Source organism: Streptomyces sp. NPDC058697 (genome assembly GCF_042715345.1).
GTDB lineage: Bacteria > Actinomycetota > Actinomycetes > Streptomycetales > Streptomycetaceae > Streptomyces > Streptomyces liliifuscus.
Genome location: NZ_JBHXSU010000028.1, coordinates 56,470 through 114,140 on the forward strand (window position 1 = coordinate 56,470; position 57,671 = coordinate 114,140).

The 57,671-nt window shown below is 69.8% G+C and carries 46 protein-coding genes (2 of these 46 only partly in view); 32 read left to right on the plus strand and 14 right to left on the minus strand.

The window, feature by feature from the left end; translation table 11 throughout:
* Window positions 1-601: the 5' portion of a tetratricopeptide repeat protein gene (locus ACFWXQ_RS39780; RefSeq protein ID WP_383940704.1), read on the minus strand. 2,603 nt of this gene lie to the left of the window's left edge; only the first 601 of its 3,204 coding nucleotides appear in the window; its start codon is at window positions 599-601; the stop codon falls past the left edge of the window.
* A gap of 183 nt (window positions 602-784) precedes the next feature.
* On the opposite strand from ACFWXQ_RS39780, the gene ACFWXQ_RS39785 reads away from it, so the two are divergent.
* The 5 genes from ACFWXQ_RS39785 (at window position 785) to ACFWXQ_RS39805 (ending at window position 9,725) form a co-directional block, all read left to right on the plus strand.
* Complete coding sequence (locus tag ACFWXQ_RS39785; protein ID WP_383940707.1) at window positions 785-2,815, plus strand: thioredoxin domain-containing protein; 2,031 nt, start codon at window positions 785-787, stop codon at window positions 2,813-2,815.
* A gap of 199 nt (window positions 2,816-3,014) precedes the next feature.
* Window positions 3,015-4,340 (plus strand): glycosyltransferase, encoded by a 1,326-nt coding sequence (locus tag ACFWXQ_RS39790; RefSeq protein ID WP_383940710.1) that lies wholly within the window; start codon window positions 3,015-3,017, stop codon window positions 4,338-4,340.
* Window positions 4,337-6,046: an ArnT family glycosyltransferase gene (locus ACFWXQ_RS39795; protein WP_383940713.1), complete on the plus strand. Its 1,710-nt coding sequence runs from the start codon at window positions 4,337-4,339 to the stop codon at window positions 6,044-6,046. Before ACFWXQ_RS39790 ends, ACFWXQ_RS39795 begins: the two co-directional genes overlap by 4 nt.
* Window positions 6,043-7,278 (plus strand): glycosyltransferase, encoded by a 1,236-nt coding sequence (locus ACFWXQ_RS39800; RefSeq protein WP_383940716.1) that lies wholly within the window; start codon window positions 6,043-6,045, stop codon window positions 7,276-7,278. The genes ACFWXQ_RS39795 and ACFWXQ_RS39800 overlap by 4 nt, the downstream gene beginning before the upstream one ends.
* Window positions 7,278-9,725 (plus strand): galactose oxidase-like domain-containing protein, encoded by a 2,448-nt coding sequence (locus tag ACFWXQ_RS39805; RefSeq protein ID WP_383940719.1) that lies wholly within the window; start codon window positions 7,278-7,280, stop codon window positions 9,723-9,725. The genes ACFWXQ_RS39800 and ACFWXQ_RS39805 overlap by 1 nt, the downstream gene beginning before the upstream one ends.
* An 81-nt stretch (window positions 9,726-9,806) precedes the next feature.
* Here ACFWXQ_RS39805 and ACFWXQ_RS39810 read toward each other — a convergent pair whose 3' ends face one another.
* The 3 genes from ACFWXQ_RS39810 to ACFWXQ_RS39820 form a co-directional block, all read right to left on the minus strand.
* On the minus strand, window positions 9,807-10,445 hold the full coding sequence (locus ACFWXQ_RS39810; RefSeq protein ID WP_383938668.1) for a TetR/AcrR family transcriptional regulator: 639 nt from the start codon (window positions 10,443-10,445) through the stop codon (window positions 9,807-9,809).
* Entirely contained in the window at window positions 10,442-12,079 is a 1,638-nt protein-coding gene (locus ACFWXQ_RS39815; protein WP_383938665.1) for a DHA2 family efflux MFS transporter permease subunit, read from the minus strand. The genes ACFWXQ_RS39810 and ACFWXQ_RS39815 overlap by 4 nt, the downstream gene beginning before the upstream one ends.
* A 138-nt stretch (window positions 12,080-12,217) precedes the next feature.
* Window positions 12,218-12,931, minus strand: coding sequence for a hemolysin III family protein (locus ACFWXQ_RS39820; RefSeq protein WP_383938662.1), 714 nt, complete (start codon window positions 12,929-12,931; stop codon window positions 12,218-12,220).
* 322 nt (window positions 12,932-13,253) lie between these two features.
* Between ACFWXQ_RS39820 and ACFWXQ_RS39825 the strand changes: the two genes are divergently transcribed.
* Window positions 13,254-15,098, plus strand: a complete 1,845-nt coding sequence (locus ACFWXQ_RS39825) for a phosphoenolpyruvate carboxykinase (GTP) (RefSeq protein ID WP_383938659.1) — start codon at window positions 13,254-13,256, stop codon at window positions 15,096-15,098.
* A 702-nt stretch (window positions 15,099-15,800) separates the two neighbouring features.
* Window positions 15,801-18,419: a tetratricopeptide repeat protein gene (locus ACFWXQ_RS39830; RefSeq protein WP_383938656.1), complete on the plus strand. Its 2,619-nt coding sequence runs from the start codon at window positions 15,801-15,803 to the stop codon at window positions 18,417-18,419.
* Window positions 18,420-18,512: 93 nt separating this feature from the next.
* On the opposite strand, the gene ACFWXQ_RS39835 is transcribed toward ACFWXQ_RS39830, so the two are convergent.
* The 6 genes from ACFWXQ_RS39835 to ACFWXQ_RS39860 all read right to left on the minus strand — a co-directional run bounded on the left by ACFWXQ_RS39835 (window position 18,513) and on the right by ACFWXQ_RS39860 (window position 25,006).
* Entirely contained in the window at window positions 18,513-19,112 is a 600-nt protein-coding gene (locus ACFWXQ_RS39835) for a hypothetical protein (RefSeq protein WP_383938653.1), read from the minus strand.
* Window positions 19,099-20,694 carry a substrate-binding domain-containing protein gene (locus ACFWXQ_RS39840; protein WP_383938650.1) on the minus strand — a complete coding sequence of 532 codons (1,596 nt, stop codon included), beginning with the start codon at window positions 20,692-20,694 and terminating at the stop codon, window positions 19,099-19,101. The genes ACFWXQ_RS39835 and ACFWXQ_RS39840 overlap by 14 nt, the downstream gene beginning before the upstream one ends.
* Complete coding sequence (locus ACFWXQ_RS39845) at window positions 20,691-21,866, minus strand: toxic anion resistance protein (RefSeq protein ID WP_383938647.1); 1,176 nt, start codon at window positions 21,864-21,866, stop codon at window positions 20,691-20,693. Before ACFWXQ_RS39845 ends, ACFWXQ_RS39840 begins: the two co-directional genes overlap by 4 nt.
* Before the next feature lie 12 nt (window positions 21,867-21,878).
* Window positions 21,879-22,955 (minus strand): hypothetical protein, encoded by a 1,077-nt coding sequence (locus ACFWXQ_RS39850; protein WP_383938644.1) that lies wholly within the window; start codon window positions 22,953-22,955, stop codon window positions 21,879-21,881.
* A gap of 290 nt (window positions 22,956-23,245) precedes the next feature.
* A complete protein-coding gene (locus ACFWXQ_RS39855) occupies window positions 23,246-23,674 on the minus strand; it encodes a hypothetical protein (RefSeq protein ID WP_383938641.1) in 429 nt (142 codons plus the stop codon).
* Between the two features lie 120 nt (window positions 23,675-23,794).
* A complete protein-coding gene (locus ACFWXQ_RS39860; protein WP_383938638.1) occupies window positions 23,795-25,006 on the minus strand; it encodes a pyridoxal phosphate-dependent aminotransferase in 1,212 nt (403 codons plus the stop codon).
* 570 nt (window positions 25,007-25,576) lie between these two features.
* On the opposite strand from ACFWXQ_RS39860, the gene ACFWXQ_RS39865 reads away from it, so the two are divergent.
* Entirely contained in the window at window positions 25,577-26,491 is a 915-nt protein-coding gene (locus ACFWXQ_RS39865) for a serine protease (protein ID WP_383938635.1), read from the plus strand.
* 15 nt (window positions 26,492-26,506) lie between these two features.
* Here ACFWXQ_RS39865 and ACFWXQ_RS39870 read toward each other — a convergent pair whose 3' ends face one another.
* Together ACFWXQ_RS39870 and ACFWXQ_RS39875 are read right to left on the minus strand one after the other, a co-directional pair.
* Window positions 26,507-28,132: an amidohydrolase family protein gene (locus ACFWXQ_RS39870; protein ID WP_383938632.1), complete on the minus strand. Its 1,626-nt coding sequence runs from the start codon at window positions 28,130-28,132 to the stop codon at window positions 26,507-26,509.
* Window positions 28,133-28,141: 9 nt separating this feature from the next.
* The gene (locus ACFWXQ_RS39875) at window positions 28,142-29,431 is read right to left on the minus strand and encodes an amino acid deaminase (protein ID WP_383938629.1); all 1,290 of its coding nucleotides are present in this window, start codon (window positions 29,429-29,431) and stop codon (window positions 28,142-28,144) included.
* A 136-nt stretch (window positions 29,432-29,567) separates the two neighbouring features.
* On the opposite strand from ACFWXQ_RS39875, the gene ACFWXQ_RS39880 reads away from it, so the two are divergent.
* The 5 genes from ACFWXQ_RS39880 to ACFWXQ_RS39900 all read left to right on the plus strand — a co-directional run bounded on the left by ACFWXQ_RS39880 (window position 29,568) and on the right by ACFWXQ_RS39900 (window position 34,516).
* Window positions 29,568-30,833, plus strand: coding sequence for a sugar kinase (locus ACFWXQ_RS39880; protein ID WP_383938626.1), 1,266 nt, complete (start codon window positions 29,568-29,570; stop codon window positions 30,831-30,833).
* Window positions 30,830-31,594: an IclR family transcriptional regulator gene (locus ACFWXQ_RS39885; RefSeq protein ID WP_383938623.1), complete on the plus strand. Its 765-nt coding sequence runs from the start codon at window positions 30,830-30,832 to the stop codon at window positions 31,592-31,594. The genes ACFWXQ_RS39880 and ACFWXQ_RS39885 overlap by 4 nt, the downstream gene beginning before the upstream one ends.
* Entirely contained in the window at window positions 31,591-32,001 is a 411-nt protein-coding gene (locus tag ACFWXQ_RS39890) for a RidA family protein (protein WP_383938620.1), read from the plus strand. Before ACFWXQ_RS39885 ends, ACFWXQ_RS39890 begins: the two co-directional genes overlap by 4 nt.
* A gap of 150 nt (window positions 32,002-32,151) precedes the next feature.
* On the plus strand, window positions 32,152-33,768 hold the full coding sequence (locus tag ACFWXQ_RS39895; RefSeq protein WP_383938617.1) for a GntP family permease: 1,617 nt from the start codon (window positions 32,152-32,154) through the stop codon (window positions 33,766-33,768).
* Between the two features lie 58 nt (window positions 33,769-33,826).
* Window positions 33,827-34,516, plus strand: coding sequence for a hypothetical protein (locus ACFWXQ_RS39900; protein ID WP_383938614.1), 690 nt, complete (start codon window positions 33,827-33,829; stop codon window positions 34,514-34,516).
* A 69-nt stretch (window positions 34,517-34,585) separates the two neighbouring features.
* Here ACFWXQ_RS39900 and ACFWXQ_RS39905 read toward each other — a convergent pair whose 3' ends face one another.
* Window positions 34,586-35,962, minus strand: coding sequence for a M14 family metallopeptidase (locus ACFWXQ_RS39905; protein WP_383938611.1), 1,377 nt, complete (start codon window positions 35,960-35,962; stop codon window positions 34,586-34,588).
* 507 nt (window positions 35,963-36,469) lie between these two features.
* Between ACFWXQ_RS39905 and ACFWXQ_RS39910 the strand changes: the two genes are divergently transcribed.
* From ACFWXQ_RS39910 to ACFWXQ_RS39925, 4 genes are all read left to right on the plus strand, one after another.
* Window positions 36,470-38,980, plus strand: coding sequence for an ATP-binding protein (locus tag ACFWXQ_RS39910; protein WP_383938608.1), 2,511 nt, complete (start codon window positions 36,470-36,472; stop codon window positions 38,978-38,980).
* Between the two features lie 169 nt (window positions 38,981-39,149).
* On the plus strand, window positions 39,150-40,109 hold the full coding sequence (locus tag ACFWXQ_RS39915; RefSeq protein WP_383938605.1) for an anti-sigma factor RsbA family regulatory protein: 960 nt from the start codon (window positions 39,150-39,152) through the stop codon (window positions 40,107-40,109).
* Window positions 40,110-40,213: 104 nt separating this feature from the next.
* A complete protein-coding gene (locus ACFWXQ_RS39920; RefSeq protein ID WP_383938602.1) occupies window positions 40,214-40,687 on the plus strand; it encodes an ATP-binding protein in 474 nt (157 codons plus the stop codon).
* Between the two features lie 191 nt (window positions 40,688-40,878).
* The gene (locus tag ACFWXQ_RS39925) at window positions 40,879-42,306 is read left to right on the plus strand and encodes an Nramp family divalent metal transporter (RefSeq protein ID WP_383938599.1); all 1,428 of its coding nucleotides are present in this window, start codon (window positions 40,879-40,881) and stop codon (window positions 42,304-42,306) included.
* Window positions 42,307-42,358: 52 nt separating this feature from the next.
* Here the strand turns inward: ACFWXQ_RS39925 and ACFWXQ_RS39930 are convergent, their stop codons facing one another.
* Window positions 42,359-44,047, minus strand: coding sequence for a chitinase (locus ACFWXQ_RS39930; protein WP_383938596.1), 1,689 nt, complete (start codon window positions 44,045-44,047; stop codon window positions 42,359-42,361).
* 377 nt (window positions 44,048-44,424) lie between these two features.
* On the opposite strand from ACFWXQ_RS39930, the gene ACFWXQ_RS39935 reads away from it, so the two are divergent.
* The 15 genes from ACFWXQ_RS39935 to ACFWXQ_RS40005 form a co-directional block, all read left to right on the plus strand.
* On the plus strand, window positions 44,425-45,300 hold the full coding sequence (locus ACFWXQ_RS39935; RefSeq protein WP_383938594.1) for a hypothetical protein: 876 nt from the start codon (window positions 44,425-44,427) through the stop codon (window positions 45,298-45,300).
* 156 nt (window positions 45,301-45,456) lie between these two features.
* Complete coding sequence (cpaB, locus tag ACFWXQ_RS39940) at window positions 45,457-46,170, plus strand: Flp pilus assembly protein CpaB (protein WP_383938591.1); 714 nt, start codon at window positions 45,457-45,459, stop codon at window positions 46,168-46,170.
* A gap of 152 nt (window positions 46,171-46,322) precedes the next feature.
* Window positions 46,323-47,939, plus strand: coding sequence for a CpaE family protein (locus tag ACFWXQ_RS39945; RefSeq protein WP_383938588.1), 1,617 nt, complete (start codon window positions 46,323-46,325; stop codon window positions 47,937-47,939).
* Window positions 47,936-48,334: a TadE/TadG family type IV pilus assembly protein gene (locus tag ACFWXQ_RS39950; protein WP_383938585.1), complete on the plus strand. Its 399-nt coding sequence runs from the start codon at window positions 47,936-47,938 to the stop codon at window positions 48,332-48,334. The genes ACFWXQ_RS39945 and ACFWXQ_RS39950 overlap by 4 nt, the downstream gene beginning before the upstream one ends.
* Before the next feature lie 43 nt (window positions 48,335-48,377).
* Entirely contained in the window at window positions 48,378-49,718 is a 1,341-nt protein-coding gene (locus ACFWXQ_RS39955) for a CpaF family protein (RefSeq protein WP_359937574.1), read from the plus strand.
* Window positions 49,719-49,800: 82 nt separating this feature from the next.
* Window positions 49,801-50,742: a type II secretion system F family protein gene (locus tag ACFWXQ_RS39960; protein ID WP_383938581.1), complete on the plus strand. Its 942-nt coding sequence runs from the start codon at window positions 49,801-49,803 to the stop codon at window positions 50,740-50,742.
* Window positions 50,743-50,758: 16 nt separating this feature from the next.
* Window positions 50,759-51,649: a DUF5936 domain-containing protein gene (locus ACFWXQ_RS39965; protein ID WP_383938578.1), complete on the plus strand. Its 891-nt coding sequence runs from the start codon at window positions 50,759-50,761 to the stop codon at window positions 51,647-51,649.
* 7 nt (window positions 51,650-51,656) lie between these two features.
* The gene (locus ACFWXQ_RS39970; protein WP_383938575.1) at window positions 51,657-53,102 is read left to right on the plus strand and encodes a sensor histidine kinase; all 1,446 of its coding nucleotides are present in this window, start codon (window positions 51,657-51,659) and stop codon (window positions 53,100-53,102) included.
* Window positions 53,095-53,856, plus strand: coding sequence for a response regulator (locus tag ACFWXQ_RS39975; protein ID WP_383938572.1), 762 nt, complete (start codon window positions 53,095-53,097; stop codon window positions 53,854-53,856). The genes ACFWXQ_RS39970 and ACFWXQ_RS39975 overlap by 8 nt, the downstream gene beginning before the upstream one ends.
* A 174-nt stretch (window positions 53,857-54,030) precedes the next feature.
* On the plus strand, window positions 54,031-54,201 hold the full coding sequence (locus ACFWXQ_RS39980) for a hypothetical protein (protein WP_383938674.1): 171 nt from the start codon (window positions 54,031-54,033) through the stop codon (window positions 54,199-54,201).
* Between the two features lie 41 nt (window positions 54,202-54,242).
* Window positions 54,243-54,803, plus strand: a complete 561-nt coding sequence (locus ACFWXQ_RS39985) for a pilus assembly protein TadG-related protein (protein ID WP_386270299.1) — start codon at window positions 54,243-54,245, stop codon at window positions 54,801-54,803.
* Between the two features lie 15 nt (window positions 54,804-54,818).
* Complete coding sequence (locus ACFWXQ_RS39990; protein WP_383938569.1) at window positions 54,819-55,415, plus strand: hypothetical protein; 597 nt, start codon at window positions 54,819-54,821, stop codon at window positions 55,413-55,415.
* 2 nt (window positions 55,416-55,417) lie between these two features.
* Window positions 55,418-56,044, plus strand: coding sequence for an OmpA family protein (locus tag ACFWXQ_RS39995; RefSeq protein WP_383938567.1), 627 nt, complete (start codon window positions 55,418-55,420; stop codon window positions 56,042-56,044).
* A gap of 26 nt (window positions 56,045-56,070) precedes the next feature.
* On the plus strand, window positions 56,071-56,943 hold the full coding sequence (locus ACFWXQ_RS40000) for an LLM class flavin-dependent oxidoreductase (RefSeq protein WP_383938564.1): 873 nt from the start codon (window positions 56,071-56,073) through the stop codon (window positions 56,941-56,943).
* A 279-nt stretch (window positions 56,944-57,222) separates the two neighbouring features.
* Window positions 57,223-57,671: the 5' portion of a class I SAM-dependent methyltransferase gene (locus ACFWXQ_RS40005; RefSeq protein ID WP_383938561.1), read on the plus strand. Its footprint extends 355 nt past the window's final position; 449 of the gene's 804 nt are visible here — the first part of the coding sequence; it begins with the start codon at window positions 57,223-57,225; the stop codon falls past the right edge of the window.

A 57,671-nucleotide genomic window follows, 5' to 3' on the forward strand; every position in this document is an offset into this window, starting at 1 on the left:
CCAGGACGCTTCGTCTGCGGGCCGCCGCGCTCTTGTCCGTACGCCGCAGCTGGGGCGCCCCCTTCTTCGCGCCGGTGGACGCGATGAGGACGCGCTGCTGGTCGAAGAACGGCCGGATGCCGCGCACTTCCAGGGCGGTCAGCCACGCCAGGCGCAGCTGTTCCGTGCCGCCGGGCTGGCCGAGGGCCCCCGCGCGGCGGCTCGCGGCCGGCAGATGGGAGGCCGTCACCTTCGCCACCGTGGCCGCCGCGCCCGCGACGCCGACGACCGCGCCGGCGCCCACCGCGATGCCCGCGCCGGTGCCGAGCGCCAGGTCCGCGACGCAGGCAGCGAGTGCGGCAACGGCGGCCACCAGCAGGGGAGTTCCGGCGCCCTCACGGGCGTACCGCTGGCCGAAGGTGAGCCGGCCCGCCTCCGCCTCGTCCAGCGCCGAGGTGAACGCCGCGTACTCCTCCGTGGCGGTCTGGGCCATCGTGTCCAGAGCGGCCCGTGCCCGCGACAGCAGCGCGCCCCCGTCGGCCCGCCCGCCCGAGCGCCGGACCTCCTCCTCCACGGCCCGCACCAACAGCCGTTCGGCCTCCGCCCGATGGCTGTCCCGCATATCGCGTCCCCCTCCGCCGGTAACGGCTTTCTTGGTCAAGTGTCCTGCGGATGGGCGGGGAAGGCGAGAGACTCAGCCTCTGTCATGTCCACGCCCATCCGGAATGCGTCGGACCCATCACCTACCCCCGGCGCGCACGGGTGATCCGCATTGCCCACCGGGTACTGCGGCAGGATGGACCCCATGCCGAACCGACTGGCCCATGAGACGTCTCCCTACCTCCTCCAGCACGCCGACAACCCCGTCGACTGGTGGCCGTGGTCGGCCGAGGCCTTCGAGGAGGCACGCAAGAGCGGCAAACCCGTGCTGCTGAGCGTCGGGTACAGCAGCTGTCACTGGTGCCACGTCATGGCGCACGAGTCGTTCGAGGACCAGGAGACCGCCGACTATCTCAACGCGCACTTCGTGAGCGTCAAGGTCGACCGGGAGGAGCGGCCCGACGTCGACGCCGTCTACATGGAGGCCGTGCAGGCGGCGACCGGGCAGGGCGGCTGGCCCATGACGGTCTTCCTCACGCCCGACGCCGAGCCGTTCTACTTCGGCACCTACTTCCCGCCCGCTCCCCGGCATGGGAGCCCCTCCTTCCGGCAGGTCCTCGAAGGCGTGCACAGCGCGTGGACCGACCGGCGGGACGAGGTCGCGGAGGTCGCCGAGAAGATCGTGCGGGACCTGGCGGGCCGCGAGATCGCGTTCGGCGACACCCAGGTGCCCGGCGAGGAGGACCTCGCGGGGGCGCTGCTCGGCCTCACCCGGGACTACGACGCCGGCCACGGCGGCTTCGGCGGCGCGCCCAAGTTCCCGCCGTCCATGGCGATCGAGTTCCTGCTGCGGCACCACGCCCGCACCGGCGCCGAGGGTGCGCTGCAGATGGCCGCCGACACCTGTGAGCGGATGGCCCGCGGCGGCATCTACGACCAGCTCGGCGGCGGCTTCGCCCGCTACTCCGTCGACCGCGAGTGGGTCGTGCCCCACTTCGAGAAGATGCTGTACGACAACGCCCTGCTGTGCCGGGTGTACGCGCACCTGTGGCGGGCCACCGGGTCCGACCTCGCCCGCCGCGTCGCCCTGGAGACGGCCGACTTCATGGTCCGCGAACTCCGCACGAACGAGGGCGGGTTCGCCTCCGCGCTCGACGCCGACAGCGACGACGGGACCGGCAAGCACGTCGAGGGCGCGTACTACGTCTGGACGCCCGCGCAGCTTGTCGAGGTGCTCGGCGAGCAGGACGCCGAACTCGCCGCCGACCACTTCGGCGTGACCGAGGAGGGCACCTTCGAGGAGGGGGCCTCCGTCCTCCAGCTCCCGCAGAGCGAGGGCGTGTTCGACGCGGAGCGGATCGCCTCCATCCGTGCGCGGCTCCTCGAAGCGCGCGGCGAACGCCCCGCCCCCGGCCGGGACGACAAGGTCGTCGCCGCCTGGAACGGGCTCGCCGTCGCAGCCCTCGCCGAGACCGGCGCGTACTTCGACCGCCCCGACCTGATCGAGGCGGCACTCGGCGCCGCCGACCTCCTCGTCCGGCTCCATCTGGACGAGCACGCCCGCCTCTCCCGCACCAGCAAGGACGGCCGCGTCGGCGCCAACGCGGGTGTGCTGGAGGACTACGCGGACGTCTCGGAGGGCTTCCTCGCGCTCGCCTCGGTGACCGGCGAGGGCGTCTGGCTGGAATTCGCCGGTTTCCTGCTCGACCACGTCCTCGTGCAGTTCACCGACGAGGAGTCAGGAACGCTGTACGACACGGCCGCCGACGCCGAGAAGCTCATCCGCCGCCCGCAGGATCCGACCGACAACGCCACGCCCTCCGGCTGGAGCGCGGCCGCCGGTGCTTTGCTGAGCTACGCCGCGCAGACCGGAGCCGAGCCCCACCGGGCCGCCGCGGAGCGGGCGTTGGGCGTCGTCAAGGCGCTCGGCCCGCGCGCCCCGCGCTTCATCGGCTGGGGTCTCGCCACGGCCGAGGCGCTGCTCGACGGGCCGCGCGAGGTGGCCGTCGTGGGACCGGTCGACGATCCGGCGACCAAGGAGCTCCACCGGGCGGCCCTTCTCGCCACCGCGCCCGGCGCGGTCGTCGCCATGGGCGCTCCTGACAGCGACGAACTCCCTTTGCTCGTGGAACGATCGCTTGTGCACGGTGAACCGACGGCGTATGTCTGCCGTAACTTCACATGTGACGCTCCGACGACCGATGTCGACCGTCTCCGGGAGGCTCTGGGGCGCTGAGCGGCGGAAACGCCTGCTCGGTGGGCGTTAATGTGCGCATCTGTTCGGACATGCCATACAAGTCGACTGACCATTCCGAAACACGTTATTTATCAGAACAGTTCCCGGACTTCACAGAACCCCCTTAGTCTCTCCACCGGGACGCGACAGGAGTGACTCGCTGTCGCGACAGGGGGTTTTGGGGATCTGGGGGGATCTGTTGCTTACGTCTGTGCTCATTGCTGCCGTTTCGCTTGCCCTTTTCGGGATGGCTGCCTTCACTTTGTGGTGGCAGATGCACGCGTGGCGCACGCCCGAAGTGCTCGCCTCCACGCGGTTCAGCAGTCCCGACGGTGGCGAACACCTGTCGTTCTCGCTGCTGTTGCCGGCGAGACACGAACAGGCGGTGCTCGACCACACCATCCAGCGACTGCTGGAATCCAGCCACACCGACTTCGAGATCATCGTGATCGTCGGCCACGACGACCCGGACACCACCGAGGTGGCCCGGAAGGCCGAGGCGCGCGACCCGCGCGTACGCGTCGTCGTCGACACCCACGAGAAGAAGAACAAACCGAAGGCCATGAACACGGCGTTGCCGCACTGTCGCGGTGACGTCGTCGGGGTCTTCGACGCCGAGGACCAGGTCCACCCGGAGCTCCTCGCGCACGTCGACCACGCCTTCAGGTCGACCGACGCCGACGTCGTCCAGGGCGGCGTCCAGCTCATCAACTTCAACTCCAGCTGGTACAGCCTGCGCAACTGCCTGGAGTACTTCTTCTGGTTCCGCTCGCGGCTCCACCTGCACGCGCAGAAAGGTTTCATTCCCCTCGGCGGCAACACCGTCTTCGTCCGCACGGACGTCCTGCGGGCCGCCGACGGCTGGGACCCCGACTGCCTCGCCGAGGACTGCGACCTGGGCGTGCGGCTCTCCAGCATCGGCAAGAAGGTCGTCGTCGCGTACGACTCCGACATGGTGACCAAGGAGGAGACCCCCGGCAGCCTGATGTCGCTGCTCAAGCAGCGCACCCGCTGGAACCAGGGCTTCCTGCAGGTCTACCGGAAGAAGGACTGGAAGCAGCTGCCCGGCTTCGGCCAGCGGCTGCTCGCCCGCTACACGCTGATGACGCCGTATCTCCAGGCGATCTCCGGCGTGATCATCCCGCTCAACGTGGCCGTGGCGCTCTTCCTCGACGTCCCGGTCGGCGTCGCGTTCATCACCTTCCTGCCGGCCGTCACCGCCTTCGTCACCTTCGTCTTCGAGCTGGTCGGACTGCACGACTTCGGCAAGCAGTACGGGCTTCGCGTCCGATTCGTCCACTACCTCAAGCTCATCGTCGGCGGCCCCTTCTATCAGGTGCTCCTCGCTGGGGCGGCCGTCCGTGCCGTGTGGCGTGAGCAACGGGGCCGCAACGACTGGGAGTTGACCAGTCATGTCGGCGCACATCTCACCGGTGTCGGGGCCGCTGACGCCCTCGAAGCCACTGAAGCAACCGTTGCCGCGGCCGTAGCGACCCGCGGGTCCCGAGAGGACGTTCCTGCGTGACCTCCACCCTTCCCGCGGTGACCACCCCAACGGTCCCCGCGCAGCGGACACCTGTCCCCAAAACCGGTTCGACCCCTCGAACGACCCCGCTCCCGGCCCGGCTGCGCACCTCGCGCGCCGACCTGATCCTGTGCGGCGTACTCCTCGTGGCCGTCATGACCGTGCAGGGCTGGAACATCGCCGACTATCCGGCGCTCAGCGACGACGAGGGCACCTACCTCGCCCAGGCCTGGTCCGTCCAGCAGGGCAACGGGCTCGCCCACTACACCTACTGGTACGACCACCCGCCGCTCGGCTGGATACAGATAGCCCTGCTGACCTGGATACCGTCCCTGATCAGCCCCGAGTCGATGACGGTCGGCTCGATGCGGATCGTGATGCTCCTGGTCAGCGCCATCAGCGCGGTCCTCGTCTACGTACTGGCCCGCCGCCTGTGGCTGCCCCGCTGGGCGGCCGGGCTCGCGATGCTGCTCTTCGGGCTCTCGCCGCTGTCCGTGGTCCTCCAGCGGGAGATCTTCCTCGACAACATCGCGGTGATGTGGACGCTGGTGGCGTTCTGCCTCGCCGCCTCCCCGAGCCGCCACCTGTGGCACCACTTCGGGGCGGGCATGGCGGCCGCCGCGGCCGTCCTCACCAAAGAGACGATGATCTTCGTGCTGCCCGCGGTGATGATCACCATGTGGCGCCACAGTCACCGGGACACCCGCAAGTTCGCCCTCACCGGCGCCGTCACGGCCTGCGTGCTGATCGGCCTGTCCTACCCGCTCTTCGCCCTCCTCAAGGGCGAGCTCTTCCCCGGCGGCGGACACGTGTCGCTGTGGGACGGCCTCGAATACCAGCTGACCAGGCCCGGTTCGGGCTTCATCCTCGACCAGGGCTCCGGCTCGTACGGGGTCCTGCAGTCCTGGCTCTACTACGACCGCGTGCTGCCCCTCGGCGGCCTCGCGGGCGCGCTGCTCCTCCTGGTCACCTGGCGCTGGTCGGTGACCGCGCGGGCCCTCGCCGGACCCGCGTTCACCGTCGCCATCCTCGCGCTGGTCGCCCTGCGCCCGACCGGCTACCTGCCCGCGATGTACGTCATCCAGGCCCTGCCGTTCCTCGCGCTCGTCCTCGCCGGAGGCGCCGCGAGCGTCGCCCACGGGGTGCTGCGCAGGTGGCGGAGCACCGACGAGAAGGAGTTCGTCACCCGCGCCCGGTACGCGGTCGCGGCCCTGCTCGTCGCGGCCTCGGCGGCGTACGTCGTACCGCGCTGGTACGACGGCGACCGCACCGCCGTCACCGCCGACGCCAACGCCCCCTACCGGGCGGCCGCCAAGTGGCTGGCCACCGAGGTCGACAACCCCGAGGACACCCGCGTCCTCGTCGACGACGCGCTCTGGCTCGACCTGGTGCACGCCGGCTACGAGCCCGGACTCGGCGTCATCTGGTTCTACAAGGCCGACCTCGACCCCGCGGTGACCAAGACCATGCCGCGCGGCTGGCGCGACATCGACTACGTCGTCGCCTCCCCGACCGTACGGCGCGACGCGGCCGACCTGCCCAACGTCAAGCAGGCGATGAGGCATTCGACACCCGTCGCCACCTTCGGCAAGGGCCCGGACCGGATCGAGATCCGGCAGGTCAGGGGCGGCTCCACGGCAAGCACGGCAAGCACGACGGGCACGGCCGACACCGCCGACGAGGCGACCACCGGAGGCGACCGATGACGTACGAGTCCACCGTCCCGGGGGAGTTGCACGACCCGGCCCTGCGCGCGGCATCCACCGTTCCCGAACCGGGTGCCGTCACCATCGTCGTGCCGACCTTCAACGAGGCCGCGAACATCCGGGAGTTGCTCCACCGGATCACCGAGTCGGTGCCCTCGCGGCTGCCCTGCGAGGTCGTCTTCGTGGACGACTCCACCGACGACACGCCCGAGGTGATCCGGGACGCCGCGCGGGACTGCCCGTTCCCGGTGACCGTGCTGCACCGCGAGACACCGGTCGGCGGGCTCGGCGGCGCGGTCGTCGAGGGCATCCGGGCCGCGAGCTCCGACTGGATCGTCGTCATGGACGGCGACCTCCAGCATCCGCCGTCCCTGGTACCGGAGTTGGTGGCCGCGGGCGAGCGCGAGCACGCCGGACTCGTCGTCGCCTCCCGCTACATCAAGGGCGGCAGCCGCGCGGGACTCGCGGGCGGCTACCGCATCGCCGTCTCACGCGGCGCGACCTGGCTGACGAAGACGCTGTTCCCGCGCCGCCTGCGCGGCATCAGCGACCCGATGAGCGGCTTCTTCGCGATCCGCCGCAGCGCGGTCACCGCCGACGTCCTCAAGCCGCTCGGCTACAAGATCCTCCTCGAAATGGCCGTACGCGCCCGCCCGCGCCAGGTCACCGAGGTGCCGTTCGTCTTCCAGGACCGGTTCGCGGGCGAGTCCAAGTCGACCGCGCAGGAGGGCATCCGCTTCCTGCGGCACCTCGCCGGGCTGCGCACCGCCTCGCCGGTCGCCCGCATGGTGGTCTTCGGGCTGATCGGAGCGACCGGGTTCCTGCCGAACCTCGCCGCGCTCTGGGCCCTGACGGCCGCCGGGATGCACTACCTGCCCGCCGAGATCGTCGCCAACCAGTTCGGTGTCGCCTGGAACTTCCTGCTCATCGAGCACCTCTGCTTCCGGGACCGCAGGCAGCACCGGCGCTGGTGGGACCGCTCGGGCCGGTTCGCGCTGCTGGCCAACGCCGACCTGGTGCTGCGCATCCCGCTCATCGCGCTGCTCGTGGGCCAGTTCGGGATGTCCGTCCTCGGCGCCACCGCACTCGCCCTGGTCACCACTTTCGTCCTGCGGTTCGCGGGCACGGAGGCACTGGTCTATCTGCCGCGGAAGGGAGGGCGCGCAGGAAACACGACGGCTGTCGAGACCGGCCGTCACGCAGGGAGCCGCACAGCAAGGAGAACCAGCTGATGTTCAGTAGACCCGCTCCGAAGTTCAGAAGACCCGCCCGCCCTCGCCGCCGTACCGCCCTGCTGGCCGTGGGCGCCCTCACCTCGGGGCTGCTCCTCATCGCGCCCCAGCCCGCCTCGGCCGCCAACCTCGTGAAGAATCCCGGCTTCGAGACCGCCGGTACGGACGACATGCCGTACTGCTGGGAGAAGTCCGGCTGGGGCGACAACGACTTCACCTTCTCCACCGTGGCCGACGCCCACTCCGGCTCCAAGGCCATGAAGGTCGAGCTGACCCGCCGCACCGAGGGCGACCGCAAGGCGCTGATCACCGAGTCCGCCGAGTGCGCGCCGGTCGTCAGTGTCGGCAAGCAGTACGACCTCGGGCTCTGGTACAAGTCGACGACCCCGGACACCTCGCTCACCCTGTTCCGGCACGACACGACCGCCGGCTGGCAGTACTGGACCGACCTCAAGACCCTGCCGATCAGCGGCAGCTGGGCCGAGGCGACGGTCCGTACGCCCGAGATCCCCGCGGGCACCGACCGCATCTCCTGGGGCGTCTCCGTCTACGGCACCGGCTCGGTGACCACCGACGACTACACGATGGACCAGGTCGCCGACCCGATCCCGGACCCCGTGTGCACCGGCACGGCCGAGGAGTGCGCCAACGGCAGGTGGGACGTGCTGCCCACGCAGAACCCGGTCCGCTCCATGCACTCCGTCGTCCTCAACAACGGCAAGGTGCTGCTGATCGCGGGCTCCGGCAACAGCGAGGAGATGTTCAACGCGGGCACGTTCACCAGCGCGGTCTACGACCCGGTGAACGGCACGTACAAGCAGATCCCCACGCCCAAGGACATGTTCTGCGCCGGACATGTGCAGTTGCAGGACGGCCGGGTCCTCGTGATGAGCGGCAACAAGGGCTACCCGTCCGCCGACGGCACGATCGGCTACCAGGGCTACAAGGACTCGTACATCTTCGACCCGGTCACCGAGACGTACAGCAAGACGAACGACATGAACGACGGGCACTGGTATCCGTCGGCGACGATCCTCGGCAACGGTGACGTGATCTCCTTCGGCGGGCTGAAGGAGGACTCGACCGGGTCCGTGACGGCCGAGCGCTGGTCGGCCGCCGAGAACAAGTGGCTGCCGCTGTGGCAGGTCAACCAGACCTGGTCGTACTGGGGTCTGTATCCGTCGATGGTCCTGATGCAGGACGGCCGCCTCTTCTACACGGGCAGCCACACCTTCGGCAACAACATCCCCGGCACGGGTTCGGCGATCTACGACTACGACGCCAACACCACCACCGAGGTGCCCGGTCTGCGGAACAAGGACGAGCGCGACCAGTCGGCGAGCGTGCTGCTGCCCCCGGCCCAGGACCAGAAGGTCCTCACCATCGGCGGCGGCAACATCGACTCGAACCCGGATGCGAACCGGTTGACGGACATCATCGACCTGAAGTCCGCCAACCCCGCGTACGTCGCCGGGCCGCCGCTCCCGCAGGGCACCGTCGACCTGGGCAACGGCAAGATCCCGCAGACCGGCAACCAGGGCAAGATGTACGTCTCCGCCGTGCTGCTGCCCGACGGGAAGGTCCTGGAGACCGGCGGCGCCCTGCACAACCGCGCCAACCCGGTCTACGAGTCGTCGATCTTCGACCCGGCGACGGAGACCTTCGACCCGGTGGCCGCCGACCCCGAGGCACGCGGCTACCACTCCTCCGCGTTCCTGCTTCCGGACGGCCGTGTGATGTCGACCGGCGACAACCCGGGCAACGGCTCCTGGAACCACAACGTGTCGATCTACACCCCGCCGTACCTCCTCAAGGGCGCCCGCCCGACGATCACTTCGGTGATCGACAACGAGTGGACGTACGGCGACACGCAGCGCATCACGGTCGACCGGCCCATCGCCAAGGCGGAGCTGATCCGCCCGGCCGCGGTGACGCACTCCTCCGACCCGAACCAGCGCTTCGTGGACCTGCCGCTCTCCGTCGACGGCAACAACGTCGACCTGAACGTGACGAGCAACCCCAACCTGGCGCCGCCCGGCTGGTACATGCTCTTCGCGGTCGACGCCAACGGCGTGCCGTCGGTGGCGAAGTGGGTCCACCTCCAGGGCCCGTCCGCCATGGCGGCGGCTGCCTCCGACACGCCCTCGGCGCACGAGCACTCCTTCGCGGACTCGCTTGAGGGCAAGGTCAAGAAGCCTGGCAAGAAGCGCGCCTCGGCGAAGGTCAGCCCGACCGTCGCGGGCTGCGACCGCCACTACGGCTCCGCCAACGTCTGTGTCCCGACGGTCTTCCCCGACGAGGTCAAGAAGACGACGGCGGCCCGTTGCGCCTGGCTGAAGGAGAACGACTACGGCCGCCTCAAGATCAACGGCAAGGACGACCCACTGCGTCTGGACCGCAACAAGGACGGGGTGGCGTGCGGGAAGGGTGACGTGACGAGGCGCTGAGCGCGCCTGCGTGAGTCAGTGAGTTCGTGACACGCGGTTGCCCCGCGCCCCTTTCGAGGGGCGCGGGGCAACCGCCTTCTTCTACTCGCCTCGCGGCGTGAGCCCGTGTTCCAGGACGTCCAGGGCGCGGTCGACCAGACCGGCGAAGTCGTCCTCGTGGTCGTGCTGGGCCCAGTAGAGGGACACCTCCATCAGACCGCCGATGAGGGACATCGCGAAGACGCGTACCTCGAAGCTGTCGGCGCCCCGGCCGGTGCGCTCGCCGATGACCTGGCAGAGCAGATGGCTCGTGACCGACATGCTCTCCATCATCCGCGAGCGCACGGCGGGCACCTCGGCCATCAGCCTGGTCCGCAGCCGGGTGACCTCGGCGTCCTCGGCCATCCCGATGGTCACGGCCTTCCGCAGTACGTGCCGCAGGGAGTCCATCGGCGGCTCGTCCGCCGGCCGTGCCCGCAGCTCCGACTCCAGCAGCGGGTCGTACTCGTCCGTGAGGACGATGTCCTCCTTGGTCGGGAAGTAGCGGAAGACCGTGGACGGCGACACCTCGGCGAGCTCGGCGATCTGCTCGATCGTCGTGGCGTCGTACCCCTGCTCCTCGATCAGCCGGTAGGTCGCGTCACGGATCGCCGTCCGTGTCTTGATCTTCTTCCGCTCACGAAGTCCCAGCTGGGGGCGGTCGTCGGGGATGGAGGTACGTGCGGCCGTCATGGGGGTCATTGTCGGCCATCGGCCGGGGCGGGGGCCATGTCCGCGGCCGGCTTCCCCTGCACGGACCCCGTGACGTCCCGCGACTTGGCGGTCGACCCGGTGTTCGGCTTGATGTTCGACCCGGCGTTCGGCTCGGCGTTCGACTCGGTGTTCGGCAGGAACGCCCCCGCGAGCAGCGCCGCCACGAGCGAGGCGATCCCGCACACCAGCAGGACGAGGCCCATGCCATGGACGTACGCCGCATTCGCGGAGGTCACCAGGTCGGCGGCGCCCGCGCGGTCACCGACGAGGTGGGCCGCGACCACGGACTCCCGGGCCGTGTCCGCCGCCCCCTCGGGCAGCCCGCTCACATCGAGCCGGTCCCGGAACGCGCTCGCCAGCAGACTGCCGAGCAGCGCGATACCGATCGCCCCGCCGACCTGCCGCAGCGTCATGAGCAGCCCGGAGCCGCTGCCGGCCCGGTCGGCGGGGAGAGTGCCGAGCGCCCCGTCCATCGCAGGGACGACGGCGAAGCCGAAGCCGAGGCCCGCGATCGACAGCCACAGCGCGGTGAAGCCGTACCCGGACTCGACCGTCGTACGACTGCCGAGGAGCGCGGCGAAGGCCAGCACCACCAGACCGGCGCTCACCACACCGCGCGACCCGAACCGTTCCACGACCGGCTGGGCCGCCCTCGCCGCGATCATCAGCCCGCCCATCATCGGCAGCATCCGTACGCCCGTACCGAAGGCGTCGTTGCCGAGGACGGCCTGCAGATAGGGCGGGAGCACGAACATCAGGCCGGCCAGGACGAACATCACGAGCGTCGCCGCGACCGCGTTGAGCAGGAAGCCGCGGTGGGCGAGCAGCGACATGTCGAGCATGGGGCGTACGGACCGGCGCTCGCGCACCACGAGCGCGGCAAGCAGTACGACGGACCCGGCGATCAGGGCGAGCACGAGGGGGTCGCTCCAGCCGCGGTTCGGCGCCTCGATGATCGCGTAGATGAGTGCGCCGAGCCCGGCCGCGGTGAGCGCGGTGGAGACGGCGTCGACCTTGGGGGAGGCCGGGTCGCGGGTCTCCGGCAGCAGGAAGAGACAGGCGGCGATGCCGATCGCGGCCATCGGGACGTTGATCAGGAAGACCGAGCCCCACCAGAAGTGGTCGAGCAGCCAGCCGCCGATGATCGGGCCGAGCGGCATGCCGAGCGCGGACGCGGCCGAGATGATGCCGACCGCCTTGGTGCGCTCGGTGGGCGGGAAGAGCGAGGGCAGGACGGACAGGGCGAGCGGCATCACCAGTGCGCCGCCCACGCCCATCACCGCACGGGCGACGACGACCCAGGTGACATCGCCCGCCAGGGCGCCGACGAGCGAACCGGCGAGGAAGACGCCGAGCCCGACCATCAGCATCCGGCGCCGCCCGAACCGGTCGCCGAGCAGCCCGGCCGGGAGCATCAGCGCGGCGAAGACGACGACGTACGCGTCCGCCATCCACTGCTGCTCACCGGTGCTCGCGCCGAGCTGCCCCGCCATCGTCGGCAGCGCCACGTTGAGGATCGTCATGTCGAAGCCGAGTACGAGCATGCTCGCGACCAGGGCGCCGAGGGCCCACCAGCGACGTGGGTCGAGGCGCGTCTCGGGGTGTGGAGTGACAGTAGCCATGAAATGAGAGTAACTCTCAAAAGATGGTTACTGTCAATAACTGGATCCCCTGGGTGGACGCGGAGGGCCGTGCCGGACATGCGGAAGGGCCCCACCGCGTGATGCGGTGGGGCCCTTCCGGTTGAGGCGCGGCGGTGGCTATCCGTGCTGGTAGGCCACCATCGAGATGCCGATGTAGTGCGTGGCGAACGCCGCGAGCGTGAGGGAGTGGAAGACCTCGTGGAAGCCGAACCAGCGCGGTGACGGGTCGGGGCGCTTGAGTGCGTAGATCACACCGCCCGCGCTGTAGAGCAGTCCGCCGACGATCACGAGGACCAGTACGGCGATGCCGCCCGCCCGCATGAAGTCGGGCAGGAAGAAGACGGCCGCCCAGCCCATCGCGATGTAGCACGGGGTGTAGAGCCAGCGCGGGGCGCCGATCCAGAACACGCGGAAGGCGATGCCTGCGACGGCCGCGCCCCAGATGCCCCACAGCAGCCACTGTCCCTTGGCCTCGGGCAGCAGCAGCATCGTCAGCGGTGTGTACGAGCCCGCGATGATCAGGAAGATGTTCGCGTGGTCGAGTCTGCGCAGCACGCCGTCCATGCGTGGCGTCCAGGTGCCCCGGTGGTAGATCGCGCTGACGCCGAACAGCAGGCAGGCCGTGAGCGCGAAGATCGCGCAGGCGATGCGGGCGCGGGTCGAGTCGGCGAGCGCCGTCAGGATGAGGCCGGAGACGAGCACGGCCGGGAACATCCCGGCGTGCAGCCAGCCGCGAAGCTTCGGCTTCACCGGGTGCGGCAGGGAGAGCGCTTCGGCGACGCGGTCGACGACCGGCGTGTCCGAGGGCGCGTCGGGGACGGACGCAGTCATGAAGGGCATCGTACCTACGGAACCGTAAGTTACGCATCAGTCCGACTGTATGAAGGGCGCCAAGTGGCCATGTTCTCACCGGTGCGGGGTCTGGGCACCACCGGTGCAGGGTCCGGGTGAATGACCGGGTAAATGACAGGCAATAAGTGGTGATGCTCACGCTGCTCACGTGTGAGGCCCTCTGGACATATGCGCGGACCCGTCGGATGATCAAATGAGTGCGGTCGGCACCGGATGAGCGCCTAAGCGTCACCACGTGAAGCATCCGGGTCGCAGCCCCCACGGGGCATCAACAACCCAAAACCCTCATCTAGGAGCAATCGTGGCGCGCGACATCGCGGCTCCCTCAACCGTTCCCACCAATCACCAGGAACTGATCTCGTGGGTCAACGAGATCACCGAACTGACGCAGCCGGACAGCGTGGTCTGGTGTGACGGCTCAGAGGCCGAATACGAGCGACTGAGCGAGGAGCTCGTCCGCAAGGGCACCTTCAAGAAGCTCGACCCGATCAAGCGCCCCAACTCCTACTACGCCGCCTCGGACCCGACCGATGTCGCCCGGGTCGAGGACCGGACGTTCATCTGCTCCGAGAAGGAACAGGACGCGGGCCCGACGAACCACTGGAAGGCGCCCGCGGAGATGCGGGAGATCTTCCAGGGCACGGGCACCGGGGCGGACGGCGAGGGCGGCGTCTTCCGCGGCTCGATGAAGGGCCGGACGATGTACGTCGTCCCGTTCTGCATGGGCCCGCTCGGCTCGGACCTCTCCGCGATCGGCGTGGAGATCACCGACTCCGCCTACGTCGCCGTCTCCATGCGCACGATGACGCGCATGGGGCAGCCCGTCCTGGACGAACTCGGTTCCGACGGCTTCTTCGTGCGTGCTGTGCACACGCTCGGAGCGCCGCTGGAGGCGGGCGAGGCGGACGTGCCGTGGCCCTGCAACTCCACGAAGTACATCTCCCACTTCCCGGAGACCCGCGAGATCTGGTCGTACGGCTCCGGGTACGGCGGCAACGCGCTGCTCGGCAAGAAGTGCTACGCCCTGCGCATCGCCTCCGTGATGGCGCGTGACGAGGGCTGGCTCGCCGAGCACATGCTGATCCTCAAACTGACGCCCCCGCAGGGCGAGTCGAAGTACGTGGCGGCGGCCTTCCCGTCGGCCTGCGGCAAGACCAACCTCGCGATGCTGGAGCCGACGGTCGGCGGCTGGACCGTCGAGACGATCGGCGACGACATCGCGTGGATGCGGTTCGGCGAGGACGGCCGGCTGTACGCGATCAATCCCGAGGCCGGTTTCTTCGGCGTCGCGCCCGGCACCGGTGAGCACACCAACGCCAACGCGATGAAGACGCTGTGGGGCAACTCGGTCTTCACGAACGTCGCGCTGACCGACGACAACGACATCTGGTGGGAGGGCATGACGGAGGAGACTCCGGCCCACCTGACGGACTGGAAGGGCAACGCCTGGACCCCGGAGTCGGGGACCCCGGCGGCCCACCCCAACGCCCGCTTCACCGTGCCGGCCGCGCAGTGCCCGATCATCGCGCCGGAGTGGGAGGATCCGAAGGGCGTGCCGATCTCGGCGATCCTGTTCGGCGGCCGTCGTGCCACGGCGGTCCCGCTGGTGACGGAGTCCTTCGACTGGAACCACGGCGTGTTCCTGGGCGCGAACGTGGCCTCCGAGAAGACGGCGGCTGCCGAGGGCAAGGTCGGCGAACTGCGCCGCGACCCCTTCGCGATGCTCCCCTTCTGCGGCTACAACATGGGCGACTACATGGGCCACTGGGTGGACGTGGCCAAGGACAAGGACGCCTCTAAGCTCCCGAAGATCTACTACGTCAACTGGTTCCGCAAGAACGACGAGGGCAAGTTCGTCTGGCCCGGCTTCGGTGAGAACAGCCGCGTCCTCAAGTGGATCGTGGACCGCCTCGACGGCAGGGCGGAGGGCGTCGAGACGCCCATCGGCATCCTGCCGACGAAGGCGTCCCTCGACACGGACGGCCTCGAACTCTCCGACTCCGACCTCGACTTCCTCCTCACGGTCGACAAGGAGGTCTGGCGCGAGGAGGCCGCCCTGGTCCCCGAACACCTCAACACCTTCGGCGACCACACACCGACGGAACTGTGGGACGAGTACCGGGCGTTGGTAAAGCGCCTGGGCTGACGCCTGCTTGGGCTGACGCCCACCGCCGTATGAACTCCGCGGCCGGCCCCTAGTTGCCCTGACCTGCGACGTCGTTGGGGCCGGCCGCGGTGAGCACCACTCCGGGAGGCCGGGCCCGCACGATGGCGTGCGGGCCCCGGCCTCCCGGCGTTCGCCGAGCGAGAGCTCTGGATCGGCCCTCATGGCCCTTCGAAGGAACCATCGTTACTCACCGTGCGTCTACCCTCAGTAAAATTGAAAACACGTGGGGTGATGCCAAGTGGATCCGGTTTCGGTGGGGCTGCTGGCGGCGTTGGCGGGTGGCGCCGGTGGTGAAGTCGGACGACAGTTATGGGCGGGGCTGAGCGCCCTGGTGCGGCGCCCATTCCAGCGCAGCCAGGACACTGCCGACGACTCAGCGGTGAGTTCGGGGGAGACGGAGCTGGCCAGACTGGAGCATGCACCGGCGGATTCGGCCCGAGCTCGGGCGCTGAGTGCGGCACTGGCGACGCGGGCCGCGGCGGACGCGGACTTCCAGGCAGGTCTACAGCGGTGGCATGAGCAGGCGAAGCTGGTTCGCAGCGGTGACGGTGCGGTGCACAACGAGATCAGTGGCGGTACCTTTCACGGACCGGCAGTGCAGGGCCGAGACTTCTCGGGAGTCTCCCTTGTCGCCCCACCTCCGACCACCCCCAGCTCGCCGCCGGCGCAGGACTGACCAGCATGGCTCAGGCCGACACCGCCGGTGAAGAAGGGGCGGGCCTGGACACGTCGAACCAGATCCATGATGGCGTGTACTTCGGCGGGGTGATCCAGGGCCGGAATGTCAGTCTGCAGTTGGCCGCACCAGTCACCCCGGCGCTGTCCGGCCTGCCGCAGGCTTCGCCCACCTTCACTGGTCGCGACACCCATGTGGAAGAGCTGTTGCAAGGGCTGGCTCCTGGCCTCCAGCGACAGGAAGCGGTGTTGGTGGCGTCGGTGTCGGGCCTGGCCGGGGTCGGCAAGACCGAACTCGTCGTACAGACCGCCCACAGGGCTTCGGAGAAGCCCGGTTGGTTCCCCGGAGGCGTGCTGTTCGTCGACATGTTCGGCTACGACACCGGTCGACGTCTGCCCCCTGCGCAGGCCCTGCACGGCCTCCTTGACGCCCTGGGTGTACCTGTCGAGCACATCCCGCAGGAACTGCAGGACCGCTCGCGCCTCTACCGCAGCGTGCTGGCGGAATACGCCAGGCAGAACCAGCGCATCCTGGTCGTCATCGACAACGCCTCCAGCAGCGAGCAGGTCGAGCCTCTGCTACCCACCGACGGCACCACCGCGGCCCTGCTCACCTCCCGACACACTCTCGATGTGGGTGCACGCCTCCACGACCTCGACATTCTCGACGAGCACGCCTCGGTCGAACTGCTGCGCATAGCTCTCTCCAAGTCCCGCGGTGCCGCAGACACTCGCGTGACCGACGCCCCCGAGGACGCTTCGGCGATCGCCCGGCTGTGCGCGGGCCTGCCCCTGGCTCTGCGCATCGCCGCCGCCCTCCTTGCCGATATGCCCAGCCGCCCCCTTGCTTCCCTAAGCCAAGCCCTGTCCGACGTTCACCATCGGCTGGACCATCTCAGGCACGAAAGCCACGCTGTCCGGGCTGCCTTGGACCTGTCGTACGAGCAACTCAGCGAAGCCCAGGCCAGGATGTTCCGACTGGTCGCTCTCAATCCTGGCCCGGAGCTGTCCACCGAGGCGGCCGCTCACGTGGCCGCTGCGGATCAGTCGCAGACCGAGCAACGCCTGCAGGAACTTGTCCGTGCCCACCTGGTCGAAGCCGGGGCTGTATGGGGACGCTGGCGCGTACACGACTTGGTGCGGGTGTACGCCGGCGAACGGGCCAGTGAAGAACCCGCGACGGCAGACGACGTCGCGCAGCTTCTCCTGTACTACCAGGCGCGTGCAACGAAGGCCGACGGCTACGTCATCGCTCTGACGGAGCCGACGCCCCGGGGCTTCCCCGATCGAGCCCAGGCGCTCGTATGGCTGGACACAGAGCGCGACAATCTGCTCGCTGCGGCGATTCTCGCTGAGTCGACGGGGCACGCCGACGTCGCCCGGGACCTGCCTATGGCCCTGGAGAACTACCTGTCCACACACGGTCACTGGGAAGAGTGGTGTGCCAGCGCCGAACTCGCCGTCCGGGCCGCACACGCTCTGGGTGATCAACGGGGAGAGGCCCGCGCCCGCGTGTCACTCAGCGACTCGCTGCGTGCGCTGAATGCTTACGACGGGGCCATCGCCGAGGCGCGCGGGGCTGCGGAGATCTTCCGCGTCTTGGGTGACCGACCCGGCGAGGGCACGGCGTTGCGCGCCCTCGCGTCCGGCCTTAGCGCCGCCGGGCAACACGAGGAATCGCTCCGGATGTCCGAGCAGGCTGTCCCTCTTCTACGGCAAGGCTCCAACCGGCACATCGCAGCGGTAGCGCTCATGGATTACGGCTCTCACCTCATCGACAACGCAAGATGCAACGAAGCAATCGACGCGTTGACAGAAAGCCTGCTCGTGCTGTCCCAGACCAGCAAGAGCGTAAAGGCTCTCGCGCTGCTGAACCTCGGCTGGGCACTGGACGGAGCAGGCCGGCGCCCAGAAGCCATCAGCTCGTTTCAAGAGAGCATTGCGTGCGCTCTTGAAGTGGGCGGCCTTTGGGAAACCGAAACTGCCGCGAGAGCATCGGCCAGCCTGGGACAACTATTTTTTGAGGATGAACAGTCTGATCAGGCAAGTTTCTATCTCCGACAGGGTGCGGTCCTCTTTGCCAAGACAAGCAACGAGAGTCTCGCGGTTAGAGCTCTCAAGGAAGTCGGGCTCACCCTGATCGATCTGGAAGAACGTCGCGAGGAGGTCAGTAGCTCCGAGTTCACCTCACCCGCCCACGAGAGGCACTATGAGCAGGCCGCAGATGCGCTCGCTGAAGCAATCGCACTCACCCGCCACAGAGCCGAGATCACAACCGACGATCTCAGGAAGGAACTGGGCCATCTGTTGATCAACCTCAGCATCCCGCTGGTCTACCTGGGTCGCTGCGATCGCGCGCTGGAAGCCATCCGAGAAGCGCTGGTCATCCTGCGGCGGCTTGCTGACGAGGATCCGCAGGCTCATCAGCCGCCGCTTGCCGAGGCGTTGGGCATTTTCGCCTGGGCGTTGGCCCAGGACGGCACCCAGTTGCCCGCAGCGTTGGAGGCGGCAACAGAGGCGGTCGGGATCGCTACTGGCCTGTCCCAGCACAGCCCCGACGAGTACGCCGAACTCCTCCAAGGCGCCCTGGAGCGCAAAGCCGGTCTGCTCGGTGAGCTCGACTAAACGTCCGTATGCAAGGGACACATGATCGGCCCTCGCCTGCCGGCCGGGCCGTCGTGCCGTGTGCCCCCGAGGGGCAGGAGCGGCGGGAGCGATCTACGACCGGTCCTCCAGGTAGCGGGTGTGGGATTCCTGGCGGCGGGCTTCCACCTCGTGGAGGCTGGTGGCCAGGGTTTGCGCCTCGTTGTGGAGGACGGCGAGCTGCCGCTCCAGATGCCGCTCGGGCGGCTCGACGCCGGGCGCGAGCCGCGTCCACCACCGAGTCCGTACGAACGTGTCGACCGCCTCCGGGATGTCCTGCCGTACGGCCCGGGACAGGGCGTGGATTCCCTCCGGGTCCTGGGCGAGGACCTGGGAGACCCAGCCGGGGTCCAGTAGGGCGGTCAGGAGGTCTGTCAGCTCGGTGAGGCGGCCCGCCGCGGCCGGTGGGAGCTCGATGTCCGCGAGGTAGGCACGCAGTTTGCCGAAGTCGTCCCGCAGTTCGTCCAGTTGGGCCGATGGGTCCGGGAAGTCCGGCAGCGGGGGCCGTTCCGGCGGGGCGAGCAGTGCTCCCGCGCCGTACAGGCCCGCGACCACCGCCGGCCAGTACGGGCCCGCCATGCCCGTGAACGTCAGCGCCAGGCCGACGATTCCGCAGGCGCTGCCGGTGAGGTTCTTGCGGGACTCCAGGTAGCCCAGGACCTTATTGGTAGCCACGGATCTCCTCGAAGGCGCCGTCCAGCGAACCCTTCTGGGCGTCGAAGAGCCGGCCGCCGGTCAGCTCCGCGATGTGTTCCAGCTCCCCCCGGTCGGAGTCGCCGAAGAGGATCGGGAAGACAGGGATGTCCTGTTCGGTCTGCGACAGACCGCCGTAGAAGCCGTCGAACTGCGCCGGGCTCGCCCCCGCCGTGTTCTCGCCGTCCGTCATCAGCACGATCGACGTGAACGTGTCGTCGTCGGCGCCCAGATGCTCGTACGCCTTCTCCAGCGAGGTGTAGATCGCGGTGTCCCCGTCGGCGGTGAGCGCCTCGGTGTCGCGGCGGATCCCGTCGAGCCCCGTCCGCGGGTTCTCGGGCCGCACCACATGCGTCCGTACGCTCTTGACCACCGAGCCGAACGGCATAAGCGTCACCTCCTCCCGGTCACGGAAGTCGCCCGTCAGGGCTGTCAGTGCCTTCTTCAGGCGGTCGAGCCGTCCGTCCTCCCGCATCGAGCCCGAGGTGTCGAGGACGTACACCGTGCGCGAGGGCCTGCGCAGCTTGTTCTCGTACGTGTTCAGGAGTCCGTCGGCCACTGAACGGGTGCCCGGGAAGGGGAGTTCGCGTCGGCGGGTGGTGTCCAGGCCCGTCGCGGGCGGGACCGAGGCGACCACCGGGCGGCGCAGCGTGCGGTCGGTGATCAGCCGTTGGGTCGCCGGCGCGCGCAGCGCCTCGGCGAGACGGCGGACGTCGTCCCGGACCTTCTGGTCCGTGGACGCGAGCGAGGAGAGCGGGTAGTCGGCGGTGACCACGCCGTCGCGCGGCCGGATCACCGTGAGGTCCTTGCGCGACTTCAGCACCGACTCGTAGTTGAGCAGCGCGTCGACGTCACCGCGCCGGTCGTACGCCTCCGCCAGCCAGCCCGACGAACCGGACGTCAGCTTCTGTCCCTTGAAGAACTCCGTCAGCCTGGGCGTCGCCTGCTTCACGTCCCCGTCCGTCAGCGCGGACTGGGCGTCGGAGAGGCCCGAGGCCACCGAAACGAGGGTGGAGAAGCCGGAGTTGGAGCGGGACGGGTCGGTCATGCCGTAGGTGAGGTTGCCGTCCGCCACCGCCTCCTCGATGTCCGCCCAGGTGACGTTCTCCGGCTTCCAGTTCAGCCTTTGTACGGTGGCCGTCTTCACGCCGATGGCCACCGGGCTGGACATGACCGGGGTCTCCGACACGATCTGCTTCGCGGCGGTGGGGTTGAGGCGCAGGTAGTCGTTGGAGGAGAGCCAGATCGCGTCGTACGTGCCATTGGCCTTGTTCTTCGCCAGGAGGTTCACCGCGTCGAGGGTGCCCATGTAGGTGGGGCGGACCTTGATTCCGGTGTCCTGGTGGATCTTGTCCAGCACCGTCTTCATGTCCGAGAGTTCGCTGGAGGCGAGGATGCGGAGGGTGCCGGGTTCGGCCTTGTTGGAAGGGTCCGGCTTTTCTTCGGTGACGGATGTGCATCCTGCCGTCACCAGTGCCAGTGCCAGTGCCAGTGCGATGGCGGCTGCGGCCCGGTGGGTGGGCACACGCGACAGGCGGCGCGCCTCGAAGTTGCCCCGTCTCATCCGAGGCCCCCGTCCAGCGCCGCGCGCGAGCGGCTGCGGTCCAAGTACGCGCTCGCCTGCTGGAGTTCAGTCGTCAAGGACTCCACCGTCGCCGCCATGGACTCCGTGGCCTGGGCCTTGTACGTGTCGATGGTGTCGAGGGTCCGGTAGATCTGCTGGAAGGCCGCGCGGAGGGTCTCCGCGCCGACGGCCGGGTCGGCGGCGATGCGCTGGATCTCGCCGGACTGCGTGGCGAGCATCTCCGCGTTGCCCCGGATGAGGTCCTCCGTCGTGCCACGCAGGGCGTTGACCTGCTCGACGACCTTGCGCTGGTTGTCGAGGGCGGAGGCGAGCATCACCGAGATGCGCAGCGCGGAGACGGTCGTGGTGGCCGCGCGGTCGACGCCCTTGATCAGCTCGTCGTTGTTGCGCCGGACCACGTCCATCGCCAGGTAGCCCTGGGCGCACACCGCGAGCTGGGTGAGCAGGTCCTGGTGCTTCTGCCGGACGGGGAAGAGGACATCGGCGCGCAGGGTGTCCGCCTGAGCGGGGTCCTGCGCCTCCACGCCGGCTATGTGGCCCTCGACCGCCGTGTCCAGGGCCTCCGTCAGGACGACGTACTCCTGGAGCTTGCCCATCGAGTCCCAGAGGCGGACGCGTTCGGTCTGCAACGCGGCGTTGTCGCGCCGCAGTTCGTCCTGGCCGCCGCGGAGCGAGCCGACGATCTTGTTCAACGTGCCCTGCGCGGAGGCGTACTTGGCGACGTGGTCGCGGAGCTTGTTGCCGCCGGGGAGCCGGGACAGCAGCTTGCGGGCCTTGCCGCCGGGCATGTCGCGCGGGTCCAGGTCCTCGACCGTACGCCGTAGTTCGACGAGTGAGGACGAGACGCGGGACTGGGCGTCCTCGCCGTTGGCGGGCAGGCTGCGGATCGTGCGCTCCAGCATGCGGTTCGACTGGGCGGCGGCGCCGCGCATCTCACCGGAGCCGAGGCCGACGATCTCCCCGATCTTCCCCGCGAACTCGGGGGAGCGGGCGTCGAGCGCGGCGAGCCCGTCGACGTACTCGGCGGCCTTGCGCGCCATGTCCGTACGGACGGAATCGTCGACCGGCACGAGTCCGCCGGCCTTCTCCTTCGGTACGGCCGCGACGGCCTGTGGAGGTGTCAGGACAAAGGTGTCTTCGGCATTGCTCATCTGCTGTTCCCCCTAGCCCCGCGCCCGGCGCGCCATCTCGTGCAGCACCTTGGAGGCGGGCACGGGCGACTGCCGGACACCGGTCAGCTTCTGGTTGAGATACGTGGTGTGGGCGGCGGTGGCCGCTGTGAACTCGGCGCTCGTGCCCTGCGGCCGGAACCCGTGCCGTACCGCGAGCTTCCGCAACTCCTTGTCAGTGCTGAGGAGTTCACCGAGCGCCCGGCCCTCGTCCGTGAGCGGGACGACGGTGTGGTCGCTGTTCGCGGTGGTGTCGGGATAGAGGACGGTCAGGTCGCCGACCTCCTGGCCCTGCGCGAGCAGCGAGGCGACCTGCGACTCGTACACGAGGACCAGCGGGTTGCCGACGCCGCTGATGAAGTCCCTGAACGCCGCGTCCGTACTGGTCTGCTGGGCACCCTGGACGCTGATCAGCTTGCGCATCAGCGGTGCCGTGCGGTTCACCGCCGCGGTGCCGTCGGCGACCCGGCCGCCGTCGGCGACGTACGAGGCGGCGGCGAGGTAGAGCGCGCCGGAGTTCGAACTGGTCGGATCCGTGGTGGAGATGAAGAGCGTGCCGCTCAACTCCCCGTGCCGCTCGGCCCCCTTGAGCTGCTGCCAGGTCCTGTCGGCACCGGCGGCCTTGAGGTAGGCGGTCATCCTGAACGTGCCGTTGCCCTTGGCCGGCAGGGTCGCGAGCCCGTTGTCCGCCAGCACCGCGGCGGCGCTCCGGTGCGCCACGACCACGAGGGGCGAGTAGAAGGGACGCGGCAGGGGCTGCCGTACGTCGTACTTCGCGGCCAGTTCGTCGGCGGGGGCCTGGCTGGACGGGAAGGCGAAGTCGTACCCCTTGAGGTCGAGTCCCTCCATGGCCCAGGACCCGGAGGTCTCCGTCTCCAGGGTGTAGCCCTTGGCAGCGAGGGCCTTCACCACATCAGGATCGGCGAAGAACTCCGCCTTCTCCGAACCGATCACTCCCAGCACGGTCTTCGTTGCCGTGCTCTTGTCCTGCTTCTCGCGGCCTGCGACGACGGCTGCTGCCACTCCGCCGATCAGGAACACCGCCAGGACGATGGCGACTATTCGTCTCACACCTGGAGCCTGCTCCCGGAACCCAACGTTCCCCACGGTTCCGGGTGAACGCGGGGTGACGACCCCATCCCAGTACGCAACCGGACCAGCCCGTTCCGGCCGCACGTTCGGGGCGCACGTTCGGGGCGCCCCCTCAGGGGCGCGGGGAACTGCGCGACCAGCCACGACGGACCCGCAGCTTCATACGGACCCGCAGCCTCGTACCGGCACCCAGCGGAGCACAATGGCACCCGGTCCGCGCGTCGCTGCGGGTGCACGCGGACCGGGGCCGACCGGGGAGCCCCGAGGGCTCAGAGGGTGGTGAGTGTGCGGTGCGCCTCGGTGGCCGCCGCGTGCGCGTCCATGCGTTCGGCGGCCAGGATCGCGGCCGCCGTGTCCGCGCGGGACGCCGCGACGACGAGGGCGCGGCCCGCGAGGGCGTGCGCCCGCTCATGGAGCGCCGCGACCTGGGGGGACTCGGCGGTGGTACCGGCACCGGTCACCGACGCGCGAACCGGCGGACGGCCCCCGCGAAGACGCGCGACCTGCCCGGTCAGCCGCTCGGCGGCGACATCGAGCTCGGCGGACGGTTCGATTCCGCGTAGCTCGTCGGTCACGGCCAGCAGTGCCGCGAGGTGACCGGCGAGCTGGATGTCCAGCTCCTCTTCGCGCGACCGATGGGGAAAGTCGGCGGTGCCGGCCATCGTGTGGACCGACTTGGTGCGGATCGGTTCGTACATGGGAGATGGCCTCCTGTGCTCTGACAGGTAACCATCCTAGCTTGGATTTCGTCTAAAGTTGAGCCGATTCAGAAATCAGAAAAGCGGGCCAGTTGACCACGGAGCGTGACTGATTGACCATCAGGGCTGGCCGTACCCGTCCAGGAAGTTGCCGATCCGGGTCACGGCGTCCGTCAGATCCCGGGCCGTGGGCAGGGTGACGACCCGGAAGTGGTCGGGCTCCGGCCAGTTGAAGCCCGTCCCCTGCACCACCATGATCTTCTCGGTCCGCAGCAGGTCCAGCACCATCCGCCGGTCGTCCTTGATCTTGAAGACCTTCGGGTCGAGGCGCGGGAAGAGATAGAGCGCGCCCTTCGGTTTCACGCATGTCACGCCGGGAATCTGCGTCAGCAGCGCGTGCGCCACGTCCCGCTGCTCCCGCAGCCGCCCGCCGGGAAGCACGAGCTCGTTGATCGTCTGCCGCCCGCTGAGCGCGGCGACCACACCGTGCTGGCCCGGCATGTTCGCGCACAGCCGCATGTTCGCGAGGATGGTCAGCCCCTCGATGTACGAGTCGGCGTGCGCCCGCGGCCCCGAGATCGACATCCACCCGACCCGGTACCCGGCCACCCGGTACGCCTTCGACATGCCGTTGAAGGTGAGCGTCAGCAGGTCCGGGGCGACCTTGGCGGTCGGGGTGTGCGTGGCCTCGTCGTACAGGATCTTGTCGTAGATCTCGTCCGAGCAGACCAGCAGGTTGTGGCGGCGGGCGATGTCGGTCAGCCCGCGCAGCATCGCCTCGTCGTAGACCGCGCCCGTCGGGTTGTTCGGGTTGATGATCACGATCGCCTTGGTGCGGTCGGTGACCTTCCGCTCCACGTCGGCCAGATCGGGCATCCAGTCGGACTGCTCGTCGCAGCGGTAGTGCACGGCCGTACCGCCGGACAGTGACACGGCGGCGGTCCACAGGGGGTAGTCGGGCGCCGGTACGAGCACCTCGTCGCCGTCGTCCAGCAGCCCCTGCATCGCCATCACGATCAGCTCGGAGACGCCGTTGCCGATGAAGACGTGCTCGACATCGGTCTCGATGCCGAGGGTCTGGTTGTGCATGACCACGGCCCGGCGCGCCGCCAGCAGGCCCTTCGCGTCGCCGTACCCGTGTGCCGACGAGACGTTGCGGAGGATGTCCTCCAGGATCTCGGGCGGGCACTCGAACCCGAACGCGGCCGGATTCCCCGTGTTCAGCTTGAGAATGCGATGCCCGGCCGCTTCGAGCCGCATCGCCTCCTCGAGCACCGGGCCCCGGATCTCGTAACAGACGTTGGCGAGCTTGGTCGACTGGATCACCTGCATGTCCGTGAGCTTACGGCCCGGTAACGCCCCTCGGACCGTGTTTTCCACCACGTGAGACGCGGCGGTTTGGGTGGTTATCGCCCACGGCGGTCCCACCGGCCACTCCCGCCCCTGCGATCAGCCGCCACGCCGAGGCCGCCCGAGCGCGAAACGGGGCGTACGCCGCGAACACCACGACCGCCGCGGCCGGCGCACACGACGTCCCGGAACGCACCAGCAGGACGACGGGCCCGGGGGCGCGGCCGATCGTGTACATCCGCAGAGCGAGTCGCCCCCGGCACCACCAAGGACCACAAGCGGCACCCGAACACGCCCCGGGCACCCGCCGGACGCGAGCCGGACAGCCACCGGACACGAACCGAACTCCCACCGGACACGAACCGAGCAACCGCCAGACATGAACCGAGCGACCGCCGGGCAAGCGCCCAAGTGGCAGTCGGCCTGGTCAGGTTGACCGCGCCCGGGGCAACTCCTTGCCCACACCCCCCTGTCACTTCACAATGTGCATGACAGACGTGTGGGCGGCCGGAAATTCTCCGGCCGCCCGAGTCACAATGAGGGGACCCCCACATGAGAAAGCCTCTCGGCGCCGCGATCTTCGCCCTGGTGATAGCCGGGGCGGGCGCGGCACCCGCGGTCGCGGCGCCCGAACCCGCGGCCGTCGTGGACACGGACACCGCCACCTCGGTGGTCAGAGACGCCGTCACCTCCACGACGGCGGCCGTGTCCAGGATCACCGCGCCGACCGTCCAGGCCGTCAACTTCGCGGGCACCGTCTCGCTCAGCAACTGCTCGGGCTCCGTCGTCCGCTTCCCGGACTCGGAGGACAACGACCCGGCGATGGTCATGTCCAACGGCCACTGTCTGGAGACCGGCTTCCCCGCGGCCGGCGAGGTCATCGTCGACCGGGCCTCCAGCCGCACCTTCGGCCTGCTCAACGCCGCGGGCACCCGGGTCGCCACCCTGCGGGCCAGCAAGATCGCGTACGCGACGATGACCGACACGGACGTCTCGCTGTACCAGCTCACCACCACGTACGCGCAGATCAAGAGCTCGTACAACATCAGCCCGTTGACGATGAACGACACGCACCCCGTCGCCGGGACCGCCATCACGGTCGTCTCCGGCTACTGGAAGCGGACCTACGCCTGCAACGTCGACGGCTTCGCCTACCGCCTGAAGGAAGGCGCCTGGACCTGGAAGGACTCGGTCCGCTACACCTCGGCCTGCCAGACCATCGGCGGCACCTCGGGCTCGCCCGTCGTCGACAACGCCACCGGCAATGTCGTCGCCGTCAACAACACCGGCAACGAGGACGGCGGCCGCTGCACCGACAACAACCCCTGTGAGGTCGACGAGAGCGGCAACGTGACCGTTCGCGCAGGCATCAACTACGCCCAGGAGACCTACCAGATCCCGGCGTGCTTCGGCATCGACAACAAGCTCGACCTGAGCGCGAGCGGGTGCACCCTGCCCAAGCCGTGATCCCGTGGCGGGCGGTCACGGAGCAGTCCGGCGGACCGCCCGCCCCGCGAGCACATCCGTCCGGCGCCCGTCCTCCACGACGAACCGCCCGTCGATCAGGACATACGGGATGCCGGTCGGCAGCGTACGAGGGTTCTCGAAGGTCGACCCCGCCGCCACCGTGGCCGGATCGAACAGCACCAGATCCGCCCGGTACCCCTCACGGACCAGCCCGCGGTCGGGCAGCCGCAGCCGGGCAGCCGGCCGTGACGTCAGATGGGCGACGCACTCCTCCAGCCCGAGAACGCCCAACTCCCGCACATACCGGCCGAGATACTGCGGGAACGTGCCGTAAGCGCGCGGGTGGGGCTTGTCGCCCCGCAGGATGCCGTCCGAGCCGCCGGTGTGAACGCGGTGCCGCATGATCGCCTGCACGTTCTCCTCATGCCCCACGTGCTGGAGGATCGTCGAGCCGAGCCCGTCATCAAGGAGCAGCCGCCGCGCGGTGACCCAGGGAGCCTCGCCACGAGCGTCGGCCGACTCCTGCACGGTCCGGCCCACATACTCGGCGAGCGCCGGATCGGCCACCCCCGAGATCTCGATGGTGTCCCACTCGATGGGAACGCCGTGGCACCCGTCCGCACCCACCACCTCCATGTGATGCCGGATCCGCTCGGCGGTCCCGTCATCCTTCACCCGGCCGAGAATCGCCTCGGGACCCCCCTCACTGGCCCAACTGGGCAGCATGGCCACGAGAGTCGTACAGCCGGGCGTGTACGGATACGTATCAAGACTGATGTCGGCCCCACCGGCGAGCGCGCGATCGACGAGCGCCAGCAACTCAGGCCCTCGGCCCTTGTTCACACCGAAGTTCATGGTGGCGTGGGCCAGATGAAGGGAGCAGCCCGCCTCGCGCGTCAGCTCCACCATCTCTCTGTACGCGTCCAGGGCGCCGGCTCCGTACGACCGATGATGCGGACAGTAGTAACCGCCGAACTCCGCAACCACCCGGCACAACTCGGTGAGTTCGGAATCCTTGGCGTACATGCCGGGTGTGTACGTGAGCCCGGACGACATCCCGACCGCACCCTCCCGCATACCGTCGGCGACCAACTGCCGCATCCGGTCCAGTTCTTGTGGCGTCGCCGCGCGATCGTCCCAGCCGACGGCAAGCATCCGCACCGAGCCCTGAGGAATCAGATAGGCGGCATTGACGGCGATGCCCTCACCGTCAAAACCATGGTCCAGCCGGTCCAGATACTCGCCCACGGACCGCCAGCTGAAGTCGATGTCGTCCCCGTTGCCGTTCCACCCGGTGATCGCCCTGCGCACCTCGGCGAGGGTCCGGTCGTCGACGGGCGCGTACGACAGCCCGTCCTGCCCGATGACCTCCAGCGTCACGCCCTGCGCGACCTTCGCGCTGTGGTCGGGGTCGCGGAGCAGGGCCAGATCGCTGTGGGCGTGCATGTCGATGAAGCCGGGGGAGAGAACGAGCCCCTCGGCATCCAGCACCCGCCGGGCGACGGGCCGCAGACAGCCCGCCGCCGCAGCCTCCTGGACGACGGCGGTGATCCTGCCGCCCTCGATCCCCACGTCGGCCCGATAGGAGGGACCTCCGCTCCCGTCGACAACCTCCACGTCACGCACTACGAGGTCCATCATGGCGGGCTCCTAGAAGTAGGTGCGGATGTAGTCGACGACCGTGCCGTCCTGCTCCACCACGGGAATCAGCTCCCACTTGTCGAAGGAGGTGCAGGGATGAGAGAGCCCCATCCCCACCCAGTCACCGACCTGGAGCTCGACCCCTTCGTCCGTACGAATCCAGGCATGCTGATCGGACAGACCAGTGATCGCGACACCATCGGCCGCCCGCTCACCCGCATCCGAGCGCACGACCTGCACCTCGGGCAGATCGAGGTCGTACGCGGCATCCCGCTTGCCGGCGTTGACGAAGGCCTGCTCGGCAGAGGGCCGTGAAACGACCTGGGCCCACAGCCGGAACGCGGGCTGCAGGGCACCCTCTTCGGGAACCCGGTTGAACGGAGTGATCTTCCGGTAGTGCCCGTCATCGTGCGAGACATAAGCACCGGACCGCAGCAACTTCAGCACAGGCAGCGACAGTTCAGGAATCCCGGCAAAAACATCGGCCACGGCATCGAACCAGGCGCTACCGCCCGCACTCACCACGACCTCGTCCAGCCCCCCGAAGCGACCGTCCTTGTCAAACTCGACGGCCAGGGCGACAAGCCGCCGCAGCCAGCCCCGCACCCGCTCCGAATCGGCGTCGGGCACCTCCCCCTCGTACCCCGCAATACCCACGAGCCGCAGGGTGTCCACTCCGCCAACGGCATCGGCGACGGCGGCACACTCCGCCTCCGTCCGCACACCGGTCCGAGCGCCCTCACCGGCAGCCAGCTCGACGACGACGTCCACGGGCCGAACGGCACCCCGCAACGCGGAGTCCATCAACTCCACCCCGCGCACGGAGTCGACGTAACAGACAAAACGAAACTCGGGATCGGCGTCGAGCTGCGAGGAGACCCACTTCAGTGCGGCGGCATCCACCACTTCATTCGCCAGAAAGACCCGTTGGACCCCGAACGCCCGTGCCACCCGCACCTGATGAGGCACGGCCAGCGTGATCCCCCAGGCCCCATGCTCGATCTGCCGCTGAAAAAGTTGGGGGGCCATGGAGGTCTTGCCGTGCGGGGCGAAGGCGAGCCCGTGCCGGACCGAGTACGTCTCCATGAGCCGCAGATTGTGATCGAGCCGCTCGGCGGACAGGGCCAGTACGGGAGTGGTGAACCCGCCACTGAACAGATTGCGGCGCTGAGCGGCCAGCTCGCCGACCGTGAGCCCGTCGGCATTGGGCGGGAGCCCCTTGAACCGGTGGTCGACACGTTCGTCCGCGAGCGCGGCAAGACGCTCCGCACCGGTACCGGAGACGGAATCGGCGGCCATGAAGCCTCCCAAATATTCGCCGTTGCACTCCTTGCAACAGTCATTGCGTGTCGCGCTTACTGCTGTCTAACATCTCGGCCAACGCCGGGTCAACGAAGCCGCAGAGACCCACAAAGGCCAAGGAGCCCCAGCCATCGTGACCCCCACCGGACCCGCCCCCACGGTCGCCGCGCACCCCGCGCCCGCCGTGGACGTCGTCACCCTCGGCGAGTCCATGGTCACGTTCCTCCCCTCCCGCCCGGGCCGCCTCGCCGATGTGCCGTCCTTCGACCGGGCGATCGGCGGCGCGGAGTCCAACGTGGCCTGCGTACTGGCCGCAGCCGGCCACACCGCGAAGTGGGTCAGCCGAGTGGGCGCCGACGGCTTCGGCGACCACCTCACCGAGGCGATCGCCGCATACGGTGTCGACACCTCCGCCGTACAACGCGACCCCACCCGCCCCACAGGCATCTACTTCCGCACGGCGAGCGACCGCTCCACCGACACCCACGAGGTGGCGTACTACCGCACGGGCTCTGCGGCCTCGGCGATGTCCAGGGCCACCCTCGACATGGCGGCCGTCAACTCGGGCCGAATCCTCCACCTCTCCGGCATCACCGCGGCACTCTCCTCCGACTGCCGCTCCCTCCTGACCACCCTCACGGCATCCGCCCCCACCCGCCCCCTGATCTCCTTCGACGTCAACTACCGCGCAGGCCTCTGGCCGACCCCGTCCGAGGCAGGAGCCACCCTCCTCACCCTCACCCGCGGCGCCGACCTCGTCTTCGTCGGCGAGGACGAGGCGGAGGCGGCCTGGGGCATCACGGGCGGCCCGGAAGCAGTCAGGGAGGCCGTGCCGGAGCCACGGATGCTGGTGGTGAAACAGGGCGTACGAGGAGCCACGCTGTTCGAGCGCACACCCGCCCCGAACCCGCACCCGCCCACGGACGGAAGGGGGCGTGTCGGGGGGTGTCCGCCCGCAGCGGATGGCGTGTCAACTCGTAGCCCTTCTCAGGCGACCGATTCCACGCCAGACCGAGGACGGATACCCCCCGGCGCGCACCCGACCCACCCCCTGCGCGGGGGCGAACCCACCGCGGAGCCGAACGCCGAACACGACACCACCACGTTCGTCCCCGCCCTCCACGTGGACGTGGTCGCCCCGGTGGGCGCGGGCGACGCCTTCGCGGCCGGCTTCCTGTCGGCGACCCTCCGCGGGCTCCCCCCGAGGGCCCGCCTCCGCCACGGCCACCTCATGGCCGCCGCCGCGCTCACCGACCCCGGAGACCTCGGCGCACCCCCCTCCCGCGACCACGCCGACCGCCTCGCCGCCCTGGACGATGGCGCGTGGGGGAGACTTCGACTCGGCCCCGGCTGGACGCACACCGCAGACCGGGCCCAGGAGGAGGTACCCACCCCATGAGCCAGACCGTCGACAGAGCGCTGTCCATCCTGCCGCTACTGGCCGAGGGCCCCGCGGACCTGGGCCAGGTCGCCGACCGCCTGGGCGTCCACAAGTCCACCGCCCTGCGCCTCCTGCGCACGCTCCACGAACACGGCCTCGTCTACCGCCAGTCCGACCAGCGCTACCGCCTCGGCGCCCGCCTCTTCGCCCTGGCCCAGGAGGCCGTCGAGAACCTCGACGTCCGGGAGATCGCCCACCCCCACCTCGTACGCCTCAACGAGCAGTGCGGCCACACCGTCCACCTCGCCGTTCACGAGGAGGGCGAGGTCCTCTACATCGACAAGGTCGAGAGCCGCTACCCGGTCCGCATGTACTCCCGCATCGGCAAACCGGTAGCCATCACGGTCGCCGCAGTGGCGAAACTGCTCCTCGCCGACCTCCCGGAACCCGAGCGCCACACCCTGGCGGACAAACTCGACTACCCGATGTACACATCCCGCTCGACCCCCAACGCCCCGGCGTTCCTCAGGGAGCTGGAGAAGGTACGGGACCAGGGCTGGGCCACAGACCTCGGCGGCCACGAGGAGTCCATCAACTGCGTGGCCGCCCCCATCCGAGGCACCGACGGCCGCGTGGTCGCAGCCATGTCCGTCTCCGCCCCGAACGTGGTCGTCACCGCCGACGAACTCCTCACACTGCTCCCACTGGTGCGCCGTACCGCGGCGGCGATCAGCGGTGAGTACTCAGGCAAGACCCCGACGAAGGAATCCAGCTCATGACCGACAAGATCGCCCTCACCCCCAAGACCCACACCACCCCGCCGGCCAAGTTCTCGCACGGAGTCAGGAAGGGGAACATCCTCCAGGTAGCGGGCCAGGTCGGCTTCCTGCCCGCGGTCGACGGCGAGCCCCCCACACCCGCAGGCCCGACCCTGCGCGAGCAGACCCTCCAGACCCTCGCGAACGTCAAGGCCATCCTCGAAGAGGGCGGCTCCTCGTGGGACGACGCGATGATGATCCGCGTCTACCTCACGGACGTGGACCACTTCGCGGAAATGAACGCGATCTACAACGCGTACTTCGAGGAGCAGGGCCTGTCGGCACCCCCCGCGGCCCGCACAACGGTGTACGTGGGCCTCCCCGCAGGCTTGCTGATCGAAATCGACACACTCGCAGTACTCGGTTAAAGCCCCGCGCACCCAACGCGCGCCCCCACCACCACGCGCACCCCCCACCACCCGCACCCCGTAAGTCATCAAGGTCCGGCGCCCACCCCAGGGCGCCGCACCGCGATCCGCCCTGCCCGAAAGCTCCATGCCCTTAAGAAGAGGCCCCCCATGTCGTCCCCGCTCGCAGCCACCCCCACCCCAGAGGCCCCACCCCACACAGGCGGCCTGCTCCTCCTCATGGACGGCACCGCAGGCCTCCTGACGGTCGCGGCCCTCGGCATAGTCCTGCTCCTCGTCCTGATCATCAAAGTCAGACTGCAGCCGTTCGTAGCGCTGCTCGCGGTATCCATAGCCGTCGGCCTCTCGGCCGGCCTCTCCGTCACCGAACTCTTCGGCACGGTCCAGCGGTCGACCTCCGTCTCGATGATCGAGTCGGGCATGGGCGGCATCCTCGGCCACGTCGCGATCATCATCGGCCTCGGCACGATGCTCGGCGCGATCCTGGAGGTGTCCGGCGGAGCCGAGGCGCTCTCGGCCCGCCTGCTCAACCTGTTCGGCGAGAAGCGCGCCCCGCTCGCCATGGGCCTGACCGGCCTGATCTTCGGCATCCCGGTCTTCTTCGACGTGGGCATCTTCGTCCTGGCACCGATCGTGTACGCGGCGGCCAAGCGCTCAGGCAAGTCGATCCTGCTCTACTGCATGCCGCTCCTCGCGGGCCTGTCGATGACCCACGCGTTCCTGCCGCCGCACCCCGGCCCGGTCGCCGCCGCCGGTCTGTTCAAGGTGGACCTCGGCTGGGTGATCCTGATGGGCGTCATCGTCGGCATCCCGGCCGTACTCGCCGCGTGGGCGTACGCCGCCTGGATCGGCAAGCGCCTCTTCGTCCCCGTACCGCAGGACATGGTCGAGGCCGCGGAAGAGGCGAAGGCGGCGGTGGCCGCGGAGCGCGCGGCGCGCCGCGCGGCAGTAGGCGGAGCCACGGACGGCACAGACACAACCACGATCAAAACCACAGGCACGGCCAAGAGCACAGGCACAGGAGCAGGCACAGGAACAGGCTCCGGTTCGGTAGCCGTCGCCGTCGGCGAAGGCCCGTCCGAGGCCCCCGCGGAGCAACCCCCCTCCCTCTCCACGGTCTTCCTCATCATCGGTACGCCGCTGCTGCTGATCCTCGCCGCGACGTTCTCCTCCATCGCCCTGGACCCGTCGACGTTCCGCTCGGTCGTCGAGTTCTTCGGGCACCCCTTCGTGGCGCTGACGATCGCGCTGCTCATGGCGTACTACCTGCTGGGCATCCGGCGGGGCTGGTCCCGCAAGTCGCTGGAGACGGTGTCGACGGCGTCCCTGAAGCCGGTCGGCAACATCCTGCTGGTCGTCGGCGCGGGCGGCGTCTTCGGCGCCGTACTGAAGGGCTCGGGCATCGCGGACGCGCTGGCCGACACGTTCAACGACGTGGGCCTGCCGATCATCGTGCTGGCCTGGCTGATCTCCGTGGTGCTGCGGGTCGCCCAGGGTTCGGCGACGGTCGCGATCGTCACCACGGCCGGCATCGTCGTCCCACTGGTCGAGGGACAGGACCTCTCCCAGGCGCATCTGGCGCTGATCATCATGGCGATCTCGGCCGGTTCGATCTTTGCCTCGCACGTCAACGACGGAGGCTTCTGGATCGTCGCCAAGTACTTCGGCATCTCCGAACGGGACACCCTCAAGTCCTGGACGGTCCTGGAAACGGTGCTGTCGGTGGCGGGCTTCGCGATGGCGGCGATGCTGAGCGTCTTCATATAGCGGGACGAAGCGGAGCCCGGCTGTTCCTGGCACAGGATCGTCGACCATACTGCCCGCTGTGGAGCAGCGCATAGGACCCAACATCCAGCCCCTGCAAGGCGCCGCGGTCGATCCGGCGTTCGTGCCCGGCATCACGGGCCCGCGCCCCGCCGAGCCGAAGGACGCCGAGCCGACGGAGGCCGCGGAGGGGGCTTCGCCTGCCGACGAGGCCGCCTCGGAAGAGACGGCCTCGAAGGAGGAGACGGCCCCCGAGAAGCGGACGCCTGCCAAGCAGACGGACCTCAAGAAGGAAGCCGCGAAGGAGGAACCCTCCGACGACGAACCCTCCGGCGAGGACCCTTCCAACGAGAAGCCGGAGAAGCCGGAGAAGCCGGAGAAGCCGGAGGAACCGGAGGAGGCTCCAGAGGAGGAGGCTCCCGAGGGCGGAGGCCCCGTCTTCGAGGCCTCCGACCGCCGCGCGAAGATCGTCGCCGACCACAGTGGCGTACGGCTGAGCCTGGACGACCAGGAGGCCGAGTTCCGCTGGGAGGAGATCGGCGCGGTCGAGACCGAGTCACCGCGTTTCGGGAAGCGGTTCACCATCACGGTGCACACGCCGGACCGCCGCTGGTACCCGATCGAGATCGAGGCGACGGCCAGGTCCCGCTTCAAGGAGTGGGAGACCCAGCTGGACGAGGTCCTGGACACGTACTTCGAGGACGCCGAAGAGGCAGCCGAATCGGAAGAGACCGAGGAGAGCGCCCCGTAAGGGGCGCGGGGAACTGCGCGACCAGCCAAAACGGCCCCGCAGTTCCCCACGTACCTCATACGAGGCGACTCAACTGCAGTACTGCGCTTCCTTCCCGATGGACCGGTACATGCAGTCGGAGTTCTCCAACAACTGCAGCACGGCGTCGCGGTTGCGCGCGGTCTCCCGCTCGATCACCTCGTCGGGCGGGTAGAAACCGCCCCCGCCGCTGGACCCCGGATACATCTCGAACGTATAGGCGAAGATCTTCTGACTGCCCCACAGGTAGTCGTCGATCGACCCGTCGGTGATGTAGAGGTCGCTGGACTGCTCGGGCGTGTAGCCGTTGCTGGCGGCCATCTTCTGACCGACCGTGGCGAAGGCGTTGCGGTCGTCGACCGTCATCCCGGTCGTGGTGTCCGCGGTGGTGTAGCCGAAGGGCCACAGCACCAGCTCGCTGTACGTGTGGAAGTCCACGCCCGTCCTGATCTGCTGCTTGCCGCCCACGACCCGGCTGCGTACGAAGTCGGCGACGACCTTGACCTCGGGCGCGGACTCGGGCGCCGTACCCCGGTAGGTCTCGGAGGACGTCGAGCCCGACGAGCCGCCGCAGCAGCCCCAGCGGTAGTTCCAGTTGCGGTTCATGTCGGTGCCGACGTACGAACTGCCCGTGTTGGGCTGGCGGTTCTTGCGCCACGAGCGGTAGGCGCCGGACGCGATGTCGTACTCGCCGCCGTCCGGGTTGAGGTCCGGGACGATCCAGATCTCGCGGTTGTTCACCATGTTCGTGACGCGGGAGTCGGAGCCGTACCCGGCGCCCAGCTCGCGCAGCAGATAGAGCGCCATCTCCACGGTGAGGTGCTCGCGCGCGTGCTGGTGGTGGGTGAACAGGACCTCGGGCTCGGACTCGTCGGTCGCCACGTTGTCGCTGATCTTGATGGCGACGATGTCCCGGCCCTGGTACGACTTCCCGATCACACGCTTGCTCATGATGCTCGGGTAGGCGGCCAGGCGCTGATTGATCTCCGTGTTCATCTCGGCGTAGTTGTGATACCGGGAGTCGGCGGAGGGGAAGTCGAGGATGCCCACGTCCGCGGCGCTCGACCGGTCGGGGGCGGAGCCGAGGGGCGTGACCTCGTAGCCGAGCTGCTTCAGCTTCTTCGCCTGGGCCGCGCGTCCCGAGACGACGACGGTCTCCTCGTCGGCCTCGTCGATCGAAACACCCGCCTGGGCGATCGCCGTACGGGTGGCCGAGGTGCTGCCGTGGACATGGACCTCGTACTGACGGATCTCCTCCGTGTCGGAGGCGGGAGCCGCCCCGGAGGCGCCGGTCGCGCTGGTCGTGGCGGCGATGGGGGCCGCGAGAGCCAGGGCGAGCAGCGTGGCGAGGGCGGCCGTGCGTCGGCCGCGTCTGCCGGGTGAGGGGGGTGCGGCGGGTGTGCCGCCGCCTTTGATGCGAAGTCGCATTGATTCTCCTAGTTTCTCCAGAAATTCCGGGATCACCGGAAGTGTGGGGAGTGGAGCGGGGGGTGGATCGGTGCGACGTGCCGGGGCTGTCCGCCGAATGAGCCGACAGGACCCCGTGTGCGGGTGTGGCGCTCATCGTGGGGCTATGGCATGTCCGGGTCAAGACCAGACCGAAACCAGCCGCAGTGAACCGGCCGAAACAAGACGGGCGGTCGGCGCCCGCCCCCGCCCCATCAGGGGCGCGGGGAACTGCGCGACAAGCCCCCACCGACCCGCAGGTTCTGAACGGCGCTCAAGCGGAGCGCGGGCGCACGAGCCGGGCGCAATGCATATATGCGGCCCGGCAGTGTACGCGCCCACACCCCACACGTCGCGGACCCACCCAAAGTGCACCCACGGGTGTGACACCCACGTGCGAAACCCGGGCCGCAGCCGGAAAACTGGGGACAGGCACAAGAGGAGCCACCCACTCCGGCTCCGGTCTCACACCCAGAGGACTGGCTGATCATGGGCGGATCAGCGCCGCGAAGGGTCCATCAGCCACCGGTCGAGACGACCAGCTTCGTCGACCGGCGGGACGAACTGGCCGAGGGGCGGCGGCTGCTGGCCACCGCACGGCTGGTCACGCTGACCGGACCCGGCGGCGTCGGCAAGACGCGGCTGGCCGGGCGGATCGCCGCCCGGGTCGAGCGGGCGTTCCCGGACGGCGTGCGCTTCGCGCACCTCGCCGGCCTGCACGACCCGGCGCTCGTCCCGCTCGCCGCGGCCGACGCGCTCGGCCTGCACGACCACTCCGAACAGCCGCCCCTGGACACGCTGGTCGAGCAGCTGAGGGACCGCCGGCTGCTCCTGGTCCTCGACAACTGCGAGCATCTGCTGTCCGCCTGCGCGGAGTTGGCGGCCGCGCTGCTGCACGGCACGACCGGCGTCCGCGTCCTCGCGACGAGCCGCCACCGCCTGGCCCTCACGGAGGAACACCTCCTGGACGTACGGCCCCTGCCGGTGCCCGACCCGGACTCGGACCTCTCGGCCGCCGCGACCTACCCGGCCCTGGCGCTCTTCGCCGACCGGGCCGCGGCCGTCGCCCCCGGCTTCGAACTCACCCCCGACAACCGGGCCGCCGTGGCCCGCCTCTGCCGCCGCCTGGACGGCCTGCCGCTCGCCATCGAGCTCGCGGCCGTCCGGATGCGCGTACTCGGCGTCGACCAGCTCGTCGCCCGGCTCGACGACCGCTACCGCCTCCTCACCACCGGCAGCCCGGCCGTCCTGCCCCGCCACCAGACGCTGCGTGCGGCGGTCGACTGGAGCCACGAACTCTGCACGGAGGCCGAACAGCTGGTGTGGGCGCGGGCCTCGGTCTTCGCGGGGAGCTTCGACCTGGAGGCGGCGGAGGCGGTGTGCGCGGACGCGGCCCCGGACACGGACGAACGCGCAGACGAACGCCACGGAAAGGGCGAAGGCGACCCAAAGCCCGAAGGCGCCCCCAAGTCCGAAGGCGACCCAAAGTCCGAAGGCGACCCAAAGACGAAAGTCGACCTCAAGACCGAAAGCCACCCCAAGCCCGAAGCCGTACACCCCCAAGACGTCCTGGAAGCCGTAGCCGGACTCGTCGACAAGTCCGTGCTGTGCAGGGAAGGCGGCCCCGGCACCGCCAGGTACCGCCTGCTCGACACGCTGCGGCACTACGGGCTCGACAAGCTGCGGCAGCGACCCGGGGAGGAGTCGGCCGTCCGGCGGCGGCAGCGGGACTGGGCCCAGGAGGTGGCCGCGGAGTGCGAGCGGAGGTGGTTCGGGCCGGGGCAGCGGGAGATCGTGGCCCGGCTGCGGGCCGACCAGGACAACCTGCGGGCCGCCCTGGAGTTCAGCCTCACCGTGCCGGGCGAGGCCCGGGCCGGACTCGGGCTGGCCGGGACCCTGTGGTTCTACTGGCACGCCTGTGGAGCACCCCGCGAGGGCCGGTACTGGCTGGACCGCGCGCTCGACGCGCACCCCGAGCCCACCCGCGAGCGTGCCAGGGCACTCTGGGTCGCGGGCCTGCTCGCCGGCTGCCCCGAGGACCTCACCCGGGGCCGCCACCGCGCCGAGGACGCCCGTGCGCTCGCCCGCCGTCTCGGCGACCCGGCCGAGGTCGCGCACTCGGAGCACCTGCTCGGTCTGATGGCCCTGTTCGGCGACGACCTCCCGGCCGCCCTCGAACACTACGAGGCCGCCGTCGCCCGCAACCCCGTCGACGGCCAGCTCCCCAGCCTCGCCGTCCTCGACCAGGTCGAACTCGCCGCCAGCCTCGCCTTCCTGGGCCAGACCGACCGGGCCGTCCAGGTCTGCGAGGACGCCCACCGCCTCTGCGAGGAGCACGGCGAGGAATGGGTCCGCTCGTACGTCCTGCGCGTCCTGGCCCTCGCGTACGCGGAGCGCAAGGAGTGGGACCGCGCGGAGCCGCACGCCCGTGACGCCCTGCGCCGCAAGCTCGCCGTGCACGACGTCATCGGCATCGGCCTCACCCTCGACCTCCTGGTGGTCATCACCGCCGCCCGAGGGGCCCACGAACGCGCCGCCGTCCTGCTCGGCGGCGCCGACCGCGTCTGGGCCGGCATCGACGGCAACCGCTTCGGCTCCACGACGTACAACTCCGCGCGCAAGGAGAGCGAGACGCGGGTACGGGCGGCCGTCGGACCGGGGGTCTTCGACCGGGCGTACCGGCGCGGCGGCGGGCTCGGGCTCACCGCGATCGTCACGTACGCCCTCCAGGAGGCCGGGAGACCGGTCGTCCCCGGCCCCCGCCGGGCCGACGGCGGCCCTGTGCCGGACTCCGTCCGTGGGGACCCCCGTCTCGCCTCGCTCACCCGGCGCGAGAGGGAGGTCGCCGAGCTCGTCGCCGAGGGGCTCGGCAACCAGCAGATCGCCGACCGTCTGGTGATCGCCCGCCGCACCGCGGAAGGCCATGTCGAACGCATCCTCGGCAAGCTCGGCTTCAGCAACCGCAGCCAGATCGCGGCCTGGGTCTCGGCACGCCGCTGAACCCGGTCCCGGGGCCCGATGTGCCACAACGCCCAACCCACAATCACAACGCCCACCCACAACCGGGCAGTTCGCCGACAGCCGGACAGCCCACCCACAACCAGTTGACCCACCCACCCAACCAGGTGGCCCGCCCGCAACCAGGCGGATACGACAGAAGGGAATCCTCGTGACTGCCGAATCAGCCCAGCCGTCCCGACCGGCTCAACCAGCCCCGCCCCAGGGGGCGTTCGACCACCGCATGGCGGTCTTCGGCTCCGACGACGCCTTCGTCGCGGCCGCGCTCCCCTTCCTCGCCGAGGGCCTCGCCGCACCGGACGAACCGCCGCCCGTGGCCATCGCCGACCCCGGCAGACTCGCCCTCCTGCGGGACGCGCTCGGCACGGACGCCAAGAGCATCACCTTCGTGCCCCACACCGAGTGGTACACGGGCTCGGCGGCCAACGCCGTTGCGCAGAGCGCCGGTTACCTCGCCGCGAACGCGGGACCGGGCGGCAGCATCCACCTCCTCATGGAGCCGCACTGGGCAGGCCGCGCCGGGCGTTCGGCGCGCGAGACCACCGAGTGGATCCGCTACGAGTCGCTCGCCAACCTCCTCTTCGCGCCGTTCGCGACGACCGCCCTGTGCGCGTACGACACCCGCACCGCGGGCCCCGCCATCGTCGACGCCGCCCGCCGCGCGCACCCCGACACCCCGGTGTACGAGCAACCGGCCGGCCTGGTCCACGAGTTGGACTCGGTCCCCCTGCCCCCGCCGCCGGCGCACGCCGAACGCCTCACCGCACCGGACCGCGACACCCTCCGCGAGCGGGCCGGGGCGCGCGGACTCGCCCCCGCGGACGCGGACCTGTTCGCGGCGGCGGTCACCGAGGCGGCGGCCTCGTACGCACCATCGCTCTCCACACCGTCCCTCCCCGAGGTCCTGCTGTGGGGCGAGGCGTCCGCCTGTGTCTGCGAGCTGCGCGTCCCCGACCGGATCGCCGACCCGCTCGCCGGCTTCGTCCCGCCGCCCGCCGAAGGCCCGGCGCCCGGCCAGGGCCTGTGGTTCACCCGCCAGGTCTGCGCGTACGTGGACATCCGGGACGCGGAGTCCGGCGACGGCTCGCTGATCCGTGTCCAGTACGCGTAGGTGCACAGGTGCTCACCCGTAACCGGTGCGAACGCACGTTTTCAGGTAGGTATTCGGGTAGTACTCCCCGTGTCCGCGAGCCGCGGGGAGCCGAAGCTTTGGACATGCTGGAACTCTCCGGAGGACATCTTCCGGATCCCGACGCCGCGTACGGCTGGTACCCCCAACCACCCTTGGGAGCAGGCCATTCGAGTGTCGTGTACGACCCCCGTCCCGTCGCGGCGGCCGAGGCCCGCGCGGAGGTCAGGCGGCAGCTGGAGGGCTGGGGGCTCGCGGAACAGAGCGACACGGCGGAACTGCTCGTCAGCGAACTCGTCACCAACTCCCTGATACACGCGGCGAGTCGCCTCCGCCTCACCCTCTCGGCCGCGCACGGAGTCCTGCGCTGCGAGGTCTCCGAGGCGGGCCGCCGCCCTCCGGAGGTGTCCCGGGCGGGCATCGCGGTGGGCGGCTGCGGGATGTTCCTGGTGGATGCGCTCGCGAGGCGCTGGGGCTGCCGCCAGGACGGGCCGGGCCGGACCCTCTGGTTCGAGCTCGGCACGTGCGGGTCCGACGGCTGTGGTCGGCGACAGCCGTAGTGCCCCGCGAGTTCCGGACGAACCGTTGTCCACCTCCGGAACCACAGCCCGGGCCCCGGTGGCGAGTCCAGCCGCCGGGGCCCGCCCGAACGTCTTCGTCTCGGCGTGCACGCTCCTCACCTGTGCACATCGGGTGCTGATCGCCGCACGCCCTCTTGTGCCCCCGTTCTCTTTACGCTTTCTTGATCCGCATGGCTGACACCTCTGGGAACGCGGACACCACTGGAAGCACGGCCACGGGAGAGACGGGGAAGGCCGCCTCCGTTCCCCGCAAATCCAGTTGGAAGTACATCGGCCCCGGCATCGTGGTGGCCGCGACGGGCGTCGGCGCCGGTGACCTCGTCGCCACGCTCATCGCGGGCTCGAACTTCGGCTACACGCTCCTGTGGGCCGCCGTCATCGGCTGTCTCGTCAAGATCTCGCTGGCCGAGGCGGCCGGCCGCTGGCATCTGTCCACCGGCCGCACGCTCTTCGACGGCTGGGCGAGCCTGGGCCGTTGGACGTCGTGGTTCTTCGTCGCGTACGTCGTGATCTGGGGCTTCGTCTACGGGGCCGCGGCCATGTCCTCCTCGGGCCTGCCGCTCCAGGCGCTCTTCCCGGACGTCATGGACCTCGAATGGTGGGCCGTCCTGACCGGTCTGGTCGGCCTGGTCTTCGTCTGGTTCAACAAGTACGTGGTCTTCGAGAAGGTCATGACCGTCCTGGTGGGCGTGATGTTCGTCGTCACGGTCTACCTGGCGATCCGCGTCACCCCGAACCTCGGCGACGCCTTCGCGGGCCTGCTCCCGGTCCTCCCCGACGAGAAGGACTCGATCCTCAACACGCTCGGCCTGATCGGCGGTGTGGGCGGCACGATCACGCTCGCCGCGTACGGCTACTGGGTCAACGCGAAGGGCTGGACGAACACCGGCTGGATGAAGGTGATGCGCCTGGACAACCGCGTCGCGTACATCACCACCGGCATCTTCGTCATCTCGATGCTCTTCGTCGGCGCGGAACTCCTGCACTCCTCCAACGTGGCCATCGCGAGCGGCGACAAGGGCCTGATCCAACTCGGCGACATCCTGGAGGACGAGTACGGCACGGCGACCGCCAAGTTCTTCCTCATCGGCTTCTTCGCCACGTCCTTCACATCCCTGATCGGCGTGTGGCACGGCGTGAGCCTGATGTTCGCGGACTTCGTGGAGCGCTACCGCAAGGACCGGGCCGGCCGAGCGACCGGCGAAGGGGAGACCCCGGCCGAGAAGACCCCGGCCGGGAAGGTGACTTCCGGCGAGGCGACGCCGGGCGGGGGAACGACGTCCGGCGAGGAGGTGGCCTCCGGCGCCCGCGAGCGCTCCTGGCCCTTCCGCGCCTACCTCCTGTGGCTGACCTTCCCGCCCATCGTCCTGCTCTTCCAGGGCGAGCCCTTCCGCCTGATCATCCTGTACGGAGTCCTGGGCGCCGCCTTCCTGCCCTTCCTCGCCCTCACCCTGGTCTGGCTCCTCAACTCCTCCCGCACACCCGCGGAATGGCGCAACGGAATCCTGAGCAACTCCATGCTGACGATCGCGGGCCTGATCTTCGTCGTCCTGTGCGTGAAGCAGATCTGGGACCAGCCCTGGTCGGAGTTCTTCTGATCCGAGGATCCGAGGGCCCGAGGATCCGACCAGGGCCGGCCCGCCGCACGGGCTACGGCAGCCCGTGCACGTGCGGTCCCACCGCGTTCGACCACGCGTTGCCCGCCGTGGCGTCCCAGTTCGTCGACCAGGTCATCGCGCCGCGCAGGTCCGGGTAGGTCCTGGACGGCTTGAAGGAGCCGCAGTTGGTGCCCTTGGCGAGGCAGTCCAGGGCGTTGTTCACGATGCTCGGGGAGACGTAGCCGCTGCCCGCGCCCCTCGTCGAGGCGGGCAGGCCGAGGCCCACCTGGGACGGGGCGAGGCCGCCCTCCAGCTGGATGCAGGCGAGGGCGGTGAGGAAGTCCACCGAGCCCTGGGAGTACACCTTGCCGTCGCAGCCGAGCATCGAACCGCTGTTGTAGTACTGCATGTTGACGACCGTGAGGATGTCCTTGATGTTCAGGGCCGTCTGGAAGTAGGAGTTCGACGTGGATTGCATGTCGATCGTCTGCGGGGCCATCGTGATGATCAGCGAGGAGCCCGCCTTTGCGGACAGGGACCGCAGCGCCTGCGTCATGTACGTGGCGTTGAGGCCGTTCTCCAGGTCGATGTCGACGCCGTCGAAGCCGTACGTCTGCATCAGGGAGTGGACGGAGTTGGCGAAGTTCGTCGCCGAGGCGGAGTCGTTCACCGAGATCGTGCCGCGCTCGCCGCCGATCGAGATGATCACCTTCTTGCCCGCGGCCTGCTTGGCCCGGACGTCCGCCTTGAACTGGTCGACGGTGTAGCCGCCGAGCCCGGCCGAGTCGAGGTTGAAGGTCACGGCGCCCGGTGTCGTCGTGGCGTCGGCGAAGGACACCGCGATGATGTCGTACTGGGACTGGACGTCGGAGATCTTCTGGACGGCCGCGCCGTTGTTGAAGTTCTGCCAGTAACCCGTCACCGCGTGCTTGGGCAGCCCGGTCCCGCCGCCCGAGTTCGCCTTGGTCGTCCCGGTGACCGCCGTCGACTTCGCCGACTCACCGGCCGCGTTCGTCGCGGTGACCTGGAAGGAGTACGAGGTGGAGGCGGTAAGGCCGGTGACCGTCGCCGAGGTGCCGGTGACCGCGAGGACCTTCGTACCGGCGCGGTAGACGTTGTAGCCGGTCGCGCCCGACACCGTGTTCCAGGCCAGGGAGACGGAGGAGGAGGTCGTGGACGCCACGTTCAGACCGGCCGGTGTCGAGGGGGCGACCGGATCGGGGTCGCCGCCTCCGCCCCCGTCGGGCCCGAACACGGACACGTCGTCGGCGAAGTAGGCCGCCTGTCCGTACCAGCCGTGCGTGTAGACGGTCACGGAGGTCGTGGACGAGCCCGTCGTGAAGGACGTGGTGAGTTGCTTCCAGGAGGAGGAGTCCGGGGTCCAGGTCGACACGTCCGTCGTACCCGTGCCGCTCGCCCCGAGGTAGGCGTACCCGCCCTGCACCCACGCGCTCAGCGTGTACGTCGAGTTGGGCTTCACCGCCACGGTCTGGCTGCACCTGGCGTTGTCCTGCCCGGCGGGCGTGGCCTTGAGGGCGGAGGCGCCGCCGTGCACGGGGGAGGAGACGGTGGCGCCGCTGCCCGCCGAGCAGGTCCAGCTGGAGAGCCCCGACTCGTAGCCGGCGTTCTTGGTGTTGTTGACGTCGGCGGCCGAGGCCTGGCCGGCTCCGGCGAGGGAGAGGACGGACGCGGCGAGTGCGGTGGCGAGGGCTGCCGCCCAGGTCCGTCTGCGTCTGGGCATGCCTGGTACGCGGTCCACTGGGGCCTCCGGTGGGGGAGTGGGAGTCAAAAGTGGGGGACGACTACGGTGGCCACCGCTGGAGGTCCAAGGTGGTCCAGACCAATCCGGTTGTCAAGACCTCTGACGGAGGTCAACGCCCTTGCCGTACCGTCGAGTTGAGGCATATGCGCCTCACTCTGTGTGGATCACCTACGCACCTTGTGTGAGGTGATCTCGCGGATCCGGTGTTGAGCGGCCCACGCCGTGGATAAGGTGCAGTTGCGGAAGGGCGCACAGTGACAGATTCGCGTTCTTCCGTGAAGGTTCGATGGCTGAGTCAGGGGCAATCTGAGGCGGTGGTTGACCACCCCGCCGCAGTGAACGGGGTGGTGTGCAGCGTGCCGACCGCGATAGCCGTCACCAGTTCCGATCTGGTGCTCCCACCGCACGACCGGCAGACCCCGCCCGCCGCCGTCCAGCCCCTCGACAGCCTCGAAAGCTCCCTCACCGGGATGCACGCGCTCATCGAGCAGCACGGATACGTGATCGCGCTGTACCCGGCCTCCACACCGGGTGACATCACCCGGCGGCTGCACGCCGTGCGCTCCGTCCTGGAGAGCGACCGCATCGCGCTGCTCGGCCTGGACCTGCCGCCGCTCGGACTCGCCCTGCTCGCCCAGCAGTTGCGCCAGCTCTCCGTCTGCGACTTCAGCCCCGGCGTGCTCGCCTCCTCCGCGCGGCTGCTCGCCCACTACATCTACGCCGGCGCCCTGCTCGGCTCGGTCGCCAAGCTGGACCGCATCCCCGTGTCCCTGAAGTCGCACGCCAAGTCATGGGTGCCGGGCGCCCAGTTCGCCGTACTGGCCAATCCGCGGCCGCAACTGGTCCGCGTCGGCCAGGAGGAGCTCACCGGGCCCGAGTTCGGGACACGGATGCTCGTCGCGGCCGGACAGCTGCCCGCCGAGTGGCTCACCGGGACGCTCGCGCCCGCCTGGCGCGTCCAGGGCATCACGACCGTGCCCCTGCCCGCCGAGTCCACACGCTGGTGGGGCACGGGCAAGGTCGCCGAGTTCGCCGCCGGGCTCTACGACGTGTCCGTGCTGTACCAGCTCGTCTCGTCCGTGCGGCGCGAGGAGTGTCACTGGTGCGGTCTTGAACTCATCGGCGACCGCTGCGGATTCTGTGCGGCACCTTTGCCACCGCCCCAGGAGCTTCCGAGGGCCACGGTGCGGGCAGCTTCTTCGGTACGTGCCCTGCCCCGAGGGGCTTCGTAAACCACGTAAGTCATGTACGTACACCTGAATAACGGTGCACAACAGGCACGTAGAACGAGATACGAAGCACGCAGCACCAGGCACGCAGCACGAAACAGCCAGGCACAACCGCTCGACCCCGCTGTCCCCGCCCCCCCGATCGAGGTTGTCCGCGTCATGAATTCACGCCAGCGCCGCGGCGTCATCCTGCTGGTCCTCTCGGCCCTGTGCGCCCTGGGCGCCTTCGCCGGAGTGCTCTCGGTGATCCGCGACGTGAACTCGAAGGTCGGCCCCGAGGTCGCGGCGTACCGCCTGAAGGACGACGTCGCGCCCTACCGGCAGCTGACGTCCGACCAGTTCGAGAAGGTCTCCATGCCCGAGCGGTGGCTGTCGTCCACCGCCGTCACCGACCTCTCCCAGATCCGCGGCAAGATCGCGGTCACCCGGCTGGAGAAGGGCTCGCTGCTCCAGAGGGACATGATCGTGGACCGGCCCGAACTGGAGGCCGGCCAGCAGGAGATCGCGATCATGATCGACGCGGCGACCGGTGTGGCCGGCAAGATCAACCCGGGCGCACGGGTCAACATCTACGCCACGTTCAAGGACGACACCGACAACGGCAAGGACCAGTCGAAGGTCATCGTCGAGAACGCCCGCGTGATCGACGTCGGCAAGCTGACCGCCCTCGACCCGGGCCAGTCCAGCAACGACCGCCGCCGCACCGCGAACGAGGCGGTCCCGATCACCTTCGCCCTCGACACCGCCGACGCCCAACGCGTGGCATACGCCGAGTCGTTCGCGGAACACGTCCGCCTGGCACTGGTCGCGGGCGGCACCGACGCCACCGTCGCCCCCGGCGACCGCACGTACACCCTCGACGAGGACAAGTAGGAGGCCGTGATGCGCTCAGCCCCCACGTGGCCAGGCCGAGGGACGGACCGGCCGGAGCGAGAGCCGGGCAGGCCGGGCGGTCCGGGCGGTCCGGGCCGGGAGTCCGGCAGGCCGCGCCGAGAGCCCGCCGGGCCAGGCCGGGGGACCGGCCGATGACCATCCGCATCCTCCCCGCCGTCGGCGACATCGACTCGGCCCGCGCGCTCAGCACACTGCTGAGCCAGCTCGCCGACGCCGAACCCGCGCCGCCCGTCGCGGACACCACGGCCCTGCTGGACACCCTGGCCCGCCTCGCCGCCGAGTCCCTGGACGAGCTGCCCGAGGTCGTCCTCGTCCACGAGCGCATCGGCCCGGTCCCGGCGCTCGACGTCATCCGCGACCTGGTGATGAGCTTCCCGGCCGTCGGCGTCGTCCTCATCACCGCCGACACCAGCACCAACGTCCTCACCGCCGCCATGGACTCCGGCGCCCGCGGCATCATCGGCCTGCCCCTCGGCTACGACGCCCTCGCCGAACGCGTCCACGCTGCCGCCGCCTGGTCCATGGGCATGCGGCGCCATCTCGGCAGCGGCACACCCGAGTTGTACGCGGGACCGGGCGGCCGGGTCGTCACCGTCACCGGCGCGAAGGGCGGCGTCGGCGCGACCGTCGCCGCGGTCCAGCTCGCCCTGGCCGCCCAGGCGTCGGGCCGCTCCGTGGCCCTGCTCGACCTGGACCTCCAGTCGGGGGACGTGGCCTCGTACCTGGACGTGCAGTTCCGCCGCTCCATCGCCGACCTCGCCGGGATCAGCGACATCAACCCGCGCGTGCTCCAGGACGCCGTCTACACCCACGACACCGGACTCGGCCTCCTCCTCGCCCCCGCCGAGGGGGAACGCGGCGAGGAGATCACCGACCGGGTGGCCCGCCAGGTCCTCGCCGCCCTGCGCTCCCGCTACGAGGTCGTGGTCGTCGACTGCGGCGCCCAGCTGAACGCCGCGAACGCGGCGGCCGTCGAACTGGCCGACCAGGCCGTGCTGTTGGTGACCCCCGACGTGGTCGCCGTCCGCGCCGCCAAACGCATGGTCCGCATGTGGGACCGCCTCCAGATCCGCAAGGCCGAGGAGACGCTGACCGTCGTCAACCGCTTCTCCCGCGGTACGGAGATACAGCCGTCCCTCGTCGAACGGGTCACCGGTACGAAGGTCGCCCGTTCCACGGTGCCCGCCGCCTTCAAGGAGCTCCAGTCGGTGGTGGACGCGGGGCGGATGCAGGACCTGGACGCCCGCTCCACGGTCAAGCAGGCGCTGTGGGCCCTGGCGGGCGAGCTGGATCTGGTGGTCCAGCAGGAGGGCGGGGGCGGCGGCCGGCGTCGCAAGGCGTCCTCGGACCGGGGGGCCCTGGCCCTGCGCCGCAAGGGCGGCGACCGAGGAGCGGTCACCCTCGAATTCGCCGGGATGTTCCCCATCCTGCTGGTCGTGATGACGATCCTGTGGCAGTGCGTGCTGTACGGCTACACGTACTCCCTGGCGGGGAACGCGGCGGACGAGGCGGCGCGGGCGGCGACGGCGGCGTACGCGGTGGACGGCGATGTCGCGGGTGCCTGCGCCGCAGCGGGCGGCAAGAACCTGCCGGGTGCCTGGGACGGCACCGGGATCGTCTGTGGCACCGACGGGCCGGTCATGAAGGCCACCGTCACCGCCCAAGTACCCCTGTTCTTCCCGGGCTTCGACGTCGACTGGACGGTCGACGCAGAGGCGGGGGCCGCGCTGGAAGGGGACGACGAATGAAGCGCCTCCCGGGACGCCGCCCGCCCCGCCTCCCGAAGAGGTTCGTGAAACGCCTCCGGGGCGACGACCGGGGCGTATCCATGCTGGAGTTCGCCGGTTTCCTCCCCATCCTCCTCCTCGTCGGCATGGCGGCCATCCAGCTCGGCCTCATCGGCTACGGCATCAACCAGGCCGGCACGGGCGCGCGAGCCGCGGCGCGGGCGGCCTCGCAGGGCGAGGACGGAGCGGCGGCGGGCCAGGCCGCGGTGAGCGGCTGGTTCGACAACCTGACGGTGTCGCCTGCCGAGGGCCCCGACCTCACCACCGCGACGGTCACCCTCAAGGTCCCCGCCGTCATCCCCCTGCTGCCCGCCGTGACCGTGCAACGCGACGCCACCATGCCCACCGACGACTGACCGACCGACCGAGAGACCTGAGAGACCGAGAGGAGGCGACCCCATGAGCCTGCGAGCCCGTATCGCCGCCCCCGAAGAGGGCGGATCAGGCCGCGAGGACGGCCATCTCGTCGCCGTCTACCGTGCCAAGCTGCTCGAAGAGATCGACCTCGCCGAGATGTCGAGCCTCGCGGCGGCCGAGCGGCGGATGCGGCTGGAGCGCGTGCTCGGGCACATCATCAGCCGCGAGGGCCCGGTCCTGTCGTCCGCCGAGCGCTCCCAGCTGATCAGAAGGGTCGTCGACGAGGCACTGGGCCTCGGCGTCCTCGAACCGCTCCTCGCCGACGCGTCGATCACCGAGATCATGGTCAACGGACCGGACTCGATCTTCGTGGAACGGGCCGGCCGCGTGGAGCAGCTCCCGATCCGGTTCGCCTCCAACGAGCAGCTGATGCAGACCATCGAGCGCATAGTCTCCACGGTCAACCGCCGCGTGGACGAGTCGAATCCGATGGTCGACGCCCGCCTCCCCACCGGCGAGCGCGTCAACGTCATCATCCCGCCGCTCGCCCTCACCGGCCCGACCCTCACGATCCGCCGCTTCCCCCGCGCGTACACCCTCCCGGAGCTGATCGGCCTCGGCTCGCTCGACGAGCAGATGCTCATGCTGCTCGCCGCGTTCGTCCGCGCCCGCTTCAACGTCATCGTCAGCGGCGGTACGGGCTCCGGCAAGACCACGCTCCTGAACGCGCTCTCCGGACTCGTCCCGTCGCACGAGCGCATCATCACCATCGAGGACTCCGCCGAACTCCAGCTCCAGCAGGAGCATGTGATCCGTCTCGAATCCCGCCCCCCGAACGTGGAGGGCAAGGGCCAGATCACCATCCGCGACCTGGTCCGCAACTCCCTGCGCATGCGCCCCGACCGCATCATCGTCGGTGAGGTCCGCGGCGGCGAGACCCTGGACATGCTCCAGGCTATGTCGACGGGCCACGACGGCTCCCTCGCGACTGTCCACTCGAACTCCGCCGAGGACGCCCTGATGAGGCTCCAGACCCTCGGCTCGATGTCCGAGGTCCAGATCCCCTTCGAGGCGCTCAAGGACCAGATCAACTCCGCGGTCGACGTCGTCGTCCAGCTCACCCGCCACGCCGACGGCTCCCGCAAGGTCACCGAGATCGCCCTGCTGGTCTCGCACGGCCGTGAACAGTTCCGCGTCGTCCCGGTCACCCGCTTCGTGCCCCGCCCGACGGGCCCCGACCGTGTCGTCCACGGCCACTTCGAGCATCTGCCGCTGCCCCGCGCGGTCGCCGAGAAGCTGTACGTCGCCAACGAGCCCCTGCCGCCCGCCTTCGGGGTCGCGGAGGCCTTCGACGTCCTCAACACGAGGCAGGCCATCGGATGACCGCCCGGATGCTCCGCCGGACGACCCCCACCACCGAGACCGACAAGACCGAGACCGACAAGACCGATGAGAGGAGCGAGCCGTGAACAACCAGGCCCTGCTCGCCCTCGGCGGCACCGTCCTGTGCGGCACCCTCGCCGTCGCGGGCGTGCACACGTACGCGTCGGGCCGCGCCCAGCGCCAGGCCCTCGTCGACCGCCTCTCCGGCGGCGGCCCGCTGCGCACCGCGGCCGGCCGCGCCCGCCGCTTCGCCGCCGTCGACCGCCGGCTGCGCCGCACCCGCCTCGGCCGCACGATCCAGCTGCGCCTCTCGGCGACGGGACTCGACCTGACCGCAGGCGAGTTCTTCACGTACGTCGCCGCCGTGGTCGTCGGCCTCTGGCTGATCGCCGCCGCCTCCCTGGCCCCGTTCTTCGGCCCCATCGCGGGCCTGGCGGGCATCTGGAGCGCGGCGATCTTCCTCAACTGGCAGCGCCAGAAGCGCATCGAGGCCTTCATCAACCAACTCCCCGACGTGGCCCGCCTGCTGGCCAACGCGGCCGCGGCCGGGCTCGCCCTGCGCACGGCCCTCGCGATGGCCGCGGAGGAGCTGGAGGCCCCGGCGGGCGAGGAACTGGCCCGGGTGGCCGACCAGCTGACCATGGGCCGCTCGGTGGACGACGCCCTCGGCGAACTGGCCGAACGCCTCCCGTCCCGCGAACTGGTCGTCCTCGTCACGACCCTCGTCCTGTCCAACAAGGCGGGCGGCTCGGTCGTCAACTCCCTGCGGAACCTCACCCAGACCCTGGAGGACCGCAAGGAGACCCGCCGCGAGGTCCGCACCATGCTCTCCGAGGTCAACGCGACCGCCTTCACGGTCCCCCTCCTCGGCGTCGGCTCGCTCCTCCTCATCAACTCCTCGAACGAGGGCGCCCTGGCCAAGGTGACCGGCTCCCCGCTCGGCCAGACCCTGGTGCTCATCGCCATGGGCCTCTACACCATCGGCTTCTTCGTCATCCGCCGCCTCGGCAAGATCGAAGTATGAGGAGGAGGGGATTACGTTGCTGGCCTTGCTCCTTGCCGCACTGACCGGCCTCGCCGTCGGGGGCATGCTCCTGGGCATCCGCATGTACCGCGCGGAGGCCAAGCTCCCCGGCGACATGGCGCTCGCCCTGGAGGTCGGCGCCACCCGCGTCTCGAAGTCCGACTCGGCCGTCGACCGCCTCGGCATGCGGTTCGCCCCGCTCGTCCTGCGGCTGATGGGCCCCCGCCGGGTAGACGCCAAACGCCGCCGCATCGACATGGCGGGCAACCCCGGCGGCCTGACCCTGAACCGCTACGCGGCCCGCCGGGCGGTGTACGGGGTCTTCGGCGTCCTGCTCTTCCTGATCTTCCTCACCAACGGCCAGCCGCTCTTCTCGCTGATGGCCCTCGCCTTCGGCCTGCTCGCCGCCGACGCCCTCATCTGGCAGGCCATCCGCGAACGCAAGGAGGTCATCGACCGCACCCTCCCCGACTTCCTGGACGTCCTGGCGGTCGTGGTCTCCGCGGGCCTCGGCTTCCGCCAGGCCCTGGACCGGGTCGCGGACCACTACGAGGGCCCGTGGGCCGACGAACTGCGCATCACGCTGCGCCAGATGGACATGGGCGTCAGCCGCCGCCAGGCCTTCGACGAACTGCGCAGGCGCAACTCCTCCGAGCAGGTCGCCCAGTTCGTCTCGGCGCTCCAGCAGGGCGAGGAGCTGGGCTCCCCGATCGCGGACACCCTCATCCAGCTCGCCACGGACATGCGCCGCACCGACGCCCAGAACTCCCGCCGCCGGGCCGCCAAGACGATCCCCAAGGCGACCATGGTCACCCTGGTCTTCATGCTCCCGGCCACGATGATCCTCATCGCCACAGGCATGTTCCTGGGCTCCGGCTCGGACTTCGGCTCGATCCTGGGGCGCTGAGATGAGGGTGACGTGGAGGCACCGGCGTGGATGGCGCCCCTTTGGGGGGCGCCTCCAGGGGCGCCCTCAGGGGCGCGGGGAACTGCGCGCCCAGCCACAACCGACCCGCAGCCAACGACCAACCGTTCCAACAGGCGGCGGCTCTGCCAAGTGGGCCACAGGCTACTTCGCAGACGACGCGGCAGCCCCCGGCAGCCTCCGCCTCCAGCTCAACGCCCTCCAGGCCCTGTGCCGCCAGGCGTTCGCGGTCCGGCTCACCCTGATCGCGGTCGGCGCCCCCTTCGCGACGGCCAACGCGGCGGACGGCCCGCCCCGCTACGGCGTCCTCGCCGCGGCGGTCCTCGGCGTCATGGGCTCGTACGCCATGCTCAGGGACTGGGACCGCTTCGCCCCCCGCCTCCTCGCCCACCCCACCCTCATGGCGGTGGACCTGGTCTTCGGCGCGGTACTCCTGCTGACCGCGTCCCCCGCCTCCCCCCTCGCGTACGCGGCCGTCTGCACCCCGCTCCTGGCGGGCCTGCTGTACGGCTGGCGCGGCTCCGGAGTCTTCACGGGTCTCCAACTGGCCGTGCTGATCACGGTGTTCAGAGCCTGGGAACACCGACCGGGCGCCGGCGCCAGTACCCTCCTGGTCGCCGGTTTCTGCATCGCGGCGGGCATTGTCGGGGTCACCCTCCGCAATCTGATGTTCCGCTTCGGCACGGCCAGCCAGGCCCTCGCCGAGGCCAACTCCCGCCTGGCCGTCGCGGAGGCCGTCGAGTCCGAACGGGCCCGCCTCGCCCGTGAGATGCACGACTCTGTGGCGAAGACCCTGCACGGCCTGGCCCTGGCCGCCGAGGCTCTCGCGGTCGCCGCCGACCACGACACGGACCCCCGCGCCCTCAAGTCCCAGGCCACAGCGGTGGCGGGCGCGGCCCGTCGAGCGGCGGCGGAGTCCCGCGACCTTCTGACGGACCTCCGCCACCACACGGCACTGGCGACCCCGCCCACGGACCTCAGGACGGAACTGAAGTCGAGGGCGGCGGACTTCACATCCCGTACGGGCATCACGGCGAGTGTCGACTGCACGGTGCCCCTCACCCCCGAACTCCCGCCCGAGGCGTCCCGCCACCTGCTGGCGATCGTCTCGGAGGCACTGGAGAACACGCACCGCCACGCGACGGGGGCGACCCGGGTGGACGTGACCGTCCAGGCCTCGCCCTCCTCCCTCCACCTGACCGTGCGGGACGACGGAACCGGCACGTCCGTATCCCTCGACGACGTACGACACCTGGCGAAATCCGGCCACTTCGGTCTGCTGGGCATGCTGGAGCGCGCGGCCTCGATGGGCGCGGGTCTCCAACTGCACCGAGCCGAGCAGGGCGGCACGGAGGTCAAGGTCGACCTTCCGCTGGTCACCGCCCTGCCGGTATCCCCCTCACACACTCCTCAAGAGGAGGCCGCACATGCCTGACCAGGCACTTCCCGGCCCGCCCCTACGAGTGCTCGTGGCCGACGACAACCCCGTCGTCCGGGCGGGCCTGGCGGCCCTGCTCGACGCCCACCCCGACATCCGGGTCACGGCCCGGGCGTCGAACGGTGCGGAGGCGCTCACGGCCGCGACCCGCCACCGCCCCGACGTGATCCTCCTCGACGTCCGCATGCCCGGCACGGACGGCCTCACGGCACTGCCTTCGCTGGCCGGGCTGGCTCCCGTGATGATGCTGACGTACAGCCGTGAACCCGAGGTGGTGGCACGGGCGTTGCGCCTGGGAGCCGTCGGTTACCTCGTGCACGGTGAGTTCACGGCGGACGAACTCATCACCGCCGTCCGCAACCTGAGTGACGGAAGGGCCACTTTCACGGCCTCCGCCGCCGAGGCCGCCGCCGGGTCGGATTCACTCGGTGTTTCGTACGAACCGAACGAAAACTCTTCGCATCTGCAATCGGTTGTGGCACAGTCGTCAAAGGCTCGACCCGCCTCCGCGGCGGGACTCCACCGCCGCGGCCGCAACCCACTGGAATTCGGGCTGAGTTCACGGGAGGTGGAGGTCATGGATCTCATCGCGGCCGGCATGAACAACCGGCAGATCGCCGCCACGTGCTTCATCAGCGAGAAGACCGTAAAGAACCACATCAATCGCATCTTCGCAAAGCTGCACAGTTCCACGCGCAGCGAAGCGATCGCCCACTGGCTGGGCACGGCCCACGGGGGGTGGAACCGATGACTCCGAACTCGCCAAGTTGGGCCCCTGGACCCACCCGGAGTAGGCGTGTTCTCACGTACGGTGCGCGGGAAGGTAGTGGTTTTGGGTGGGAGGGAAGGGATCACTGTGACCAAGAGCCTGCAGCCGGAGACGTCCACGAGGACGAAGCGAGCGGTTCGAGGGTGGGTCCGCACCGTGTCCTCCCGAACGCGAGGACGGGACCGGGACGCGGGAGCGGGTTTCGTGGAGTACGCGGGCCTGATGATCCTGATCGCGGGAATCTTCACGTTGATCGACGGGCTCGGGCTCGACGGCCTGATCTCGGGAGCGATCCTCGCAGCGGTCACCAGCGTCGTCGGAGGCTGATTTCCACACGCCTGCGCGGTGACCGAGGGTCGACTCTCCCCATCTACATCTGGCTGACGGGGATTCTGCTCTTCGCCGCGTTCGCGTTCTTCGCATTCGCTCAAGCGGCGTCCGCCCGGAACGGAGCTCAGTCCGCGGCGGACGCCGCTGCGTTGGCCGCCGCACAGAGCGCACGGGACGACCTGATCGAGGACCTGGGAGACGCCGTCGGCGTGGACGCCGACTGGCTGGACTGGCTCGATCCCGAAGAGCTCGAAGGCGGCGAAGCCGCCGCCGCGGCCGCCGCGTTGGCCGCCGAGAACGACGCTGCCGTCACGGGGTTCGGGGGCGCGACCGTGGCCGGATTCCTCGGCTACGAGGTGGAGATCCAGACGAACTACACGGTTGGCGACTCGATCATCCCGGGCACGGAGAACCAGCATGCCAATGCGGATGCCACGGCCGTCATCGAACCGCGGTGCGATGTCCCCGTGGACGCCGATCCCACGAAGCTCGTCACACTCGACTGCGACGGCGATCTCGTGAACATCGACCCCGAAGATTTCGATTTGGACGACCTTCCCGACGCGTCCGTGCTGTTCTCTGTGCAACTGGCCGAGTGAAAGGAAGCCGTACCGATGAACATTCGGCGCACCACGAAGGGCCGCACGGTAATGACCGCGGTGGCGATCACGACTGGGCTGGTCCTCACGGTGGCCGGCTGCGGCGGCGGGGGAGACGACGGCGGTTCGGACAAGAAGACGTCGTCCTCGTCGCCTGCGAAGAACGACGACGGGGGCGACGACAAGCAGGACTCCCAGGCCCCTCCCGCCAAGGAGGCGCTGGCGGAGGTCAAGGCCGGAGGTCTGACCCTGGCCGTCACGTCGGCCGTCCGCGACGACGGCGGCTTCGTCACCGTCGAGGGAACGGTGACGAACGGCAGCGGCAAGCCCTGGGTCGCCGCGGACTGGCGGGGCGACGAGAGCGAACTTGCCAAGAACGGCGGGTCGATCGCCGGCGCGAGCCTGGTCGACCAGACGGGCAAGAAGAAGTACCTCGTCCTGCGCGACACGGAAGGGCGCTGCCTGTGCACCCGGTTCACCGGGGGTGTGCTGTCGGGTGACACCGCGGAGTGGTTCGCCCAGTTCCCCGCGCCGCCCGAGGACACCACCAAGGTCTCCTTCCAGGTCGGCTCGATGCCCCCCGCCGCCGTCGAGCTCTCCGAGGGCGAGTGACCATGTCCCTCACCCTCCGCACCACCGCGATCACCTTCACCGCCCTCACCACCCTCGTCTTCCTGACGCCCCTCACCCCGGCCCAGGCGGACGACGAGGACCCGAGTGCTCCGCCGGGCAGTGTCAGCAGCTCCCCACCCCCCGAAGTGGACGCGAACAGCCCGGGGCTGAAGCTCGCCGACGGCGCCACGCTCGCGCCCGCGCGGGTGCTGGACATCAAGTCGGTCGTCGAGGACCTCGGTGGCGAGGAACGCCGCGTGGACACCAACGAGGACGTGACGTTCGCGCTCCAGGCGGAGGTCCTCTTCCCGAAGGACAGCTCGAAGCTCAACCCCGAGGCACGCTCCCGCATCAAGGCGATCGCGGACGAGATCAAGGCCCAGAACGCCACGAACGTCCGCGTCTTCGGCTTCACCGACAACCTCGGCTCGTACGCCCACGGCCTGACCCTCTCCAAGAACCGCGCCGAAGTCGTCCACGAGGAACTCGCCGCAGCCCTCGGCGACACGAACGTCACCTTCGCGGTACGCGGCTACAGCGAGGACTACCCGATCGCCGACAACACCTCGGAACAGGGCCGCCGAAAAAACCGCCGCGTGGAGGTCACCTTCCCGAAGGGTGAGAATTAGCCTCCGAGCCCGGGTAGGAAGCCCGCATGACTGCACTAGGTGCCGTGTTCCGGCCTCAGCTGCCCCCAGAACGACTGCGTGTGATGGTCCGTACGGCGGAGGAGGCGGGGCTGGAGGAACTGTGGCTGTGGGAGGACTGTTTTCTGGAAGGGGGGATCTCCGCGGCGGCGGCAGCGCTAGCCTGGACGGAACGGCTGCGGGTGGGAGTGGGGCTGCTGCCCGTGCCGTTGCGGAACGTCGCCGTGACGGCGATGGAGACCGCCACCCTGCACCGGCTCTTCCCTGGCCGGGCGATCGTGGGCGTCGGCCACGGCGTACAGGACTGGATGGGGCAGGTCGGGGCGCGGGCCGAGTCGCCCGTGACGCTGCTGCGTGAGTACCTCGTGGCGTTGCGCGCGCTGCTGCGGGGCGAGCGGGTGACCACGGACGGCCGGTACGTGAAGCTCGACGACGTCGCCCTCGACTGGCCCCCGCAGTCACCGGTGGAGATCCTCGCGGGAGCCACCGGCCCGCGTACGCTCCGGCTCTCCGGCGAGTTCGCGGACGGCACCATCCTCACCTCCGGTACGTCCCCGGAGGGCGTACGCAAGGCGCGCCAACTCATCGACGAGGGAAGGGAGTTGGGCTCCCGCAGTGGCTCGCACGAGGTCGTCGTCTACCTCCTCACCGCCACCGGCCCCGGCGCCGCCGCCCGCCTCCGCGCCGAGCTGGAGGCGGACGGCCTGGCGTCGGTCCCGGACCTCGGGGTCGCCGGGGACGCGAAAGCGGTCGCCGAGGCCGTCGGCCGTCTCACGGACGCCGGCGCCGACACCGTGATCCTCCAGCCGACCGCCGACGAACCGGACCCCGAGGGCTTCCTGCGCTTCACCGCCGAGGACGTACGCCCCCTCGTTCCGTAGACAGCGGACCGAGCCGTCGTCGCTCATGCCGGGCCGACCACCGGGGCCGAGTGTCGGGGTCCGGTGCCCGGTGCCCGGTGCTCGGCTCCCTCGGCATGAGCGACGCGCGCACCCGCAGCCGCACGTACGGCTGAGAGCTGAGAGACGTCTGAGAGACGTCGCCGAAGCCGACCCGGAGATGTTCTGCCAGCAGGAGCACGACCCGGAGGCGCCCCGGCGGCCACGCCCCTCCCCGGAATTCGGTCGCGGCACGCCACCCCCGCCTGCCACCATCGCCCGATGAGCCCGACCACGCCCTCCACCCCCTCCACGCCCCCCGCGCCCTCCACCTCCTCCTTCGAAGACCTCGTCGCCGAGGCCGCGGCCGTTCCCACCGAGGGCTGGGACTTCTCTTGGTTCGAGGGGCGGGCCACCGAGGAGCGGCCCTCCTGGGGGTACGCGCGGGCGATGGGCGAGCGACTGGCCACGGCGGAGGCCGCTCTCGACATCCAGACCGGCGGCGGCGAAGTCCTGGCGTCGGCACGGGAGTTGCCGCAGCTGGCCGTCGCCACCGAGGGCTGGCCGCCGAACGTCGCCAAGGCCACCGTCCTTCTCCACCCGCGCGGCGCGGTGGTCGTCGCCTCGCCCGAGGACGCCCCGCTGCCGTTCGGCGACGCGGCGTTCGACCTCGTCGTGAGCAGGCACCCGGTGACCGTGCACTGGACGGAGATCGCCCGCGTCCTCGCCCC

Coding starts and splice junctions, on each gene's coding strand:
- ACFWXQ_RS39815 (WP_383938665.1), bottom strand. CDS start 12,079: ATGGCTACTGTCACTCCACACCCCGAGACGCGCCTCGACCCACGTCGC.
- ACFWXQ_RS39945 (WP_383938588.1), top strand. CDS start 46,323: ATGACCATCCGCATCCTCCCCGCCGTCGGCGACATCGACTCGGCCCGC.
- ACFWXQ_RS39845 (WP_383938647.1), bottom strand. CDS start 21,866: ATGAGCAATGCCGAAGACACCTTTGTCCTGACACCTCCACAGGCCGTC.
- ACFWXQ_RS39830 (WP_383938656.1), top strand. CDS start 15,801: ATGGCTCAGGCCGACACCGCCGGTGAAGAAGGGGCGGGCCTGGACACG.
- ACFWXQ_RS39875 (WP_383938629.1), bottom strand. CDS start 29,431: ATGGCCGCCGATTCCGTCTCCGGTACCGGTGCGGAGCGTCTTGCCGCG.
- ACFWXQ_RS39785 (WP_383940707.1), top strand. CDS start 785: ATGCCGAACCGACTGGCCCATGAGACGTCTCCCTACCTCCTCCAGCAC.
- ACFWXQ_RS39995 (WP_383938567.1), top strand. CDS start 55,418: ATGTCCCTCACCCTCCGCACCACCGCGATCACCTTCACCGCCCTCACC.
- ACFWXQ_RS39860 (WP_383938638.1), bottom strand. CDS start 25,006: ATGCAGGTGATCCAGTCGACCAAGCTCGCCAACGTCTGTTACGAGATC.
- ACFWXQ_RS39950 (WP_383938585.1), top strand. CDS start 47,936: ATGAAGCGCCTCCCGGGACGCCGCCCGCCCCGCCTCCCGAAGAGGTTC.
- cpaB (WP_383938591.1), top strand. CDS start 45,457: ATGAATTCACGCCAGCGCCGCGGCGTCATCCTGCTGGTCCTCTCGGCC.
- ACFWXQ_RS39890 (WP_383938620.1), top strand. CDS start 31,591: ATGACCGACAAGATCGCCCTCACCCCCAAGACCCACACCACCCCGCCG.
- ACFWXQ_RS40000 (WP_383938564.1), top strand. CDS start 56,071: ATGACTGCACTAGGTGCCGTGTTCCGGCCTCAGCTGCCCCCAGAACGA.
- ACFWXQ_RS39905 (WP_383938611.1), bottom strand. CDS start 35,962: ATGCGACTTCGCATCAAAGGCGGCGGCACACCCGCCGCACCCCCCTCA.
- ACFWXQ_RS39865 (WP_383938635.1), top strand. CDS start 25,577: ATGAGAAAGCCTCTCGGCGCCGCGATCTTCGCCCTGGTGATAGCCGGG.
- ACFWXQ_RS39855 (WP_383938641.1), bottom strand. CDS start 23,674: ATGTACGAACCGATCCGCACCAAGTCGGTCCACACGATGGCCGGCACC.
- ACFWXQ_RS39870 (WP_383938632.1), bottom strand. CDS start 28,132: ATGATGGACCTCGTAGTGCGTGACGTGGAGGTTGTCGACGGGAGCGGA.
- ACFWXQ_RS39920 (WP_383938602.1), top strand. CDS start 40,214: ATGCTGGAACTCTCCGGAGGACATCTTCCGGATCCCGACGCCGCGTAC.
- ACFWXQ_RS39895 (WP_383938617.1), top strand. CDS start 32,152: ATGTCGTCCCCGCTCGCAGCCACCCCCACCCCAGAGGCCCCACCCCAC.
- ACFWXQ_RS39885 (WP_383938623.1), top strand. CDS start 30,830: ATGAGCCAGACCGTCGACAGAGCGCTGTCCATCCTGCCGCTACTGGCC.
- ACFWXQ_RS39805 (WP_383940719.1), top strand. CDS start 7,278: ATGTTCAGTAGACCCGCTCCGAAGTTCAGAAGACCCGCCCGCCCTCGC.
- ACFWXQ_RS39910 (WP_383938608.1), top strand. CDS start 36,470: ATGGGCGGATCAGCGCCGCGAAGGGTCCATCAGCCACCGGTCGAGACG.
- ACFWXQ_RS39840 (WP_383938650.1), bottom strand. CDS start 20,694: ATGAGACGGGGCAACTTCGAGGCGCGCCGCCTGTCGCGTGTGCCCACC.
- ACFWXQ_RS39800 (WP_383940716.1), top strand. CDS start 6,043: ATGACGTACGAGTCCACCGTCCCGGGGGAGTTGCACGACCCGGCCCTG.
- ACFWXQ_RS39990 (WP_383938569.1), top strand. CDS start 54,819: ATGAACATTCGGCGCACCACGAAGGGCCGCACGGTAATGACCGCGGTG.
- ACFWXQ_RS39930 (WP_383938596.1), bottom strand. CDS start 44,047: ATGCCCAGACGCAGACGGACCTGGGCGGCAGCCCTCGCCACCGCACTC.
- ACFWXQ_RS39820 (WP_383938662.1), bottom strand. CDS start 12,931: ATGACTGCGTCCGTCCCCGACGCGCCCTCGGACACGCCGGTCGTCGAC.
- ACFWXQ_RS39810 (WP_383938668.1), bottom strand. CDS start 10,445: ATGACCCCCATGACGGCCGCACGTACCTCCATCCCCGACGACCGCCCC.
- ACFWXQ_RS39955 (WP_359937574.1), top strand. CDS start 48,378: ATGAGCCTGCGAGCCCGTATCGCCGCCCCCGAAGAGGGCGGATCAGGC.
- ACFWXQ_RS39975 (WP_383938572.1), top strand. CDS start 53,095: ATGCCTGACCAGGCACTTCCCGGCCCGCCCCTACGAGTGCTCGTGGCC.
- ACFWXQ_RS39925 (WP_383938599.1), top strand. CDS start 40,879: ATGGCTGACACCTCTGGGAACGCGGACACCACTGGAAGCACGGCCACG.